The sequence below is a fragment of the [Micrococcus luteus] ATCC 49442 genome, assembly GCF_010367585.1.
In the GTDB taxonomy this organism is placed as follows: domain Bacteria; phylum Actinomycetota; class Actinomycetes; order Actinomycetales; family Micrococcaceae; genus Arthrobacter; species Arthrobacter luteus_A.
Map to the genome: position 1 here is coordinate 3828718 of NZ_JAAAXP010000001.1, position 57671 is coordinate 3886388.

Consider the following 57671-nt stretch of genomic DNA (forward strand, 5'->3'; position numbering starts at 1 on the left):
TCTGGGTGCACTCAGGATCGAGGACCCCGAACATCCGGAACGGGTGGTGGTCGCCGCCGGGGCGCCCTGGTTCATGACCCTGTTCGGCCGAGACTCTCTCTGGGCCTCGGAAATGGCGCTGCCGGTAGACCCGTCCCTGGCCTTGGGCACGCTGCAGACGCTTGCCGACCGCCAGGGCCGGTTGGTGGACCCGATGAGCGAGGAGGAACCGGGCAAGATCCTGCACGAGGTCCGGCTCGGCGTCTCCAGCGGTCTGTCCTTGGGCGGTAAGCCGGAATATTACGGCAGCGTTGATGCGACCCCGCTGTTTGTGAGCGTGCTCGGAGCCGTCAGCCGCTGGGGCTTCGCCAAGGAGACCATCGCCGCCCTGCTGCCCAACGCGGACCGGGCGCTGGACTGGATCCGGGACTACGGGGACCGCGATGGCGACGGCTTCGTCGAATATGAACGCCTGAATGATCAGGGGCTGATCAACCAGGGCTGGAAGGATTCCTGGGACGGGATCAACTTCGCCGACGGCACCCTGGCGGAACCGCCGATCGCCCTGTGCGAGGTCCAAGCCTACGTCTACTCGGCGTACATGGCGCGTGCGTGGATGGCCTACGACGCCGGCGACACGGCGGTGGGAGACGAGCTTACCGACCGGGCGGCAGAGCTGAAAAAACGGTTCAACGAACAGTTCTGGCTGCCTGACCGCGGCTATTACGCGATCGCGCTGGATAAGGACAAGCGCCCGGTGGACGCCTGTGCCTCCAATATGGGCCACTGCCTCTGGTTCGGTCTCGTGGATGAGGACAAGGCACCGCTGGTGGCCGAGAAGCTGATGTCCCCGCAGATGTTCTCCGGCTGGGGCGTTCGCACCCTGGCTACCGACATGGGCGCTTACAACCCGGCGAGTTACCACAACGGCTCGGTCTGGCCGCACGACAACGCCATTATTGCGGCCGGCCTGGTGCGCTACGGTTTCGTGGAAGAAGCCCAGCGGATCGCCACGGCCCTGCTTGCGGCCGCCGAGTACTCGAACGGCCGGCTGCCCGAACTCTTCTGCGGCTTCGACAGGGAACGGTTCACCCAGCCCGTCCCGTACCCGACGGCGTGTTCGCCGCAGGCCTGGGCCGCGACGGCACCGATCCTGCTGGTGACCAGCCTGATGCGCTACGACGCGCATGTATCCCGTGGTGGTCTGTGGCTGGACCCGGTGCTGCCGGAGGCCTACGGCAACCTGCACATCACCAATGCGCCCATGGCCGGCGGCCGGATTACCATCGATATTTCCGGTTCCACCGCCTCCGTCCAAGGGCTGCCCGAGGGCATGGCGCTCCACCGCGGTCACCGGCCGTGGATGACCGAGCTGGTGGAACAGGCCAAGCTGCGCAAGGAAGGTTAGCGGAACGGGCGGCCTCGTCAGACCACCTCCTCCTCACCCAGACGGGGAACCTGCTTATTAACAATCGGCACGGCGGGAACTCTCCGGTGTCAGGGAGTTCCCGCCGTGCCGACGGTGTTGGGGTGCGGGTTGGTCCTTGTCAGTCGGTGCGGACCTTGCCGGGGTCCACGTTTCGGGCGGCAAAGATGAGCAGGCCGGAGGCCAGGATGGGCAGGACGCCCCACCATAGGGTGGCGTTGATCCAGCCGGCACCGGCTGCGAGAGCGGCGGTGATCAGCAGGCCGCCGAGGATTGCCCCGACTTGGCCTGAGGCGTTGATGATGGAGGCGCCCGTTGCCCGGGTGTGGACGGGGAAGCTTTCGCCGGTGAAGAACAGCAGGGCCGAGAAGGGACCGATGAGGAAGAACAGTCCGGCGCTGTACAGCCCGATGATGAGCGGGAAGTCCCCGTTCGGGGCCTGGAGCATGGTGAAGAAGGAAACAGCGCACAGGATCCAGCCGATCCCGATCGCGTTGCGGCGTCCGATCCGGTCGCCGAGCCAGCCATGGAACAGGTAGCCGGCGAAGGCGGTGGCGTTGGAGATGATGAGGATCAGCAGCGCGTTGTCGAACTCGACGTTTTTGCCGTCCGGTGCCGTGAGCAGCGACGTGCCGAGGATCGCGAAAGCAAGGACGCCAAGCCAGTTCAGGAGGAAGGCTCCGCCGATGGTCAGGGTGGACCGCAGCGATTCTCCGCGGAAGACTGAGACGAGTGGGCTGGCCTTCTCCGAGACGTCGATTCCGTACTTCTCCCCGAGCTGCTGCGCCTCTTCCATCCGGCCGTCCTTGATCATCTTGTCGATCTGGTGGCGGTGGGCGAACTGGGGGCTCTCTTTGAGCCAGCGTCCAGCGAGGACAATGAAGACGGCGGGGAGGGCGGCCACGGCGAAGCAGAGTGCCCACCCGCCGATGGGGAACAGCAGGTAGACGGACCCGGCGGCCAGGACGGAGCCGACCGGCCAGCCGGACTGGACGAGTGAGTAGATGAGACCGCGGCGGCGGGCCTTGCCGGGGTCGCTGTTGTGGGCAAACATCTCGTTGAGGTAGGCAGCGTTGATGGACTGTTCGGCGTAGCCGAGGCCGGCCAGTGAACGCACGAGGACCAGGAAGACGAGTCCCAGGCCGGCAGCGAGGCCCACAACCCAGCCGACAGTGGCCGTTAGCAGTGAGGCGACGGCGGCACCGACGACGGCGATCAGGATCCCCTTGCGGCGGCCGATCCGGTCGACGATCGGGCCAATCCCGAAGGCCACGAGGGCAGTGCCGGCGGTAACCCAGGTATTGATTCCTGTGGACTGGGCCGCGCTCCAGCCGAGGTCTGCGGCCAGTACTGGCAGGAGGTTGCCGAACAGGACGAAGTCGTAAACGGCGAAGGTCCAGGCGAAGAAGCAGATCCAGGTCGCCAGCCGGACGTCCTTGGGCGTGACATCAGACTCGACAAATTGAAAGGTTGGGGCAGTGGTCATAGCGGTTCCTAATTCACGGGGATAGGTGGGGGTGTGATGAGTAGGGAACGAAGGGGGCGGCCTGGAAGCCAGCGTTGCTAACTGGCTCCAGGCCGCCCCCCTTACGGCTGCTCCTGCTTAGGTTGCCGAACTGAGCTCGGAGACCAAAACCTCGCGGCGTTCGGCAGTTGACCTCAGGTCGACCGTGAGCTGGCCGTTGACCTCCTTGAGGACCACACCGTAGTCACGGACGGCCGCCTCCGCGGTTGTGAAGCCGTCCAGCACGTCCTCAAGGACCTTCAGCGGGTCCCGCTTGTGCGGGTCACCGAAGCCGCCACCGCTGGGCACGGTGATCTGCAGGGAGTCGCCGGCCAGCAGCTGACGGCCGGTGACCTTGGACGGCCACGACTCCTCGCCTGCCCGGCCGGGGTTTTTCACGAGCGAGCCGTTGAGGCCCTCATGGCCGCCGAAGGCGCCCCACGGCACGTCCGACTCGTGGCGTTCACCCTCGCAGGTGATCGCGGTGTCCGTCAGGAAGGTGTTCTCCCGGACGATGCCGATACCGCCGCGGAACTCGCCGGCCGCCGCCGGCTCGGAGCGCAGTTCATAGCGGTCGGTGCGCATGGGGAACCGCCATTCAAGCTCCTCGATCGGGTTGTTGCGGGTGTTGGCGATGAGGTTGTCCACGGAGTCCGGCCCGTCGCTGGTCGCCCGGGCGCCGTAGGAGCCTTCGTTGACCTCGAGGTAGACCCAGTACTCGCCCTGCTTCTCGTCCCATCCGGAGTAGGAGATGAAGTGGATGTGGGCGGAGTTGCCGGCGGTGACCCGGTCCGGGATGACAGGGGCCAGGGCCCGCAAAGCCAAGTCGACGGCACGTTGAACCTGGGAGAACCGGGAGAAGGTTGCGGCCGGATACTTCGGGTTGAAGATGGTGCCCTCCGGGGCGATCACCTTCAGCGGCTTGAGCATGCCCTCGTTCTGGGGCACGAACACCGGGAAGGCGACCTCGTCTAAGAACATCATGCGGGTGATGAACGTGAATGCCGAGACCGTGGTTCCCTCGAAAGCACAGTTGTAGGCGGTCGGCACCTGTTCGGAAGATCCGGTGAGGTCGTAGGTAATCTCGTCACCTTCGACGATCACTTTCACGACGATCGGCAGCTTCTTGCCATAGTTGCGGCCGTCGTCGTCCAGGTAGCCGACCTCGGTCTCGTAGACGCCGTCCGGGATCTTGGCGATCTCCTGGCGCAGCATCCGCTCCGAGTAGTCGATCCAGCTCTGGCCGGCTTCGCGGACCGCGCCGAAGCCGTATCGCTCAATGAGGGCGATGTAGCGGGACTTGGCCAGTTCGCAGGCGGCGATCATCGCCTGGAAGTCGCCCTCGTTGGACGTGGGTGTCCGGGTGTTGTTGAGGATGTGCCGGATCAGCGATTCCTGGCGGACGCCCTTCTCGGAAATCTTCACCGCCCGGAAGATGGTGCCTTCGGACTGGATGTCCTGAATGTCCACCATCAGTCCGGAGTACGCACCGCCGTTATCGATCAGCTGGCCCGAGGCTCCGGCGAAGCCGACGAGCTGCCCGTCGTGGAAGATCGGTTCGATGATCGCCACGTCGGGGGAGTGGGTGGCGCCCAGGTACGGATCGTTGTGCAGGATGACGTCACCGTCGTGGATGTCGTCGCCCAGGACCGAGATCACGCCCTTGACGATTTTGGGCATGGAGCCCATGAACATGGGCGTGGAGTCGGACTCGGCCAGCACGTTGCCGTCCTTGTCGAAAAGCCCTGCGCCGAGGTCCTCGGACTCGCGGATGATCGAGGAGTAGGCCATCCGGAACAGCACCGAGGCCATTTCCTTGGCCGCCGAGTTCAGGGCGCCGCCGATCACGCGCATCAGGATCGGCGTGGCCAGTTTCTCGGCGCTCTGCGTCGCGGCCGGGCAGTCGATGACGAGGTTGCCGGCTGCGTCCACCGCTCCGGAGAATCCCGGCGGAATAACTGTGGTGGAGTCGTACTGTTCGATGATGGCGGGGCCGCTGAAGGTGATTCCCACGCCCATCCTGTCGCGGTCGTAGAAACTGGTGTCCAGGGTCACCGGCTTGCCGTCCTGTTCGAAGGTCACCGGACGGGTTTCCACCAGGGCGTCTTTGAGGGAACCGGACTTGATCGCTTCGGGCGTGGGCAGGTCATCCATCACGGCGCTGGCCTCCACACGGATGTTGATGACCTCCACGGTGCCGTTCTTGAAACGGTGACCGTACTCCTCAAAGTGGGCATCGTGGAAGGCTGCCTCGGCCTTTTCCAGCCAGGCTTGGTTGACCGGTCCTGCGGGGGCAACGAAGCGGATCTCGTATCCCTGGCCCTCGTAGCGTGCGTCCGCGAGCCATTCGAGCTTGCGGCGTTCGGCCGGCACGTCCTCGGCATCCAGCTGGGCATTGGCCTCGCGTTCCAACTGCTCGAAGGAGGCCTGGATGGCGGCGGGGTTGGCGCTGCTGAACGTGAACCGGCTGGTGGCGACGAACTCGTACTTTTCGTCGGTGGCCAACAGGCCGGTGGCGGCCATGATGCCGGGGTGGGCCGGGATCAGCACCTTCGGGACCTCCAGCTCCGCCGCGATCTCGCAGGCGAACAGTGCGCCGGCGCCGCCGGCGGCGACGAGGGTGAAGTCGCGCGGGTCGTAGCCGCGGCGTACGGAGTTCTGCTCGATCGCCTGGGTCATGCCGAACTTCTGGATCTGCAGCGCGCCGAGGGCTGCCTGGTCCACGGACATGTTGAGCTTTTCTGCGAGCCCTTCCATGGCCTTTCGGGCACCCTCGAGATCCATGTCCATTCCTGAGCCTGCCAGGACGCGGTCAGGGCGCATGCGGCCCAGGAGCACCTGGGCGTCGGTAGACGTCGGCTCCGTGCCGCCGCGGCCGTAGCAGACCGGGCCAGGGACGGCGCCGGCTGACTGGGGACCGACGCGGAAGACCCCGCCGGCGTCGACGTAGGCGATGGAGCCGCCGCCGGCACCGATGGTGTCGATGTCCACCATAGGGACCATGGCCTGGTGATCGCCGATCTTGGTGTCCAGCAGGTGGCGCATGCGCAGTTCACCCTTATAGGCCACACCGATGTCCGCCGAGGTACCGCCGATGTCCAGGGTGACGACGTTCTCGAAGCCGGACTGGCGGCCGGCCCACATGCCGCCGATCAGGCCGCCCACCGGTCCGGACATCATCAGGGTGACGGGCCGCTTGGCGGCCTCCTTGATCGGGACCATGCCGCCGGAGGACTGCATCAGCAGGATCTCCCGCTTGTAACCCAAGCTCTCGGCTTCCTCCTGCAGGCGGTAGAGGTACCGTGAGACACGGGGGCCGACATAGGCATTGAGTGCGGTGGTGGAGAACCGCTCGTACTCCCGGTACAGGGGCACGATTTCGCTGGACAGGGACAGGTACGCCTCGGGGAATTCCTCCGCGACGATCTCCCCAATACGCTGCTCGTGGGCGGGGTTCAGGTAAGAGTGCAGCAGGCAGACCGCGATGGCTTCGACGCCGGCCGCCTTCAGCTCGCGGACTCGCTCACGGACTTCGTCCTCATTCAGGGCAACCAGGACGTCGCCGTTCGGGGCAGTGATGCGCTCCTTGACCGTGAGCCGGTGCCTGCGCTTGATCAGCGGCTTGGTCTGCCACGGCAGCTCCTGCTGCAGCGAGAAGTTGTATGGCTTCTTGTGACGGGCGATGTGCAGGATGTCCCGGAAACCCTCGGTGGTGATCATCCCGACCTCCGCCCCGGTGTGCGTCAGTGCGGTGTTCGTAGCCACCGTGGTGCCGTGTACCAGCTGGTCGATCTCCGCAAGAGAGATACCGGCCTTCTCACAGAGCTTCCTGATGCCGTTGATCACGCCCTCAGACGGGTCGTGCGGGGTGGACGGGACCTTCTCCACAACGGCAATGCGCTGGGCGTCGTCTGAAAAATACAAGTCGGTGAAGGTGCCGCCGACGTCTACTCCGATGCGCTTCATGCTGGGGTCCTTTCGGAAGTGAGGCTCAGGACTGTGTTGAAGGGGAAAGCCCGCGTGGGCTTCTTGGCCATTAGGCCATCCCCTGTTTGGAGTCCGCTGGGGTTAGACCGCAAATCTATGTGCTGAAGATCACAAAGTTGCTTAGTAAGCAATGTAGTTCCCGTGGAAGCAACACACAATGGCTAGCGGCTTATTTTTTTTGGGCGCACCCTCTGCCCGTGCTGGTATGCGGGGCCTGGGCGCGAATTCCAGGAAAACCGGAAAAGGGGGTTGTTTGTTGCGCAAACAGCAACTACTGTGATGGGACAGCAACAAAATGCGGACAGGGAAAGCCCGGTCCCCGAGAGAGTGGAGAGAACCATGACAGCAGAGACAGAGACGTTCAACGACATCGAAGCCCGTCTTGCCGCAGTGCTGGAGGAGGCGTTCGAAGCAGGAACGGACATCTACAACGAGCGAGGCTTCAAGCGTCGGATCGGCTACGGCAACCGCCCCGCCGTCATCCACATCGACCTCGCCAACGCCTGGACCCGTCCGGGCCACCCGTTCAGCTGCCCTGGCATGGAGACGATCATCCCGAACGTCCAGCGGATCAACGAGGCCGCCCGCGCCAAGGGTGTTCCGGTCTTCTACACCACAAACGTGTACCGCAACCGCGATGCCACGTCCGGGACGAACGACATGGGTCTGTGGTACTCGAAGATCCCCACGGAGACCCTTCCGGCGGATTCCTACTGGGCGCAGATCGACGACCGTATTGCTCCCGCGGAAGGCGAGGTGGTGATCGAGAAGAACCGCGCCTCGGCGTTCCCGGGGACGAACCTCGAGCTCTTCCTGACCTCCAACCGCATCGACACCCTGATCGTGACCGGTGCGACCGCGGCCGGATGCGTGCGCCACACCGTTGAGGACGCGATCGCGAAGGGCTTCCGCCCGATCATCCCCAGGGAGACCATCGGCGACCGCGTCCCGGGCGTCGTGCAGTGGAACCTCTACGACATCGACAACAAGTTCGGTGACGTGGAGTCCACGGATTCGGTGGTGGATTACCTGAACCGTCTTCCGCAGTTCGAGGACACGGTTCCGAAGACCCTCTCGGATCCCCAGCCCGAGGTGGCGTGCCCCGCGGATCCGGCCTAAACCGCACCGCACTCTCGGAAGCCCGCGGTCCGGCATCCCCGGGCCGACCCGACGACAGCCGGCACCCTCAGCGGGTGCCGGCTGTCGGCTGGCTGCCCGGCCTTCGGCCAGTGGAGGAAAAGGCATCGTACGATGGCTGATACGGGTGACCGCGCGTAGCGCCCGGAGAGGGAGAACTCATGCTGGAGCCACAAACCACCGCCGACAAACCGCAAGGGGCGGCAGCCTCGCTGCTTAACGGTCTGACGGTTCTCGAAGCGTTCTCTGTCGCCAAGCGATCCCTCCTGGGCGTCACGGAGATCTCTGAGCTCGTCGGTCTTCATAAGAGCACCGTCTCCCGGATGCTCACTGGCCTGGACGAGGCCGGATACGTGCAGCGCGACGAAGACACCGGGCGGTACCGCCTGGGGCTCGGGATGATCGGGCTGGCCGGACCGCTGCTGGCCGAGCTCGGCGTCCGCCGTGTCGCCCTGCCGCATCTCGAAGAACTCACCGAAGCCACCGGTGAGACGGCCGCGATCGCCGTCTGGAACGGCACCAATGCAATCGTTGTGGAACAGACGGCGAGCCCCCATCAGGTCAAGCACAGCGCGGTGATTGGCACGCGGTATAACAAGTTCGCCAGCTCCTCGGTCCGGGTGTTCCTCGCCGAACTGCCGCCCGAAGAGACGGACCGCCTTCTGGCCGGCCGGACGGTGCTGCGAGACGACTATCGGGGGCTCGAGGACCCGGCCCACGAACAACTGGCCGAGGTCCGGGACCTGGGCTTCGCCGTCAACGACGGCGAGACCACCTACGAGGAATACGGTGTGTCCGCCCCCGTGCGGGATTATCGGGGCGAAGTGGTCGGCTGCATCACAGCCAGCGCGCCCCGGGCCAGAGTTCAGCACCAGCAGAGTCAGTCCGTCCTGCGCGAAGCCGTGCTCCAAGCCGCTGAACGCGTATCGACCCGTCTGGGCAGCAACCCGGGAGAAACACCCCCAACCCGCTGACCGGCTCAGTCCGGAAGGGAAGCCGACCAGCCCAAGCGGGTGGACACTTCCGAGGCAGCATGTTGTACGGCTCTAACCAGCGGGTCCCTCGTGGCGTGGTTGTGTACGCGGGAACGGGGAGCGGATACGGTGATGCAACCCACCACCTTGCCCCGGTAATCCCGAACCGGAGCCGAGACCCCAAACTCCTCCTCGGCAGTCGAACCGTCGTTGACCGCGTATGCCTGACGTGCAACGTCCTGCAGGTGTGCGGTGTGGTCCAACGGCAAACCATCTCCGGCCGCGCGGAGTATCTGCCCGGATTCGATCAGTTCGGCCGAGATCGCCGGCGGCAGCTCCGCCATAAAGACCCGCACCGAGGAACTTTCAAATTTGTTGTAGCGGGTTCCGATGGCGGCAGTGTGTTTGACCTGATGAGGGCTGGCCACCTGCTCTACGACGATGGCCTCATGACCATTCCAGACAGAGATTGCGCTGGTTTCCTGGGTGCTTTCAGTTAGCTGCTCCAAGTACGGAAGCGCAGCGCGACGGACATCCAGATCCGCCAGCAAAGGGCCGGACAGCGCAAGGAGGCCCAGCCCGAGCCGATAGCGTCCCGTCTCTTCGTCCCGCTGGACATATCCAGCTTCTGTTAAACCGCCAAGAATGCGTGACACTGTGCTCTTGTGGAGGCCAACGCGCTGGGCAACCTCGGTGACACCTAGAACCGGACGCTGCACCGAGAAGGCTTCCAGTACAGCAAGACCGTTCAACAGCGAGGCCGCGGCTCCTTGGACCTGGCTGTTGTCCTGCCTCGGTCGTCCCGGCATCTGCGTCCTTTCGCGAATCGTGGCCATGCCGCCACTCTGGTGGCCATCATATGCCGTGCCCAGGCGCAGACGCGGAGAATGCGGCACGGCACTGCTCTGGCCGGGTTTCCCGGCGGTGTCCTCAGGCGCCCAGGTGAAGACGGTCCCTGGGCTGGGCGGGCTGGTTTTGGGCGGATTGGGCCTGTGCGGCGTGCCCGCCAGGCCCTGGGATGTGACCGGAGACGAGCTTCACCCGCCGGAGGGCGGCGAGGATGGCCCGCCCCACCACGGCGATTCCGATGATGGTGGTGACGGCACGCAGGGTGTCCCAGCCCGCCGTCGAGGTCACCAGCGAGTAGAGCAGGAAGCTGCTGAGGTTGGTGCCCAGCGGCGCGCCGGGCAGGTAGGAGATGCCGGTGCCGGCGCCCACCGCAAAGGGCCAGAACCACAGGTTGGTCAGCAGCCCGAACAGGTAGGACGCCACGATGCCGTAGCCGCACAGCATCCACAGCTCGGCCCTGCCCCGCACCCGCTTCGGGAGCAGGCCGGCCCCCGCGCCCACCCACGCGCAGGCGAAGATCTGGAACGGTGTCCACGGCCCGATGCCGCCCCACAGCGCGCTCGAGAGGGCGATGGTGGCGGCGCCCAGGAGCATGCCGAACCGGGCACCGAACGCCCGGCCGGCCAGAATCAGCAGGATAAAGACCGCCTCCACGCCCCCGACGCCGGTGCTCGCCACCCGCACCGCGGAACCGACCGCTGCCAGGACGCCGAGCAGCGCCACAGTGTGTGCCGAGCTCACCGAGCCGTCGAGGGAGACCACGATGGCGACGACGGCGAGCGGCGCGATGGCCAGCGCCGCGTAGGGGAGCGCCGCGGCGGCATCCTCGGGGAAGGCGGCGGCCAGCAGCGGCCAGCAGAACGCTGCGAGGGCCAGGACATTTGCGGCGGCGAGGACGGCGAGTTCGGCGCCGCGCGGCATCCGGAGGCGGTGCTGCCGTGCCGGGGCGTGCGTGTCCGGTTGTTCGGTGACGCGTGGTCGGCCTCCGGCGTTTTCCTGCCGGGGGAGTGGGAGCGGCGCGGCTTCTGTTTTCTCAGACGCAGTGGAGGGCGCGACGCCGTCACGCATCGGGAGGATCCGGGCGCCAAGGCTGTGGGCAAAGGAGAGGTCGTGGGTGGCAATGAGGACCGCCGCGCCGTCGTCCGCGGCCGCCCGCAGCGCAGCCGCGACCGCAGTGCGTGCCGCAGGGTCGAGTCCGCGGGTGGGCTCATCGATGAGTAGCACCTGGGGGTGGTCCATGGTCTGCAGCGTGATGGCAAGGATCCTGCGCTCTCCGGCCGAGAGATCCCGGGGATGCTCGTGCCCGATGGGAATCCGGACGTCTCCGCGCAACCGGGCCAGGCGTGAGGCCGCGGATCCTGGTTCGGGCCGGGCGCCTTTTCCGCGGGCCTGGCGGCGCTCGGCCGCGCGGAGCTCTCCTGCGACCGTATCCCTGGTGAAGAGGTCGTCCGAGGCGTCCGGCACCAGGGCGACCCGGCCTCCGTCGACTGTACCGCCGTCGACCGTGCCTTCGCCCAGGGCGAGCGCCACCAGAAGAGAGGACTTTCCGGCGCCGTTCGGTCCCACCAGGGCCACCACTTCGCCGCGGTGCAGGGTCAGGGACGCATCGCTCACGAGCGCCTTGCCCTTGCGGTGCACCGCGAGGTTGGCCGCCGCCAGGACGGGCGCGTGCCCCGCTTCCGGAGTGTGTGTTGGATGCGCAACAGCCGGGACCGAAGCCGTAGGCGCGGCACCCGGCACCAGGGCGCCGTCCTCGATGGTCCACCAGGAGTCGGCAACCGGGACGAGTGCTTCCGCGCGGTGCTCCGCCACGATGACGCAGACTCCGGCATCGCGGGCGAGGGCGCTGAGCACGGCGATGACGCGACCGCGGGCCGCGGTATCGAGGTCGGCCAGGGGCTCGTCCACCAGGAGCAGGGCCGGATCATCCACCACCGCGGCCGCGATGGCCACGAGTGTTGCCTCACCCGCGGAGAGGGTGCTGATGTTCCGGTCCAGCAGCGCCGACACCCCGATGCGGTCCGCGACCTCGAGCACCCGGTCCTTGGCGGCAGCGGATGGCATGCCTCTCAGCTCAAGGGCGAGGGAGATTTCGTCGCGGACCCGGGTGCTGGCGAATGCCGCGCGGGGATTCTGCAGGACGACCCCGATGTGGCGGGCAGTGTCGCGCGGCGGCGTGCTGGCACGGTCCGCTCCGGCGACGCGCACGGTGCCGGAGATAGCGCCGCCGTCAACGTGGGAGAGGAGGCCGGCGATGCCGCGCAGGACGGTGGACTTGCCGGACCCGGTCGGGCCGGTCATCACCGTGATGGACCCGCTGGACGGCGTGAATCCCGGGACGTTCACTGAGGCGTCGCCGATGCGGAACTGTGCGTCACGCACCAGAAGCGGGCCGCCGTCGTCGTTCCCGGCGCAGTGCGGCGCCCGGCTCCCGAAGCCGCGCAGCTCCAGCGCCGCGGCAACCCGGGCCGCGTGTTCCAGGGTGCGCTCGAGCACGGGCACCAGGGCGCGGGGGCCGAACCGTTCGCCCCGCAAGCGGAACGCCAGGCGGACGGAGGTGACGGCGTCGGCAAGCGCCGGAAGCGCCGCCCACGCCACCACAAGCGTCCGGGCCAAACCTTGCATGGGACCGCGGCGGGCCAGGTGCACGAAGCCGCGGGCCACGTCCACCCAGGCGTTGAGCAGGCCGAAGGCGAGGAACATCCCGGCAATCGGCAGGGCGGATACCACCGCGGCCCACAGGCCGGGTCCGCTGACCGGGCCGAGAAAAACCACATGCGCGTACGGGGCCGGCAGCCGCATCGACGGGAGGTCGAGCAGGACCGGTTCGCCAAGTCCCGCCCCGTTGAAGAGGATGCGGTAAATGACCCGCGCCGCGATGAAGACGACGGCGAGAGCCGCCGCTGCTCGTAGCGGCGCGGGTCGAAAGGTCATGCTGCGGGTGCGGCCGGTTCGCCGTCGACCGTGTAGAGCAGCTCGAGGCTCTCTCCCGGGTTGAGCTTGAGGCTGTCCAGACCTTCTTGCGCGTAACCCCACGTGCCGGCGGCGGGCTTCACCCAGAGGGCCCAATAAGAGACAGTGTTTTTGTCATCGCATACTTCGCGGATAGTGCCACCCTTGTGCTTGATATCGAAGTCCGCAGCGGGCACACCGTTGACGCGGCACGCGAAGCTCGTGGGGTACTTAGCGGTGCCTTCGATCTTCACCTCAGCGTCGCTCAGCACGGCCGATGCCTGAGTGGGTCCGTCCGCGGGGACGCACACGGAGGTATCGGCGGCAGCCTGCTCCAGGGAGCCGGAATCGACGATGACCTTCACGCCGGTGCAGGGCTCGGAGGCATTGGCTGAAGCCGTCGCGGAGGAAGGCGCTGCAGAGGAAGCCGGCGCAGAGGCGGATGGGGTGGCGGCCGGTGTGGAACAGGCGGCGAGGGTCAGCAGGAGACCGGCGGCGGCGAGAGAGCTCGCGGCGGCGGTGCGGATCTTAGTCAAAGTCACGCTTCAAGGGTAGGGCGTGGCGTGTCGGGATCTGGAGGCCGTCACGTTGTGTGACGTCAGGGTGCCAGGCGGTTACACGCGCCGAGATCGAGGGAATTTTGAAGGTCTGGACACCGGTGGCCGCCGGATTTATCGTGCAAATGTGGCGGCTGCCTGACTGGCAGGATGGCAAGCTCTGCCGGTCCGCTGTTGCTGCCGTCCGTCATAGGGAGGAAGCAGATGGAACACGTTGAAGAGACCGTTGAAGTCGCAGTTCCGGTGCGGACCGCGTACAACCAGTGGACCCAGTTCGAATCCTTTCCGCAGTTCATGTCCGGTGTGGAATCAGTAACCCAGCTGACCGACACCACCAACCACTGGGTCACCAAGGTGGGTGGCGTTCAGCGGGAATTCGATACCGAAATAGTTGACCAGGAGCCTGACGACCGGATCGCCTGGCGCAGCACCGACGGCAAGTCGCATGCCGGCATCATCAGGTTCACTCCGCTGGATGCCAATCACACGAAGGTCAGAGTCCATTTCGAATGGGCGCCGGAAACCGCCACTGAAAAGGCAGGCGCGGCATTGAAGATTGACGAGATGCAGGTCAAGGCCGACATGCGAAAGTTCAAGGACTTCATCGAATCGCGCGGCACCGAAACCGGTGCCTGGCGTGGTGAGGTCTAGGGCAGCGGCCCGATCGGGCAGTTCCAAAAGTGCAACGGTCGACGGCGGCGCTCAGGTGAGTGCCGCCGTCGGCCGTTTTCCGTACGGGTGTTACGACGCTTCCGACGCGGGGACCAGGGCATCCTCCGCGGCTTCGTGCTGCGGCGCTTGATGCTGCGGGGCGCCCGACGACGGATGTGCTGCGACTGCCGCGGCATGCTCTGCCAGCACCCCTGTCTGGTGGCGGATCTTCAGGCGGTAAAGCATGGTCCCGCCGATGATCACGGCCGCCACGAAGATCACGCCGCCCCACTGCAGGTACCACTCGAAGGGCGGCACCGAGTTGTAGATCTCCGGCCGGGGCCAGACCAGGTTCACCGTCATGGCCGCGCCCCACAGGACCGCCAGGATGTTTACGGGCAGTCCCCATTTGCCCAGGCTGAAGCCGGGCTCGGAGCCGTCGTCGGCAAGCGGCCACTTCTTCAGGAGCCGGTTGCGCAGCAGGGGAACCGTGACCAGGAGGTAGGACAGGTAGATCAGGACGATGCTGATGCTGGACAGGATGGTGAAGATGGCGGGCTGCATCACGTTGACCAGAAGGGGGATGATGGCCATAATACCGATCACGATCGCCGCGACTTTGGGGGTCCTGCGGACCGGGTCCACCTTGCTGAGCTGCCGGCTGAACGGCAGGTTGTTGTCCCGGGCCATGGCGAACATCATGCGGATGGCGGCGGCGTGGACAGCTAGGGTGCAGACCACCACGGCCACCACGATGCAGGCCAGGAAGGCCTTGCCGAACGGCCCGCCGAGGACGGAGAGCACGATGTACTGGAGCCCGCCGTCCGGAGCTCCCACCTGCGGGTCCGTCAGGTCCGGTGCGGCCAGGATGCCGAAGAGCAGGATCAGCCCGCCCAGCACGAAGGAGGCGGTGATGGCGCGCAGGATGGCCTTGGGTGCGGTGCGCTTGGGGTCCTTCGTTTCCTCGCCGAGGGAGCTGGCGGTATCAAAGCCGTACATGACGTAGCCGGACGCCATGGCGCCGATGAGGAAGACGCCGAAGAAGCCGAGGTCGTGCCCTTCGCCGAAGCCGGCGGTGTCGAAGAAGACCTCCGGGCCCCGCACTGTGTGCCAGCCCAGCGCGAGGATCAGCAGCACAGCCGCGATCAGCTCCACGAAGACGCCAATGCTGTTGATCCTGGTCATCAGTTTCACGCCGAATGCGTTGATGAGCGTGGAGATGGTGATCATGATGGTGGCCAGTATTACGCCGTTCATGGCGAAGTCGTAGGGTCCGGTGCCGTCACCGACGAACTGGAATCCGGACCACAGCTGCGGCAGGGTGAGCTGCAGGGCCAGTGCCACTGACCCCAGCGCCATGATGGAGGACAGCATCAGCAGCCAGCCCGCCAGCCAGGACGACGTCCCGGACGAGAGCCGCTTGGCCCAGTTGTAGACCGATCCCGCCACGGGGTAGCGGCCGGCCAGTTCGGCGAAACACAGGGCCACCATCAGCTGGCCGACAAACACGATGGGCCAGGACCAGGCGTACGCCGGGCCGGCCATGGAAAAACCAAAGTAGAACAGTTGGAAGACGCCGGTGAGGATGGAGATGTAGCTGACGCCGGCGGCGAAGCTGGCAAACTTGCCGATGCTCCGGTCCAGGGTCTGGGTGTAGCCGAACTCATCCATGCCGCTTGAATCAATACTCTTGCTGGGTTCCAAAATGTGAACTCCTAGGTCAGAAAAGTACGCGCGATGCAACCCGCGGACGCCATTGGACGCGGGCGAAATCAATAGCCTCCGGAACGTGCCCCTCAGGCGAAGGACGGGCTGAGGTCCTCCTCTTTCTTTTCAGCGAGCTTTTCAGCGAGCTTTGCAGCGAGCTTTTCGGCGCCGCCGGTGTGGCCGGCGCGGATCAGATCGGCACAGCGCTCGCCGATCATCATGACGGTGATGTTGGGGTTGACGGTGACGTGTTCAGGCATGACGGACGCATCGGCGACGCGCAGGCCGGTGACGCCCTTGACCCGCAGCTGGGGATCCAGCGGTGACATGCCGTCGTCGTCCGCTCCCATCCGGACGGTGCCCACCGGGTGGTACACGGTGTTGTGGGTTTTGCGGATGTACTCCCGCAGCTCCTCGTCAGTCTGCGCCTCGACCCCGGGCGAGAGCTCGCGGCCGGTCCATGCGGCCATAGCGGGCTGGGCGGCGATTTCGCGGGCCTTGCGGATGCCGGCCACCATGACTCGCATGTCGTGGCCCTCGGGATCGGTGAAATAGCGCGGATCCACCATGGGCTTGTCGCGGAAATCGCGGCTGCGAAGCCTGACGGTGCCGCGGGAGCGGGCATGCGTGACGTTCGGGGTGAGGCTGAAGCCGTTCTCCGTGGTGGGGTAGCCGTGCCGGAGGGTATTCATGTCGAACGGGACGGACCCGTAGTGCATCATTAGGTCCGGGCGGTCCAGGCCGTCCTCAGTGGGGGTGAAGATGCCGATCTCCCACCACTGGGTGGAGGTCTGCACCATGGGCTGCCTGGCCTCGAACTGGACCACTCCTTCGGGGTGGTCCTGCAGGTTTTCGCCCACGCCGGGGGAGTCCACCAGCACCTCGATGCCGTGCTGCCCGAGGTGCGCGGCCGGGCCGATGCCGGAGAGCATCAGCAGCTTGGGGGAGTCGATGGCGCCGGTGGAGAGGATCACCTCGCGGTGCGCGGAGAGTCGGTGGGTCCGGCCGAATGCGGAGTCCACCACGTCCACGCCGGTGCAGCGCTTTGCCGCGTCGAACACCAGCTGGCGGGCGCGCAGGCCGGTCAGCAGGGTGAAGTTGGGGCGGTCCACGATGGGGTGGATGTAGGCGACGGAGCTGGACGAGCGGGTGCCGTCCGCGCGGCGGTTGATCTGGAAGAAGTTGGCGCCGTTGACCACGGTGGTGCCGGTGTTGAACTTTGCCCGGGGAATGCCCGTCTGTTCGCAGGCGTCCAGGAGCGCGACGCCGGCAGGATCCGCCGGGGGCACGTTCATCAGGTGCACGGGCCCTGAGTCCCCGTGGTGGGGTGCGTCCGGGCCGGCGTCCTCATTGGTTTCCAGCCGCTGGTACAGGGGCCAGGCGGCATCGGCATTCCAGCCGGTGGCGCCGTACTTGGACTCCCACTCGTCCAGGTCCTCGCGGGGTGCCCAGAAGGCGATGCAGGAGTTGTGGCTGGAGCAGCCGCCCATCACCTTGGCACGGGCGTGGCGCATGAACGAGTTGCCGTTTTCCTGCGGTTCCACCGGGTAGTCCCAGTCGTAGCCGGATTCGAGCAGCTCCATCCACCGGTCCAGCTGCAGGATTTCGGGCAGATTGCGGTCATCCGGGCCGGCCTCCACGAGGGCCACGGTCACGTCCGGGTCCTCGCTCAGCCGGGCGGCGACGGCGGCACCGGCGGATCCGCCGCCGATGACGACGTAGTCGAACCCGCGCTCGGTGAGGTCCTCAATGTTGTCGTAGTGCATCTAGTTCTCCTTGCCGTGGTCAGCAAACCAGCCGGTGACCTGCGGGCTGGTGTTCTGGTAGATGTGCTTGGCTTCCTGGTATTCGGCCAGGCCCGTGGGACCCAGCTCGCGGCCGACGCCGGACTGGCCGAAGCCGCCCCACTCGGCCTGGGGGAGGTAGGGGTGGTAATCGTTGATCCACACGGTGCCGTGCCGCAGCCGGGATGCCACGCGCTGCGCCTTGCCGGCATCCTGGGTCCAGACCGCTCCGGCCAGGCCATAGACGGTGTCGTTGGCGGTGGCCACCGCTTCGTCCTCGGTGCGGAACGTTTCCACGGTCACCACCGGGCCGAACGCCTCGTCGGTGACCACGGACATCCCCCGGGTGACGCGGTCCAGGACGGTGGGCTGGTAGTAGAACCCGCCGTCGTACTTCTCCCCGGCAGGCGCCGCACCGCCGGTCCGCAGCCGCGCACCCTCCTGGATGCCGCGCTGGACATAGGCGTTGACTTTGTCGCGGTGTGCCGCGGAAATCAGCGGCCCGGTTTCTGCGGCGTCGTCAAAGGGGCCGCCCAGCCGGATGGTTTGCGCGCGGCGGACCAGCTCGTCCACGAAGCGTTCGGCGATCGATTCCTCCACCACCAGCCGCGCCCCGGCGGAGCAGACCTGCCCGGAGTGGACGAACGCGCCGTTCAGGGCGTTGTCCACGGCGGCGTCGAAGTCCGCGTCCGCGAACACCACGTTGGGGTTCTTCCCGCCAAGCTCCAGGGCCACCTTCTTGACGGTGCCGGCGGCGGCCGCCGCGATCCGTTTGCCGGTTTCCAGCCCGCCCGTGAAGGAGACGAGGTCGACGGCGGGGTGTTCGGAGAGCGGAGCGCCCGCCTCCGCGCCGGCTCCGGTCACGAGGTTTGCGACGCCGTCCGGCAGGCCGAGGTCCTGCAGCAGCTGCATGGCCAGGATGGCGGTGGACGGGGTCAGCTCGGAGGGCTTGAGGACGAACGTGCAGCCTGCCGCGAGTGCGGGTGCGATCTTCCACGCCGCCTGGAGCAGGGGGTAGTTCCACGGGGTGATCAGGCCACAGACGCCCACGGGTTCGTAGACGATCTTGCTGACGACGGCGGCGTTCCCGGCATCGACGATGCGGCCCGCCTGCTGCCCGGCGAGCCTGCCGAAGTACTCGAAGCAGGCGGCGATGTCGTCCATGTCGATGCGGCTTTCGACCATGCGCTTGCCTGTGTCCAGCGACTCGGCGCGGGCGAACTTTTCCCGGCGTTCGCGCAGTCCGGCGGCGACCTTAAGCAGGAAGGTGCCGCGCTCGGGTGCCGGGACGTTCGACCAGATTCCGGAGTCGAAGGCTGCACGGGCTGCGGCGATGGCGCGTCCGGCGTCCTCCCTGCCGGCCTCGGACACGGTGGCCACCAACTCGCCGTCGGCGGGGTTGCGGATTGCACGCACGGCGCCGGAGGCGGCTGGCTCCCAGGCACCGTTGATGAACAGGGTGGATGCTGTCTCGGTTGTTGCGGTTCGAATGACGTCATGGGCTGGTGTGGCGTAAGTCATACGAGGGACAGTAACGCACATTGAACGAGTGTTCAATGTTTTTTTGAACACTCGTTCAATGCTACGTGCGCGAACTCGACCTGCCCGGTGCGGGTGGTTCAGGACTTGTGCACCCCGTGGACCTAGACGGTGTGGTCGTGAAGCGGCGCGAAGGCGATTTCCTCCGTGCGGGCGATGCTTCGCTGGATGGCGGCCTTATCCACGCCGAGAAGCGCCGTCAGCCACATGCCGTTTTGGATGACCACAATGTCAGCCGCCCGCTCCCGGCAGACTTCCCAGGAAAGGTCGGGCTGGGCGTTGGAAACGAGGGCAGCGAGGCCGTCGAGATAGCGGTCGAAGGCCTCGGCGTTGATTTGTGCATAGCCCTCGTCCGCCTGGGCGAGGGCCCACAGGTGCAGGCGGAGGGACAGGTAGCGGGTGGTCAGCAGATCGGCGGCCGCCACTCGCCGCAGGGCCTTGCGCAGCTGGTCGTCCGGGCCGGACGACGGGTCGGGCGCCACCAGCAGAAGATCGTGCTCGTCCACCCGGCGCAGGGCTGCCCGGATCAGGCTGGTCTTGTCGTCGTAGTAGTAATTCACCAGGCCGAGCGCGACGCCGGCCTCGCGGGCCACGGCCCGCATGCTCACACCGGAAATCCCGTGGCGGGACAGCAGATCCAGCGCCGCCTCAAGAATGCGCGACTGTCTGTCCATCTGCTCACCGGAGTTCACGGCCTTGGTCCCCATCTGGCCAGACTATTGCCTAACCCGTCACGAGTGCACTTTCAGGGGACGCATGACCTTGGTGCAGCCGGTCAGGAGGCCGAGCGGGTGTCGAAGGCCGCAGCCGATTCCCGCAGCAGGCGTGCCACCGTATCCACCGGTGCGCTGGTTGACCGCCGCCGGTCGAAACGCCGCAGGACGATCCGCCGGGTTCCGAGTCCGGGGACGTCCAGGATGTCCACGCCGTCATGGACCACGCCGCTTAAGGCCAGCGTGGGCAGGATGGCTATGCCCTCACCCGCCGCGACGAGTGCCAGGGCGGTCAGCGTTTCCTGGTACTGGTGTGCCGTGTCCATCGGGGCGCCCGTTGACCGGCGGAGCCGGCCGAGCACCAAAGCGTTGGCCGCTGTGGACTCGACGCCGAGCCACGGAAGCGGCAGCCGGGCAAGGTCGATGTTCTCGGTGGTGAGCAGGGCTCCGGAGGGAACCACCAGCTTCCACGGTTCGTCCAGCAGGGGCTCCTCGGTCATTCCGGCGGAGAGCAAAGGCGGATCGGCCGTCGTCGAATCATGCTCGACCACGACGGCGTCGAGCTGGCGCTGGCGGAGCAGCCGCATCATGGCAGGAAAGTCGTCCTCGACGATCCGGATCTGCAGTTGCGGGTACTGGGTGCGCCACTCGGGCAGGCGGGGGATCATCACTGTCCGGATGAAGCTGGTGAACGCGCCCACGCGCACCACTCCTGCCACAGTGGCCCCGCCTTCAATGCGGGCGCGGGCGACGCTGAGTGCGCGTTCGATCTCCTCGCCGGCTTCCGCGACGGCCAGGCCGGCGGGTGTCAGGACTGAGCCTTTGGGCGTGCGCAGCACCAGCGCATGCCCTGTCTCGTCCTCCAATTTGTTGAGTTGCTGGGACACGGCCGACGGCGTGATCCCCAGTTCGTCAGCCGCCGCGAGCACCCCGCCGGTGCGGGCGATGGCAAGGAGAACGCGAAGCCGGCGCGGATCGATTTCCATGTTAAGTAGTTCTAAACCATCTCTTCAGAAGAATGCAATTGCCCTACAGTCCTCGCGTCCTCATAATTGCTTTTGAAAGCCAAATCCGGGCACGCCTCAGCCAATCGGCAACAGCCCCGAAAAAACAAAAATTCAGCCCGTCATCTGCCCTCCACCCAGGGGTGCAGCCGGGCACCACCCCTGAAAGGACATCATGGAAGTACTGTGGGAAATCGCCGGCTGGACTGGCGCGGCCCTGATTCTGAGTGCGTACCTGTCGGTGTCCATGGGGTGGCTGAAGGCCGGCAAGGGATTCCAGGCAGCCAACCTCGTCGGTGCCTGCGCTTTTATTGTCAACGGCACTGTCCACGAGGCCTGGCCGTCAGTCGTCACGAATGTCGCCTGGTTCGTCATTTCTGCCATAGCGCTTCTTCGCATGCGCGCCACGAACGAGGCGCCCGCAGCCGCAGTGGAGGCACCTCAGGTGCAGTTTCCCGGCGTCCCTGACACGACCGGCCAAATCGCCGTTGTCGAGGCCATTACCTCTGCCGTCCACGGCGACGTCGCCGGACGGTCGGCTGAGTGCCAGACAAGCCTGCGTGAGGGGCGGGTCATGGACACGTCGGTCCTGAGTGTGCAGCACTGACTGAGCGGGCTTCGCCAAACACCAGAAGGCAGGACCCTTGCGGGTCCTGCCTTCGTCGTGTGCGGGCGCGCGCTCCTGCGTCCGGCGCGGCCGGAGAACTCACATGATGCCGGTGGGTACCAGCAGTGCCCAGGCCAGGGCCGGAGCGGCCAGCACCACGCCGCCCGCGTACATCATCAGCTGCTTGTAGACGCGCTGCCGGTCGTCCTCACGGGCGTTGGCCACCACCAGGGCGCCGTCTGTGGAGAAGGGTGAGACGTCCACAACAGTGGCGGCGATGGCCAGTGCAGCCACTGTCCCGGAGGCACTCAGCGAGCTGGTGGCCAGCAGCGGTCCCGCCAGCGGGATGAACGCGGTGAGCAGCGCCGTCGAGGACGCAAAAGCCGAGCCGACGCCGATGACGTAGCAGAGGACCAGTGCCACCAGCAGCGGGGCGCCGAGTGCCAGTGCCTGCTCGGCGAGGGTGTCGATGACGCCCACGTGCTGGAGGAGGGACACGTACGTGATCATGCCGGCCACCAGCAGGACGGTGGACCAGGAGACGCCGCCGATGAAGGTGCGGTGTTCCTTGATGTTGACCAGCGCAAGGAGAAGACCGGCGGAGAGGGCCACAAAGCCGATCGGCATGTGGAAGCCCAGTGCGCAGACGAGCAGGGCGCCAATCAGTGCGAGCGTCAGGACCTGCTGGCCGTGCGGGCGGCCGGTGGCGGGTGAGGCAAGGTCGGCCAGCTGGCCGCCTTCGCCGTCGCGGAGCTTGCCCAGCAGGGCGAACAGCACCACAGTCAGGACCGAGAGGATCAGGTTGATGGCGAAGCTGGCGGTGAACAGTGCGCCCTGGGAGATGGGGAAGCCGTTCTTGACAGCGATGTCGTGCACCAGCACGCCGGCCACGGAGAGCGGGGAGAACCCGCCGGCGTGGGCACCGTTGATGATGAAGGCGCCCATCAGTACCGGGTGGATCCGGGACTCGTAGGCCAGGCCGATCGCGGCCGGTGCCAGCAGGGCCACGGCGGCGGGGGAGAAGGTGCCCAGGGCCGTGAGGGCTGCGGCCATCAGGAAGAACACCCAGGGGAGCAGGAGGGTTTTGCCCCTGACGAGGCGCACGCAGGTCTGGACGATGATGTCGATGGTGCCGTTGCGCTGCGCCATGCTGAAGAAGTAGGTGACACCGATGATGGTGATGACGATGTTGGCCGGGAAATCCGCGAGGATCTCCTTGTCCGTCATGCCCAGCATGAAATAGCCGACGCCGAAGGACGCCACCAGCCCCATCACGCCGATGTTCAGGGGCCACTTGGTGGCGACAACGAACATCACCACGAGGATGATGAGCGGAATGATCTGTATAGCGGTCATGGTCGGCTCCGGTTCCGCGGTGGGCGCCTGGTTGAAGATGCCTCCCGCCAGAACGAGGGCCACCAAACCAAGGAGGGTGATACCGACCACCGCCATCAGCAGGATACGGCGGCGACGGGCCGGGCGCCCGGAATGCTGGTCCTGAGTCTCTTCCACCGTGCCGGTGGTGCGTTCCGCAGTCTTAGTCATGGTGGTTCTCCTCAATGAGTGGCTCCCGCGAGGTGGGCTTCGGCGGCGCTGCCGAGGGCCTCGGGGAGATGGATGATGGTGGTGGCGATGGTGCGGGCCGTCCGGTCGACGCCCACGAGAAGGGTTCCGTCCTGGTCCTCGGTCCAGGTCTCGATGATCCCGGCTGGGGTCCGCAGGGTCAGCGTGGCTCCCAGGGTGTGGCCGGTGATGGCATGCAGCACCGTGCCCGGGGTCCGGGCTGCCAGGGTCAGGGCGATGCTGCCGGTGATAGCCAGTGCCGGGTGGGGCCGGCCCATGGACAGCATCATGACGTTCAGGTCACAGCCGGTGTCCGCGGGGCCGGGGGCGGAAGCAATGGCGAGCTTGGGGATGGCCCGCGCCGCCGACGCGGTGGTGGCTGCCAGTCCCATGCGCACCGCCGCCTGCCGCCGGATCTGCTCCAGCGTCTCCAGCTGCAGTTCCACGCCGGCCAGCCAGCTGTCATACCGGCCGGCATCCAGGCCCAGGTCCTCGGCCCGGACGATCACCACGGGCGCTCCGGCGTCGACCATGGAAACTGTCCAGCGGGTCCCCCCTGCGGTGATGGTGTCTGTTGTTGAACCGCTGGGAAGCAACGCTCCGGTGGTCTTGCCGGCCGGGTCCTGGAAGCCGAGCCCCACGCGGTAGCCGGGGAACGGCACTCCGGGCATCTGGGCATCGGGAACGATGGGCAGGGCGCCGGCCGGGGTGGCCACGCGCTGGACGATGATCTGGCCCGTGTTGGTGTTGCGGGTGACGATGCGGGTGACGTCCCCGCTGGGGACCACCCATCCTTTTTCGATGGCGTACAGGCCCACTACGGCCGAGCAGTTCCCGCAGTTGCTGCCCCAGTCCACGGCGGCTTCTTCGATGCCCACCTGGGCAAAGGTGAAATCGACGTCGATGTCCTCCTCGGCGGGGCGGTGCAGGATCATCGCTTTGCTGGTGGTCGATGTTGCGCCGCCAACGCCGTCGATCTGCCGCGAGTCGGGGCTACCGAACACCCGGGGAAGCAGCGAGTCCAGGCTCGTGCTGTCGTTCAGATGCCCGGCTTCGAACACCCAGCACTTGCTGGTGCCTCCGCGCATCCACTCCGCTTCGATCTTCATTGGTCTTTTCCCATCTCCTCTGTGCCTCGGGTTTCTTGAGGGCCCTGATAAGAGATTGATCCAGATCACAAATTAAGACAATGTTCAATAATTAAAGGGGGATGTAGGATTACTTCAATCACTGCGGTTGCACAAGCAAAGCGGCCTCATTCGGGGTGCAAATCTGAGTTGGCCGCCCCAAATGGCCGCACTGGCAGAGTTCCTGCAGGAAATTAACCAAATCAGCGGAGGGGTAAAGCGATGCTTCATGATGACGAGCAGCATCTTTTCGATATGCGGCGCCTGGCGCTGCTGCTGGAGGTGGTGGAGCAGGGATCGATCACCGCTGCGGCCGATCTGATGATGTACTCGCCCTCTGCTGTCTCCCAGCAACTGCGCAAGCTCGAGCAGGAGGTGGGACAGCCCCTGCTCAACCGCCGCTCCCGCGGTGTGGTGCCCACCGAGGCCGGGCAGGTGCTGGCCGGCCATGCGCGCCAGATCATCCGGCAGATGCGGGCTGCCCAGTCTGACCTGGACCAGATCGCCGGCCTCAAGCGGGGCGCCCTGACCGTGGGCACTTTTCCTACGCTGGCAGGGTCCTTCCTGCCGGTCGTCATCCGCGCCTTCAAGAAGCGGTACCCGGCCATCAGCCTCTCGCTGCGCAGTGCGCGCTTTGATGAACTGGTGGCGGACCTGCAGTCAGGGGTCACCGGCCTGTGCCTGCTGTGGGACTATCCCTGGAACAGGTTCCATGACGACTCCATCCGGGTCACGGAAGTCTTCCAGGAGAGCACGGTGATCCTGGTGGCCGGCAGCCACCCGCTCGCCGACCGGGAGCAGGTGAGCATGGAGGACCTGCGCAACGAATCGTGGATTGTGCGCGCGGAGGCCCACCCCGTGGTGGAGGTGCTCCAGCGTTCCGCCCACGACGCCGGCTTCGAACCAACCATCGGTTTCCTCGCCAACGACTATCAGGAAGCGCAGGCCATGGTCAGCGTCGGCATGGGAGTGGCGATGGTGCCCAAAACCGCCGTCGCCCTACAGCACCCGGACGTCCGTGTGCTCAGCCTCGGCGACGCTGCCCCGCTGCGCCGCATCCTGCTGGCCCAGCGCCAGGACAAGGTGTACGCCCCGGCGGAGGTGGCCTTTCACTCCACGCTGCTCGAAATCGCCCGCGAACGGGCCGGCGACTACCTCTAGGTTCACGGCGCAGCGAATAATTCGGGATTGGCCCGTGTTCCAGTGGTAACCCACAGAAAGAAGGAACCGATGACTTCCCCCAAGCATGCAGAACTCGCCGATGCCCGCGACCGTGCCCTTGAGGTGCGTGCGTTGTACGAAGTTCTTGAACAGCGGCTGAACGGCAAGGTCTGGTCGGACCACGAGCTGATGCTGGGGTTCACGAACGACGTCGGCTACATCGGGCGGCTGCTGCTGGCACGCGAAGGCACCTGGCAGATTGAAGGGGACGCCACCGCGGAGCTTGAGCACAAGCTTTCCGAATCGCTCTGGTGGATTTTCGTCCTCGCGGATCGCCTGGGCATCGACATGACCGCTGCCTACAACGAGACCATGGACAAGATCCAGGCCGGGCTGGCCGGAGCTGTCAACGGCTAGGCGCTCAGGCTTCGGACCGGCCGGGAGATCCGACGGTGGGGTAGGCCTGTAGCAGGCACCCCTAGCTGTGCAGCGGTAGAAATTCGGACAGCGAAGCGCCTCGATCGGGGAGCCTGTGGCCGAGGGCAATGGGGTGAACGGTAGCCAGGGGGTTGGAATGCGAGCGGGTGGGTTCATGTTCTGCCCGGAGGCAGCCCCCAAAGCCTGCTTGCCGAGCCCAGCTTCGAACCCGGGCTACGTCGTCCTGGATCTGGTCCACGAGTTCGGAAGTACCTGAGAACTTGCGTTGGGGCCGGATGAGGAGGCGAAGCGTCACCACGACGGTCTGTCCGTACAGATCGCCGGTGAAGTCCAAGAGGTTCGCCTCCAGGAGACTCTGGCCCCGGGAGTAGTACGTGGGCCGGTCGCCGATGGATATGGCAGCTACATGAAGGGCGCGGCGATCGGGTGAATCGAGGTGAACCGTGCCGGCCCATACGCCGTTGCGGCCGCCATTTGGTGGAATAGCAATATTGGCTGTGGGAAAGCCCATCAGGCGTCCCCGTTGGTCGCCATGACCAACCACCCCAGTGATCTGGAAATAATTGTGGTTCCGTTGCTTTGGAAACTCCAATGTACGCACAGCAGCAGTCCATTCAGTCGGGTTATTTCACTTCAAACTTCGGGCAAATGACTAAGTTTTTATGTAAGGGATGAAGAACAGCCTTGGGAAGGCTCGCAGTTACTCCCCATACATCAGGTTGGTGAGAAAGCCGAAGAGGCCGGGGTCGGGGGTTGTAGACCTTTTGCTCGTAACCCGGGTCGGTTTCGTCTCCAGATCGCAGAGTTCCACGTGACGGGGCATGCCGAGTTTCGCGTAGACAGCGCGCGCCTCCTGCAGATACGACTTTGCCCGGGCAGAGGATGCTGCTTCGCCAGTCTGAAGCAGCATTCTCCCGTGAAATCTCAGGGTGTGGGCACGCTCCACGACGTGGGGCATGGTCTCGGCATCACGACGTGCCTCCCGAAAGTACTTTTCCGCGCGCGCCCAGTCGCCGGCCGCTGCAGCGGCAATTGCCGCTGAACGCTTGACTAGGCGCCCACCCCGGAATTCGATACAAACGACCCCCGTCCGCTGAATGCATTGTTCGATAGCAGGGAGCAGTGCGGCGGCCTGCTCCAACTCTCCCAATACGACTAAACCTTCAACCGCCGTTAGCGCCGCCACCCATGAGCCACAGGTGTTGGCCCGGTCCAGGTGCGGCAACGTGTTTCGGTGCTTTTCAAGCAAACCCATGGCAGCTTGGGAATCGCCCATGTACGCGAGCAACTCAAACAGGGAAGACCATCCCCAGCCGACCATTCCCGTGTCCGCCTCTGTTTCCAGCGCGGCGGAGTAAGCACCCTTTGCTTCCTCCCATTCCCCGGCGAGGAATTTGGCCAACCCAAGCCACGCGAGCGAATGCTCAGGCGTTGCAAGCCCGACAGCCTTACAGAATGCGAGGTCCCTCCGGGCGAATTTCTCCAGGGCGGCCGGGCTTCCCTGCTCAAAGAATTCGACCATGGCGTTCATCCGGGTGTGCTGCTGTTGGGCGGCGTAGTTCCCTACACGAACCGCGAGCGGGGCAAGTTCAGCGCCCACCGCGCGGGCCTCATTCAGACGACCTAAACCAACAAGCGTGTAGTTCAAGAAGCCGAGCATGCTCGTCAAGGTCCAGACATCGTCGGAATTGCGGAGTATCTCAAGCGCCTCATAACCTGCCAAGACTGCATCCTTATGCTCAAGGAACGCGGGCAGTTGCATCGCGCGTATGGCCAAGGCATGTCCTTTCAGCTCCGTATCCCCGAGCCGGGAAGCTATTCTGAACTCTTCGTCGATAGCCTTCATGCTTGGCCCGTAATCACCGCTCCAGGCCTGGGCAAAAGACAACGCGCCCAGCAGCCTTCCCCGTTCTGCGCCCTCATGGCCGTCAAGCATCTTTAGTCCATAAGCAGCTAAATCGAGGGCTTCGGGCATCCTGAAAAACCAAAACATCGTGTGTGTGGCCGCGCGGCACGTGCGGGAAATGGCTTCCAGGTCTCCCACTTCTGCATAAAGGTCCAGCGCGTTGCGTAACGAGGCCACGGAATCGGGCCAGCGGCCAAGTGTTCGCAACGCCAGGCCACGCTGGAACCAAAGTTCGGCGCGGTCAAAGGCCTCAGCCGCATCGATGTATTCCAAAGCCTGGTCCAGAAAGCGAAGCCCCTCTTCCGCCGCGGAACTGTTCAGCGCGGCCCGGCCCGCCATGGTCAGATAGCGGACAATATTCCGGCGGTCTTTGATTTGTCCTGCCTGAACCAAATGCCAGGCAATTTCATCGGCCCGCATTTCCAAGGCTTGAGGAAAAAGCTGCTCCAACGCTGTGCCGGCTGCAGCATGTATTCGACGCACGCGGGCCGGCGACAGGCTTTCAATGATTGCCCGACGCACGATGGCGTGCACAAATTCATAGCGTTCAACGGCGTCGGGAGAAGCGGCTGTCACGTCATACAGAAGCTGCGCCTGGGTTGCTTCCTCCACTCCTTCCAGAAGAGTGAAATCGTCAACTTCAGCAAGTTGCTGCAGCACGCTGAGGTCAAATTCCTGCCCCAGTACGGCGGCTATGCCGAGCAGGGTCTGAGTCTCTTGTTTGAGCCGCCGAACACGTGCAGTAACGATGTCCTTCACTCCGTGAGGGACGTCTGCATTGCCCGCCGATTTCGGTCCGCTGCCTTCTCCCAGGCTTCGGATCAGCTCTCCGGCGTACAGCGGATTTCCCCGTGTTTCCGAGTAGATGTCATAGGCCAGGCTTTCAGAGAAAGTGTCATCGCGTGACTGCGCCGATCCGTCATCGGAAGCCAGCAGTTGAGCGACCTCGAGCCGGTGCAATCCGCCCAGTTGAATCTGAACGGGCATTGCGTCCCGGCGCAACCTACCCAGGAAGTCGATAAGGGCATCTGAAACGTCCCCGGGGCGAAGAGTGCAGATAATCATTGTGCGCTTAAGCGATTCCTCCTGCATCAGGTGCTTAAGCAGCAGGAGCGTAGGCCCGGGAGCCCAGTGCAGGTCATCGAGTACCAACAGCATGGGTGAGGAAACCGAGGCATGGCGGAGGACGCGAGTGACGGCGTCGAAGAGTCGCAGCCGGGTAACGTTCGGGTCGGTGCGCACGGCATCAACCGGGATCCCCGGTAAACGGATGCCGGAAATTGGAATGATCGTCTCCAGTTCGGCGGCTACGTCACCAAGCTCTCCCGCCAAACTGGCGGGATTGCTTGCACGGATATACGGGGCAAGGGCGTGGCCGACTGCTTCAAAAGGACCTGCCACGTCTTCGTCGCAACGTCCATGCAGCACGAGCGGGTCGTCATTGACCAACAGTTGCCGCACGAACTCTGCCACCAGCCGGCTCTTTCCGATGCCAGCATCGCCCGAGACCAGCACGAGGCGCTGTGCACCCGCTTTGGCCAAGTCCCACTCATCGTGCAGTTGTTGGAGTTCCGGAAGCCGGCCGACAAATTCACCTGCCTTCGCCATGCGAAGCAGTGAAGGGGGAGCCTCGAGTCGTAACGGTCCGGCATTCTCAGTGGCCCGGACGGCAGCTAACAACCCTGAACGGGACGTGACGTCAAACTTCGTCAGGAGGTTGGAGACATGGCTTTCGACCGTTCGCACGCTGATCCCCAACGTGGCTGCGATCTCGGCGTTGGCCAGATGATTAAGAACGGCTTGGAGGACCTCCCACTCCCGGGAGGTGATGCCCCGGTCTACACACGACTGAGGCTTTGGTTGCTTAAAATCTACCGGCATTTACGGATTCCTCTCTGAACCCCAAAGTGTGGCAGTGCAACTTCGCGATCAGCCGGTCTCCTTCGACCGGCCCTCGCGTAGTTCGATCTGATCGCAATACTTTACCTACAGGTGACCAGGAACACCCGGCCTGTCCACGGCGTGAACGTTCCGGCTGCGCTAGAATCCGCGAACCGCGTCGTTGAACCCTGAATTCAGGGAAGGAATGGCGGCCGCCGACCCGCAAATCGGTGGCCGCCGTTCTCATCCTTTTCAGCGGCGCAGTTCAGGTGACCTCATCAGGAGACTGACGCCGCCACACCCAGCCGGTAGTTGGCGCCGGCGTGCTCTGAGGGGAGCCGGGCGTCGCCTGTGAGACGTTCACGCAACGTCATCACTCCTTCAGCGGCGGGGTCCTGCGGGACATGCCCCCGCTTGCGCAGTTCAGGTACCACCAGCTCGACGAAGTCCTCCATCGTCCCGGGTGCAATGACGCGGCCAAGGTTGAATCCGTCAACATCCGCGATCTCCATCCATCGCTCCATCTCGTCGACGATGGTTGTGGGCGAACCGACTACTGACGCGCTAAATCCGCCAATGCACAGCCATTTCGCCAGCCGCTCTTTTGTCCAGACAACCTCGCTGTCCACGCCGGTCAGCATGTCGATCATGGCCCGGATAGCGTCACTCTCGATGCTCTCCAAGGGCTGGTCCGCCGGCGCCGAAGACATATCAATGCCTGTCCATCCGCCGAAGAGGGTCAGTGCGGCGTCAGTATCTGCGTACTTGTAGAAGTCCTCAAGCTTGGCCTGGGCTTCCTCGTCCGTCGGTGCCGTGATGGGGGTCAGCATCACGATGACCTTTACGCTGCGCGGGTCCCGGCCTGCCTCGGCCGCCTGCTGGCGGACCTTGTCGACGGTTGGCCGCAGCTCTTCGGGGCTTGTGCCGATGACGAACACGGCCTCGGCGTGCTTCCCCGAGAACTCCATACCCTTTTTGGACGTGCCGGCCTGGAACAGGAACGGAGTACGCTGCGGACTCGGCTGACCGAGGTGGGCGCCGGGAACCTTGTAATACTTACCCTCGTGGTTGATGTCATGGACTTTGGACGGATCCGTGAAGATGCGCTTTTCTTTGTCGAAGACCACTGCGTCTTCGTCCCATGAACCTTCCCAAAGCTTGTAGCAGACCTCCATGAACTCGTCCGCCACCGCGTAACGCTCGTCATGCGGGATCTGCTTGTCGAGCCCCAGGTTCTCTGCTGCGCTTGCCTGGTACGACGTCACGATATTCCAGGCGACCCGGCCCTTTGTGATGTGGTCCAAGGTGGTCATTGTCTTGGCGAAAGAATAGGGAAGTTCGTAAGTCAGTGACTTCGTAACCCCGAACCCGAGCCTTTCCGTCACAGCTGCCATTGCTGAGATCGGGATCGCAGGGTCTCCCACAGGTGCCTGGGCGGCGGTGCGAAGTGCAGTGTCCCGTGATCCGCCATAAACGTCGTAGTAGCCCAGGACGTCTGCAATAAAGAGGCAGTCAAACCCGCCGCGTTCAAGGAGCTTCGCCAGGTCGGTCCAGTAGTCCACGTCCATATAGCGGTGGGTCTGGTCGTCGGGGTGCGCCCACATCCCGGGGTTCTGATGCCCCACGCAGTTCATGTCGAATGCGTTCAGAATCATGCGCTTCTGCGGGTTCTGCTTATTTGCCATGTCTATATCCTTTTACGGTTTAGGGGTATGTAGATAAGGAACGGTTTCGGGAGCAAACGATTTAGGTAAAGGCCAGGACCTCCACGGGCTGAAGAGAAGGTGCGGAGGCGAGAAGTTCATCCGCCCTCGCTCCAAGGGCTGTGGCGACCTTGCCGGCCAGGTGCGCCTGACGGCCTTCCTCATGCGGAAAGGTGTCATAAATTCCGAACTGGCTGGCATTGATCCGGAAGGCATACCAGGTGGACGTGCCGGGTTCCTCAACAACGAGGTCCTGAGCGGACTTCAGGAATTCGGCCAGTTCGGACTCTTTGCCGGGCTTCGCCTCAAGCGTCACCAGTAAGCCAACAGAGCTCGACATAACTTCCTCCATCATCTTCGACGTCACTGTGATGCCGATCACTGCCCAACTTATGTTCAGCGGGTGCTGCCCTACATCCGTGCTCAACACTGAATTCACCACGGGTATCCGTACCGACATCTTGCGGAGTAGCCGACGTGCCGTGCCCGGCTGATGCAGCGTGATTGGTGGACGGCAGCCTGACAGAACCCCGCTGGACAAGATTTGGGGATGTCCTTTAGTGCAGTGTCCTGTGCCCCTGCAGAAGATCGAGGAGCCTGCCGGCGGCCGCGCGGGCAGAACAACCCTCGGACGGGCTGCACGAGAACGGGGCGCCCGCTGTGCGGCGGGCGCCCCGTGCCATTCCTGGCGGGTTTAGCTGTCGGTGAGGGATGCGGCCCCGGCGGCAAGGGCCGCGATGATCTCCTGCAGCTGTGCAACGCCGGCGGTGCGGTCGGTGAGGTGCAGGCGCAGGACCGGGCGGCCGTGACCGGCCAGGACCTGGGCGTCCCCGGCGGCCTGCGCGGAGATCAGTTCCCCGAAGGTGAAGGGACGGTCCGGGATGGCCAGATCCTCGGCGGGTGCCGCGGTGACCTGGAGGAACACGCCGATCGCGGGGCCGCCCTTGTGGAACTGCCCGGTGGAGTGCAGGAACCGCGGTCCCCAGCCAAAGGTGACCGGACGGCCGCTGGTGCCGGCGAGCTGGTCCCGGATGCCTTCCAGCTCGGCGAAAGCCAGGCGGTCGAAGTAGGCCTGGACACTGAGGTAGCTCTCGTCGTCCAGTGTTCCCAGGAGGGCACCGACGGCTTCCTCGGCCGTGTGGGCACCGCGGAGCCAGTCACCGCCGCGGACCTCGATGGCACCGTCCACAAAGGCGGCCGGTGTGGGTTCGGGCTGGGCGTCCAGCAGGCCGCGGGCGGCGACCTTCGCCGCCTCCACATCCGGCTGGTCGAACGGGTTGATCCCCAGCAACCGGCCGGCAACGGCCGTGGCGAATTCCCACACCATCATCTGGGTGGCGAGCCCGCCGGCGATGGCCACCTCGTTCTCACCGAGTTCGACGTCGGCATCAGCAGCAACCAGCCGCACCACCAGCACATCAGCGGCACCGGAGCTGACCTCGGGCGCCGCAGGGCCGGCCACGACCGGCAGGACCCCGGTGCCGGACTTTCCGGTGGATTCGGCGATGAGCTGTTCGGCCCAGTCCGCGAAACCCACAATCCCGGACCCGTCCTCGGCAATGACGATCTTGTCCCGCAGCGGGCTGGTTCCGCCCAGGGCCGCGCCCAGGGCCAGACCGATGTTCTCTGGAGCATCCTCGTTGAGGATCTCGGCGGCTTCCTCGGCCTCGTCCAGGAACGCCTGGATATCCACGCCGGCCAGGCCCGAAGGGACCAGCCCGAACGCGGTCAGGGCCGAGTACCGGCCGCCGACATTCGGGTCCGCATTGAACACGGCCCGGTAGCCGGCCTCCCGGGAGGCCTTATCCAGCGGGGAGCCGGGGTCGGTGACGATGATGATCCGGCTCTTGGCATCGATCCCGGCCGCGGTGAAGGCGTGCTCGAAAATCCTGCGCTGCGAATCAGTTTCCAGCGTGGAACCGGACTTGGACGAGACCACAATCGCGGTCTCGGCCAGCCGGTCCGCGAGGGCGGCACGGACCTGATCGGGATCCGTGCTGTCCAGCACGGTCAGCTCGACGCCAGCGGTACCGGCGATAACCTCGGGAGCCAGCGAGGATCCGCCCATGCCACAAAGCACGATGCGGGACACGCCGTCGGCCTTCAGGGCATCACGGAGCTCAAGGATCCCCGGAACCAGGGCCTGCGAGACGGTAGCCGCCTCGACCCAGCCCAGGCGGACAGCAGACTCGGCCTCGGCCTCCGGACCCCACAGGGTATGGTCCTTCGCGAAGATCCGGGTCGCAATCCGGTCCGCCACAAGAGTGGGCAGATGCTGCTCAAGTGCCTGCTGCGCGGCACCGGTGGCGTCGTAGCCCGAGCCCCGGGAGCGGCGATCAAGACAGATAGCGCTTCCGCCATCCGGGAGTTGCTGCGCCTGGGTGGTCATGGTGTTTCTCCTAGGTATCTGGTGAGGCCGCAGACCAGCGAGGAAGTCCTGGCAGCACTGTTGCCTTAATGTCGATGGTCAGTGCAGCGATTGCCTGGCAGTCACGAGAGGATCTGCTCGCGGGTCTCCCCGAAAGGAACTTTGTTGCTGAGCGTGAGCGTGTATCGGCCAGGATGGTGGCGGGTCACGAGGATTCCGGACTGGCGGTGGGTAACGGCCGTCTGCCGGAGCGCGGCCTCGGCACTGTTAAGTAGCTCGTATAGACGACCGGGCTCGGTGACAATGATTTCCAAATGTTTGGTGGCTTGACTGCGCATTATGTGAATTCCCTTCGTGGCAGATTGGTCTCCCACCCCGCTTCGTTGAGGGCGGAATGGAGGTTCAGACCGAACAGAGTGTTATTTGCGCCCGCCCGCAAGCAGGGACGATGCCGGGTCACGTCGAAGCAACCACATGGCCACGCAGCCAAAAAGCGGACCCAGCGCGAGCATCGAGAACCCGATTCCCCAACCCAGGTGATTGACGACAAATCCCATGGACTGGATTGTGACGAGGGTTAGTGCGAAGCCCATGCAGATTTGTATGGTCAGCATGGTGCCAACCGACTCGGGGGGTGACAGTTCCACGACGCACGCTGAGAATTGAGCAGAGTCCGCAATGATTGATACTCCCCAAACCATGGCCACTATGAGAATCAGCAGAGGTGGCCCGCCAAAGAGCCAGCCGACAGTCAGTGCGCAGGCACCACTGATTGCCATGGAATAGATGGTTACAGCGGTGCGGCCAAATCGGTCGGCCAAACGTCCTCCGATCAGCGCACCCAGGGCGCCTGCGGCAATGACAAGGAAGGTGGCTGCGGGGGCGAGACCCGGTTGTTCAACTCCCCGTGCGTCCAGCGATGCCCGGAAAAACAACCCGATCCATGCCCACATTGCGTACAGTTCCCACATATGGCCCAGGTATCCCAGGTTGGCCAAGCGGACCGGCCGTTTGAGCCAGGCAGCTTTGATAGTGCTTGGATCGAAACGTTGCGCCCGCTTGAACGCAGGTCCGAGCTTCACGAATTTGACCAGGCACGCTGCCGAGAGGGCGGCAATCGACGAAGCTGCATAGACGAGTTTCCAGTCCCAGGCGGCACCGATGGTGAAGAGATGAGGCAGGGCAGAGCCTATTGTCAGTGCTCCGACCAGCAAGCCGACAAGTTTCCCCAGATCATTGGTGGCCCAACTGGCCACCATGCGCATACCCACGGGGTAAATTCCTGCCAGGGCCACTCCGGTGAGGGCCCTGAGAATGAGCGCTTCGGTTCCTACGGGCGAGACCACAAGCAGGGCCGCGGTGGTCACGGCTGCCACCGCCGCCGACGCTGCAAAAAGGTTTCGGGGGTCGAATCTGTCTGCCACATTGAGAAAAGCACTGAGCAGGGCACCGACAACGAACCCCACCTGCAGCACGCTGGTCATCAGTGCCATTTGGGTCTCGGAAATGGGTTCGAGAACCGCGATGCTCGGCAACGCAGCAGTCGAGGCAAACCAGACGGCCAAGGTCAGGACCTGACAAAGCAGGATGAGGCGAATAGATCTGGTGCGCCCTCGAACTTCTACGGGCAAGGTTGCTTGTTGGAGTGCCATTCGTATCCTTCAGTCATTCGACGGGGAGGTGCGCCTGGTTTCATCGCGGGAACGGGCTGAACCGTTCACGCGGCCAATATCGCGCCTCGGCCGGCCGTGTTGAGTATCAATTCCCGCGACTTTGCGGGCGTTGAAGCGCTTGCTTCCAGAACGGGCGCCAGCCACTCAGCGCCACCATCGAAGCGCCCGATCCTGGGTTTTTTGACCCAGCGGTACACCGAGTACTCAGGCCCAAGGGCCAATCGCCGCTGATTGGTTTCGACTATGTAGACCACGTGCTGAGTGCTTTGCGAACCATGAGGGACCTCGACCATGGGGCCACACCGAATCGTGAGGATGTCGCGGACGGCGAGGCCGGTTCCGCCATGAAGCACGTCGATGCACTGCAGCAATTCGTCGTCCAAAGCTGATGCATGGCCCGCCCGGGGGACGGAGAGAAGCTGCCACGGGGTGCTCCCCGTTGAACCATGCGCGGACTTTTTGAAGAGCCCCACCCGGCCCCTCCACGTGAGGAGAATGTCCAGGTGCACCGCACTCCCTCTCGACGTGCCGGCCTCCGGTGACACCTGTTCAACAGGCGCCAGGCCCTGGGCCCGGTCATCTGCGACCGTTGGCGTGTTCATCACATTCACGTTATGCGGAAGGGTGCTAATCACGGTTCTCATGCCTCTCATTCGTCGCGGTGAGCGCTAAATGCGGTCCCAGCGGCCCAAAGCCGAGCGGTGGAGTACCAGGGGCATGTGCAAACTATGAGCCTGGAAATCCTCAATTTTCAGCAGAATAAGAATGTGGTCGCCAGCATCGACCTCCTGGTAAATGGAGCATGTGAGCCACAGGGGAGATCCGGAAATATAAAGATCATTCTGTTCACCGGAAAAAGTCTCTACGCCGTTGAATCGCTTTGATTTATCGCGTGACGCGAGTTGGCGGCAGACCGGGTTATGGTCTTCACCCATTACCGAAACGCCAATGAGAGGTGCATCTTTGATGCTCGGCCACGTGGATGAAGATTTTTGAACGGAGAACAGAACGAGCGGCGGTTCATAGGAAATTCCGACCGAAAAAGACGAAGCAATGAGAACCTGCCGCTCACCCTTTACCGTCGCCGAGAGGGCTACAACACCGGCAGGAAAATGAGTAAGAGCCTCCTGGAGGAGAACACCGTTGTCAGCAATTTGTGCAGTCATGATTCTTCCTTTCAATGGTTTGGTAAGGATGGAGCCACGCATTTAGCGCTACAACAATTCCCTTTCAGTGTGGATTGCGTCACAGGGCTGTGCATCCGTGGTCATTACGGATTTCTCCACGGGAGGCGGTACTGAGTGACCTGGATACGCGTAAGCGGATTTGTTTTGCGAGGGCGGCGTGCCGCAATGCAGCCGACGTCGAGCTCAGGACGTCAACCCGTGAGTGCCCGCCGGCCTCGATGGGGGCAGCGCAGCAGACCCCCGGCCGCGGGCCCACAGGGGGCGCGGCCGGGGGTCTTCAGTGCTGCTGTGCCTCGCTATACCGAGACTGAACTGCTTAGCGCACGAGCGGGCGTCCTTGTGGCAGCCCGCGGCCACCGGTTTGGCTCCACATGACGTCGACGTAGAGGTAAACGGCCACTGCAACGAAGGCGAACGTGAACCAGCCTCCGAGGTTGGTCATGCCCGCGTCGCCCTGCAGGGTGCCCATGAGAAGCAGGGCGAGGGCGATATCGACGAAAACGAGCATCAGGGTGGAGCTCCAGGGAAGACGTAATGTCACGAAAGTGAGCATCACGAATATGAACAGCCAGCAGGTAAGCCAGAGGGCTTGCGCATTGACCATCTGGTCAGCGGGAATGCCGTACCAGCCATTGATGAGTCCGAGTGACAGTGCGCCGTAGGTGGCAAAAAATCCGAAGAAGAGGACGAAGATACCCGCTGACGTGTTCTGGCCGAGCGCGCAGGCCCAGACCGTGGTCAGCAGCAGACCAACCGCAGAGGCAGCGATCACCGTGGGTAAGGCAGCGGCTGCTGCACTGGCGGGTATGAATCCGGTGTTGACCAGGCCCAGGCCGAATGCTCCGGCAACAGCCATGGGGATGCCGACGATGCCGGGTGCCCCTGCCAGCGGACCGGTGGGTGGAGGTGGTGGGGCCGTGGGCGTTGTGGCGGTGAGGATTGGGCTTTCAATGACAGAGGTGCTGGACATGGCGGGAGAACTCCTGTGGCTTGAGAGAGGGCGGGAGGTTCAACGAAGTCGGATTGTGCAGGCTGAGGGGGTTGTGGGCGGTGACTGGTGCCACCATGGACGGCTGGTTAGTTGATGGCCGCGCGGAGCTGCTTGGCTGCCAGTGCCGGGTCGGCTGCACCGTAGATGGCACCGCCGGCGACGGCGACATCGGCGCCGGCCTTCTGGACGTCACCGATGGTGGCGAGCTTTACGCCGCCTGCAACGGAGAACGGAACATCGGCTTCAGCGCCGGCACGGAGCAGACCGTTCAGGTCGAAGCCGGGCTTTGCCTGCTCGTCCAGGCCGGCGTGCATCTCAACGAACTTCGCACCCAGGGCGAGGACTTCCTTGGCACGGGTTACCTTGTCCTCGATGCCGATGAGGTCAACGACAACACCCTTGTTGTGGGCCTTGGCGGCCTTGACGGCACCGGCGATGGTGGAGTCATCGGCAGCACCGAGCACGGTGACCAGGTCAGCGCCGGCCTTGAACGCGATGTCGGCTTCGAGCTCGCCGGCATCCATGGTCTTGAGGTCAGCGAAGACAACCTTGTCCGGGTGGGCGTTCTTGATTGCCGTGATGACTGAGAGGCCTTCGGCCTTGATCAGCGGGGTGCCCAGTTCGATGATGTCAACGAATTCGGCGACCTGGCCGGCGAGTTCGAGGGCGGCTTCAGTGGTCAGAACGTCCATAGCAACTTGGAGCTTCACGATGGTTCTTCTTTCTGTGGGATGCGGTGGAGGGCATCGAACTGTTGAGGAGGGTTGTGGCCGGCGGTCTGCAGGACGCCCCACTCAGTGTGGGATGCATCACAGGGCTGGTGCATCCGTGGTAATCACGGATTTCGCTACGGAAGCCAGTACGGATTGACCTGCAGGCGTGTCACCGTAATTCTGTTGGGACACTTCATTCCCAACCTGAACTGGGCCAATCCGCAAGAAAGGTCGGTCACTCATGACCCCGATCCAAGCCCGCACCCGTCCCATCGTGGGGCAAACCGCCCAGATCTCACGCAGGGTCGCGGAGAGCGATATCAGTTTGTTCACCGAAATCAGCGGTGACCGCAATCCCCTCCACTATGATCCTGAAGCGGCGAAATCATCCCGTTTTGGGGGAATTGTGGTTCAAGGCGGAATCACCAGCGCCATCTTGAATGCCGTTGTGGCGGAGGAACTGCCTGGTCCAGGAACGGTTTTTCTCAACGTCAACTGGGACTTCAAGGCGCCTGTCCGCCCTGGGGACGTCATTACCGGACATGTGGAAGTCTTGGAAGCACGCGAGGACAAGCCGATCACCAAGCTTCGGACGTGGGTTGTCCGTGGCGATCGGACAGTTGTACTTGAAGGTACCGCCGTCTGCTACACGATGGACCTTTGCGGAAACGACCGGTAATTCTTCAGCAGGAGGCTTTCCCTGGGCGCTGTAGGGGAGTGGCGCCACGCGTAAGAGCACGACGGCGGGCGGTCCCGCCGTCGTGCTCAGCGTGAGGTTTGGAGCGGGGTGAGGCAGTTACTCGAAGCGCACCGCATCCCACTCAAGGATTCGTGGATCGGCGAGCCCCTCTGTGACGAAGGGGTCGTCGGCGATGAAGCGCTCGGCGTCCCCGCGCGAGGCAAAGATCCCCATCGACCCGCCAGCCGGATCTGCTGTCTGGAACGGGCCGAGTGCGATGAGCCCGCCACCGGCGGCATGGAACGCCTCAAAGTAGGCCTTGTGGCGGGGATAGGTCTCGAAAAGGCGGGGGCGATCGACGCCCTCACGCACGGTGTACAGCACAACGAATTCCATAGGCAGGATCCTACGCCCCGGGCAGCCTGCTTCAGCGCGCTGCGGACATGGACGTGGACGTCAGGGATTTGAGGGACAGCGTTCCTTTGTCCGTGGACATGCTGATGGCGTGCCGCTCCGAGCTGGGGAAGACGAGTGAGGTGAGCGTTTGCTCGCCCTCGTTCACGAACACCTCCACTGACGAGTAGTCAACGAAAACGGTCAGCTTCACCACGCCGTCGCTTCCGGGGGCTGACGCGGTCCGCGGTTGGCTGAAGAGCGGGCCCAGGTCCGCGCCGCTTGGCTGTTCCCGGGCCAGGGACACGGTTTGGTCCGGGAAGTTGTAACCGATGGTTGCAAAGGTCCGGCCGTCACTCTCCAACTTCAGCCGCGCCTCTGACCCCTCATGGTTTTCCGGCCGTTCAACCTTTAGTTCCAGCCGGTACGCGCCCCCTTCCGGGGACGGCAGATTCGTGGTGCCGTCGGTGCTGATCTCCACGAAATCCACAGACTCGGTGCGGCCATCCAGCCTGCCCAGGCTCTTAGCGGGAGCGGAGACCAGTGTTGGGCGGTCCTGGACGGTTTTGAGCCTGATGTCCCGTATAAGGGAATCCATGCCGCCGTGCCAGTCCTCAGTAGGGAGTTTGCGGGCGTAGTCCCAGTTGTTCATCCAGCCGATGGCCTGCCTGGACTGCATTCGCTGGCCCTCTGTCAGCCGGGGGTCATCCCAGGTCACCGCTGCATAGAAGTCAGATCCCGCATCCAGCCACTGGTGCCTCCCGTCCTGGGGCGTGAACCCGGTTCCATCCCAGTTTCCGGTCCAGTAGGCAACCCCTGTGGTTCGGCCCTCTGCTGTCCCGTTGGCGCTGGCCGCCAAAACCCAGGTTCTCTTGGCGGGGTCGCCGTCCAGGTCCAGCTGGAAAAAGTCGGGGCACTCCAGGGTTCCCAGTCCGGTCCGCTCGAAGCCGGAAACGTAGTGCCATTGTTTGAGGTCCGGGGAGGTGTACAGGCCGATCTTGTGGCCCTCGGCGAGGAGCATGATCCACTGCTTGTTTGCTGCGTCCCAGACAATTTTTGGGTCCCGCCAATGTTCTGCTCCGGGATTGTCCATCACCGGATTTCCCTCGTAGGAGGCAAAGGTGTACCCGCCGTCCGTTGAGTAGAACAGCGATTGTCGCTGGACCCCCTGGTCCTGCTGGGTGAGCACGGAGATGACAGCCCCGTGCCCAAAGCCGGCGGTGTTCTCGTGATCCACCACGGCACTGCCCGTTTCAATGTCCCCCAGCCCGTTTTTGTATTTCTCGATGGCCACCCCTTCGTCTTTCCAGGTCAGCAGGTCTCCGCTGGTGAGGTGGTACCACTCGGTTCCGTTTCCTTCCGGATAGTCCGAGTTGTACAGGTAGTAGTAATGCCATAGCCCGTTGAGGAAAAACGGCCTCTGCGGATCGTTCATCCAGTGACGTTCCGGGGTGATGTGGAAGTTTGGGCGGTATTTGGACGAGCCCGCGGGCCGGTCGGTTGTTGAACGGGAGTCAGCCGGTTCTTCCGGCAGGCCAATGTCAGACAGCATGTGACGGACAGCCTCGGCGCTGATGCAGCCCGGCCGGGGGGCTCCGCCGGCTGCGGCCGGTACGGTCTCTTCTGCAAGGCTTGAGCGCAGGTAAATTTCGCCGTTCACGCTGGCCGCTGCAACCCAGCCGTCCTCGCAATAGATGCTCCTGAGGTCCGCTGCCCCTTCGGCCGTGATCGGTTGAATGGCAGCCAGGCTGTGGTCACCGCCCGTCAGCCAGTAGGAGGCATACGTGCCGTCGGAATCCTTCGATGCCGTCTGGGCAGCCGCAATGCTCCCAAGGGCCTGTTCTGCCCGGGCTTTGGCATCCGATCCGCTGATCGGAACAACACTGACGAGAAGGGCAATCAGGGCTGCGCTGCAGATCGCCACGGCCCAGATAGTGCGCCGGCTGAGGAGGAGGCGGACATGAGGTTTTTCCGACATGGTGACCAATCAAATAAGTCTGCTTTGCTGACGCGGGTGCTTCACCGGAAACGGGGCGGGGCGCCGTGGGGCGCCCCGCCCCGCACTGTTCAACGTGCTACTGAGCAACTAGCTGCCGGTTGGCTCGGCTGCAGGCTGGATGTTGTGCCTGGTTGGCCTCCGGCGCGCTGGTTATTTGTAGTGTCCCTCGCCGCCGACGCGGACGTTGGTGGGCAGGTAACCGAACGGGCCGAGACCGTTCTGGCCGAAGCTGCGGTCAACGGCCGAGACGCCGTTCCGGAAGTTGATCTTCACCGTGGGGGACAGGGAACCGCCGCGCACGCCGTTGACGTTATCGATGAAGGACTGCACCAGGCCGCCGGGCTGCACATAGTGCGAGTAGGCCTGGAACTGCCGGCCGTTTTGGTTCGGGGTGGGTGCCTCCGGTGATTCGGACGGCAGGTTCAGGTCGGTCGGTGAGGCGAGTGCCAGGCCGCTGTTGTTCATCGGCTGGTAATCGGAACGGACGCCGTCGCCCACGAAGCCGTACACGCCGTCGGGACCGCGCATTCCGGCAGCGTACGTGAACTGGTGGCTGATGGTGAACAGGTAGTACTTGTTCTTGCCGCCTTCATTCTGGATGAAGATCTGGGGACGCTCAGTCTGGTCGTTCACGCAGTTCGCGGAAAGGATGGGCGGCAGGAAGGACCACTTGGTGAGGTCCTTGTTGTCCGCCACGGCCAGGCCGACGTTCGCGGTCTGGTAGTAGGCGCCGCTGCTGTTGACCTCGTCAACGGACTCGGCGTTGGCATCGCCGGGGCGGTACCCGAGGTCCTCGGGCTTGCATTCGTACTCGCCGCGGGTTCCGCCGGTGTTTCCCTCGAAGACCATGAAGGTCTTGCCGGGGTGGGCCGGGTCAGCAAACGTGTAGGGATCGCGGAACGCGAAGCCGGGGTTCTGTTCCTTGGTCTGGTACATCGCGCCGTCCGGTTCCAGCAGCTTAGTGTGCTGGAAACCGTCGAACGTGACGCCGTTCTGGTCGGCGTGGATCTTTCCCAGGGCCTTGGCAATGGCCGCGTCCGGGGCAATCCCGCCGCCGCCGGCGTTCCGCTCAGCCACGTCGTGGAAGGTGGTGGCGGTGTAGAACACGTTGACCTGGTTACCCTGCATGAGCCGGGTGGAGCCGGACCACTCGGTGTTCCCGATGGAAGCGCCGTCCGCGAAGACGTGGCCGCCGTAGTTCCACTTGTCCTTGGCCGGGTCTGCATTGGTCTTGCGGAAGAAGTAGCCGATGCGGGCGTTCCAGTGCCGCTGGTCGAAACCGTAGCCGGCGTTGCGGTCCGCGACGAGGGAGAAGACGACGTCCCAGCCCTTGTAGCTGATCTGGTTGGCGTTCTCGTCCGTCAGCGACCAGGTGTCCCAGACCCAGACGTCATCGTTCATGGCGGGGAAGTCCTCGGGGATCTCCGGCATGGTGACATCAGGGCTCATGGAGTTCTGGCCCGGGGCCACGGTGGAATCGCTCTGCGCCATGATCTGCTTGGCATCCGCGCGGGTCCACTTTGACGTGAAGTCCGACGCCGGATGGTGGGCCTGCTGCGTGTGCTCGGTGGGGAGGGGGAATCCCGGGGTGGGCGCCGGCATCTGCTCGACGGCCGGCGGGTCGGCGGGCTCGTTGGCCCGTGCGGACGGTACCGCCAGGAATGCCGAAGCCGCAATGGCGACGGCAAGGGCCGCGGCGGCCGGGCGCCACAGCAGCATGGGGTGTGATTGGGGGTGCTTGTGCATAGTGCTCTTCTCGCGGAGGTGAAACTGTTCGTGGAAGACGGGCGGGTGCCCACATCCCGTTACTCCGGCGCCCCGATTACGCAGGCGTCATCAGGGACACCATTGTTTGGGGGATACCGCCGCAGCAGCGACGGTTGTGGCGAGAGACTCGAGGTCATCTGGCTTTTCCACCGTAGGGGCGTTCAGGGACCGCGCACAAACACGTTTCGGCGGCCGCGCCGCGCTGATTCGAGACCATGCGTAAGCGCTTGCATTTCATTGGCGCGCGCGTACTGGAACCGGCCGCCCGAGTCAATTGTTTCGTCCCCCTTCCGAGGCTTGACCGCGTCCGGTCCCCTCGTGTGAGAAGGCTCTCAGGGTGGTGTTCGGTGTGGATCGATTCATCCACCCCCGCGCGCGTCACCTTCCTGCTGTGGCCCCGTTCACCTGCGCAGCAAGTACTTGGCCACACCTTCCGGGTTTGCCAGGGCGAGGAGGTGGCCGCCGGGCACAACGTCGGGCTCGATGCCGAGGCGTTCACGGGCCACCCGGCGCTGGAAGTCCAGGGGAAAGAGCAGGTCCCCTCCCCGGAAAGTACGCGTGTAGGGATACCGGGCCACGCCGTGAGGGTGCACACCGATTCGAAGACTGCGTTGGCTTCAGGCCGCTGATGCGGATCCCCTTCAGCGGCGATTTCCGGGGGAACGTCGTGCAGGAAGTAGGTGTCCGCGTCGAAGCCGGTGCTGTAGCCCTGGGCCTTCGCTGCGCTTTGCTGCGCCTCAGCCCATCCGGTGTTGTCCCACCATGCGCCCGGCGTCTCGCCCGGCGCGGGGATCATCGCATTCACCAGCACCAGCTCGCCGACGGACGCCTTTTCACACACCAGCGGAGCGGTAAAGGCTCCCAAGGACTGCGCCACGAGCACCACGCCATGGTGCTCACCGATGGCTTCCACGACCAGGCTGGTGTATTCGGCGAGCCCGGCGCTTTCGTCGTCGCCGGGCAGATCGACCGCGACGGCTTGGTGGCCTGCCCCTGCAGCAGAGGAACGACGTGGCTCCAGTACCATGCTGCGCCGCCGGCGCCCGGGATCAGAACGAACGAACTAACCGCAGCGCCGGCCTACCGCCGACGGCGGGACCCCGGTCCCGGACCGGCTGTCGGCATTTGGGCCGGTTTCGTGTCAACGCGGAGCTCATTCCACCATTCTCACCCCGCTCGCCCCGCGACCTTGCCCACATTAGTGCGAATTTCGGTCATGCCGCTCCGCTGTCCGGTTAGGGAGGCCGCCTTCGCGCCGCACTCGCGTACTCATGTATAGATGTATACAAGTATAGTTAACGCGGAGGTCACCACATGGCAGATTCACCGTCCCGGAACACCGGGGCACACGTTGTCTACACGGAACTGAAACGACAGATCCTGAGCCTTGACCTGAAGCCCGGGGCGCGCATCTACGAACCGGCAATGGCTGAAGCGCTGCAGGTGAGCCGCACGCCGCTGCGGGAGGCCATCCGGCGGCTCATTTCCGAGAGTCTCCTGGAGCAGCAGCCCACCGGGGGCGTCCTGGTGCCGGCCTTGGATGAAGCAGTAATTTCCGAACTGTACGAGGTGCGCGCGGCGATGGAATCGCTGATGGCACGGCAGGCGTGCGTGAAGGCGACGGCGGCCGACATCGAAGCGCTCAACGGCATCCTTGAACGCAATGCCGCCATGGTGACGTTTGCCGATGACGCCATGAAACAGGGCATGGCGCTGCACGCGAAGATCGCCGAAATTGCGGGGAACTCGTGGGCCAGGCGGTTCCATGATCAGATCTCCAGCCAGATGGAGCGGTACCGCCACTTCACCAACAGCACGCAGGAGCGGCGGGACCAGGCCCTGGCCCAGCACCGGATCCTGGTGGATGCGTTGGCAGCCGGCAAACCGGAAAAAGCCGGCAAGCTCGCCTTCGACCACGTTATGGGAGCCCGGGACGCGGCGGTGCGTGCCATCACGGGCAGCCTCACCGTCTCATGATTGGTGAACTCGGCCGCCCCTCGGCCACAGCCCTCCTCACGCACTCCGCCCTGATCCAGGCCGTGACCTTCCTGGTCCGTCCTGCCGCCACCTACCGGGCGCTCGAACTGGACGTGCCCGGTTACGCGCTGGGCCTCCTCGCCGCCAGCTACGCCGTCTTTCCCCTGCTGCTCGCCGTCCCCACGGGCGGACTGGTGGACCGCCTGGGTGAGCGTCGGCTGATGGCCATCGGGTCCGCCGTCGTTCTTGCCTGCTCTGCTTTTCTGTTTCTGTGGGGATCGTCCATCGTGGCGCTCATCATCGGAACGGCGTTCCTCGGTGCCGGCCAGCTTGCCTGCGTTGTGGGGCAGCAGGCGGTGGTGGCCAATAACGCCCCCTCGTCCAGGATGGACTCCGCCTTCGGCTACCTGACATTCGCGGCATCGCTGGGGCAGGCCCTGGGGCCGCTGGCAATCTCCTTGGTGGGAGGGGCCTCCGTCCGGCCCGACACCCAGGCGATCTTCTTCCTTGCCGTGTGCATGAGCCTGGTGCTTTTTGTGACCACGTTCGGTGTCTCGGCCAAAGTCAGCGGCGGCAAAAGGAAAGCGGTTACGGGCGACGGCGGGAACGGCAGTGCCGTTTCGCTGCTGAAGACGCCCGGCGTGGCACGTGCCCTGGCCACCAGCGCCACCGTCCTGGCCGTGGTGGACCTGACCATGGTCTACCTCCCCGCCCTCGGCGCCGAACGCGGGCTCACTGCGGCGACAGTGGGCCTGATGCTCACCACCCGCGCCGTGTTTTCCATGGTGTCCCGGCTCCTGCTGGGGCAGATGTCGCGGAAGCTGGGGCGCATGCGGTTGCTGGTGTTCAGCCTCGCCCTGTCCACTGTTGCCCTGTCCGCGGCCGCAATTCCCATGCCGGCATGGCTGCTCTTTGTGGTCATGGCCGTCCTGGGTCTGGGGCTCGGCATCGGCCAGCCCCTCACCATGTCCTGGCTGTCAGCGCAGGCTCCGGCGGGGCAGCGCGGCCGGGCGCTGGCCCTGCGGCTCGCCGGCAACAGGGTAGGCCAGGTTGTGCTGCCCAGCGCCATCGGCGTCGTGGCGGCCGGGCTTGGCGCGGGGGGAGTGTTCCTGGCATCGGCGGTGGTAGTGGGCGGGACGCTCCTGCTGCTCCGCGGTGTGCGGCTGGACGGCTAGACCCCTCACCCGAGCAGGTCATCCTGGTAGCACCACCGCCAGTCCTCGCCCGGTTCAATGCTCCGCATGACGGGGTGCCCGGTCGCTTCGAAGTGCCTGGACGCGTGGGAGCCTGCCGAAGAATCACAACACCCCACGTTGCCGCACCGCAGGCACATTCTCAGGTGCACCGTCGTCGTGCCTTCCCGAATGCAGTCCTCGCAGAAGGCGTCCGGGGGCACGTCCGAGGACCGGGCTGACTCGAGGTGGCCGCACACCCCTCCGGGCCGTGCGATCCCTTCGCCGCCGCCCTCGCCGGACGTGTCCACCTCGTCCAGCGCGACGTCCAGCATGGATTCCTCAACGTCCAGCCGCTCCAGGACGTCGCTGAGGACCTCGTGGGCGTACTCGCCGCCGCGCCGCAGCTCGAGCACCTTGGCCCGCTCCGCTTCCAGCATGGCTAGCCGTAGCCTGGCATAGCGCTCGCTGGGCGTCGCGGTCTCCGCTGACGGCCGGCCCAGCCGTTCCCAGGCAGCCAGTCCGCGCTCCTGGGTGCGCCGTTTGAGCATGGCCACGACCTCCGGCGGATCGTCCTCCGTGCGCAGTTCCTGCAGGCGGGCCACGCCCGCAGCGGTGGCCTGCTGCATCAGCGAAGCCTGGTTCAGCGCGTCCTCGCGCTGGTCCGGGCCCTGCACCCGCAGGACGCGGACCAGCGCCGGAAGGGTGAAGCCCTGCAGCGTCAGCGTGCCGCCCACCACCACCAGGGCAGCGAGGATCAGCACCGAACGGTGTTCGAGATCCGCGGGCAGCACCAGCACAGCGGCCAGGGTGACCACCCCTCGCATCCCGGCCCAGGAGACCACTGCCGCGAACTGCCACGGCGGTGCCGGGTCGTTCCGCCGCACGGCCGGAATCAGCCGGGGCAGGTACGTGGCCGGGAACACCCACACCGGCCGGAGCACCAGGACCGCCAGCAGGATGATGACGCTGCCAGCCCAGATCCTGCCGGCCCCGAGGGAGTCGTCCTGGACGCCGTCGATGATGGTCCGTACCTGGAGCCCGATCAAGAGAAACACTGAGTTCTCCAGCAGGAACTGCACCGTGTTCCAGTTGCTGCGCTGGCTCAGCCGGGCAGCGCCGTTGGGCATGGATGGCGCCTTGGTGCCCATCACCAGGCCGGTTACGACCACGGCGAGGACGCCCGAGGCGTGGATCGCTTCGGCCGGCAGGTACGCGACAAACGGGGCCACCAGCGACGTTGACGTGTTAATGGCGACATTCCGGATCCGCTTCCGCAGCGCGGTCAGCACGTAGGCCGCTGCCATGCCCACCACCAGTCCGCCGCCCACAGCGAGCAGGAAGTCCCCGGCGATCTCCGCTGCGGACACCGAACCTGCGATGGCCGCAATGGCAGCCCGGAGACAGATCAGCGCGGTGGCGTCGTTGACCAGGGACTCACCCTCAAGGATGGTGACAATCCTGCGCGGCATCTCCACCTTCCGGGCGATGGCCGTCGCAGCCACCGCATCGGGCGGCGCCAGGACGGCACCCAGGGCGATTGCGGCGGCCAGCGGGATCTCCGGGAACAGCAACCAGACCACAAAGCCCACGGTGATGGTTCCGAAGATGACGTAGCCCACCGAGAGTAACCCGATGGCGCGGCGGTTCGAGCCGAAATCGAACAGGGAAGTCCGGAGCGCGGCGGCGTACAGCAGGGGAGGCAGCAGGCCCACGAGGACCAGTTCCGGGGTCAGCTCAATGCGCGGAACGAACGGGAGGAAGGACCCGGCAACGCCGGCCAGCACCAGCAGCAACGGAACGGAAATGTTAAGTTTCCGGCCAAGGGCGCTGCCGGCGCAGACCACCGCGACGAGAACCAGAAGTCCCAGGGCGATTTCCATTGGGCCATTGTCTCAGGGCGTCCGAAAAGGCGAACGGCTTTACCCCAAAGAATGCTAAAAGGACGCGCTAAACGAGCGGCCACGGGTACCGCATGCCGGTGCGGTCAACCGGCAGCACGCCGGAGCTGAGCAGGCGCTGGACGCGGCGCTCCAGGGCGGTGACCTCGCCGGCGTCGAGCAGTTCCGCCACCTCTGGAGGCGTGGCTTCCGCCAGGGGCGCGATGTCCTCAAGCATGGCAGCGGGGATGGGATGGCCGGCAAAATCCCAGATCACGGTGCGCAGTTTGAAGCTGGCCGAGAAGCACAGCCCATGGTCGATGCCCCACACCCGGCCGTCGTCGCCGCGGAGCACGTGCCCGCTTTTACGGTCGGTGTTGTTGGCGACGTAGTCGAACAGGGCGATCCGGGCCAGGTCGGGGTGAGTCTCGGGTGCATCCTCGTAGAGCGTGAAGTAATGCTCCTGGAAGTCGCACTCGATGAACCACTGCAGCGACCCTACCCCCAGCGGCGCTTCCTCCCGGATCACCGTCGGCGGCACCAGGCCCCATCCCAGCGCCTCGCTCAGCAGGTACGCTGCGCGTTCGCGCCGGTAGAGGCCGGGCTCGAAATCGGACAGCGGGCGTTCCCCGGCTTCCGGCTTGTAGACCGCATACCCGGAGTCCTCCGCGCAGGAGACCTCGGCGAGGAACGTCTCGTTGCTGCTGCGCGGGATCCGTCCCACCAGCTCAACTCTGCCCTCGGAGAGCAGCGTCAGCTCCCGGCCGGTCACCGCCTGCCCCGTCCCGCCGTCCGTCCCGCCGGGCGTCCCCACGTCACGGCCCCCTCAGCCCGCTGAGCGGTTCCGACGTCGAATTCACCATCAGCACGGCCGGCGCCTGACCCTCCACAAAGGAGATGGCCGACACCGAACCCGGGCTGATGACGATCCGCTGGAAAAGGTCCAGGGGTGTGCCCAGCGCGTGGGCCACGGCCGCCTTGATGGGATCGGCGTGGGAGAAACACACCACCACGCCCCCGGCATGGGCCGTGCGCAGTGCCTCCAGCGATCCGACGATCCGGTCCTGCATTTCGGTGAAGCTCTCGCCGTTCGGGAATCGGAAGGTGGAGGGGCTGTGCTGGACCGTTTTCCACTCCGGCAGCCCGGCAACGTCCGCCAGGGCAGCCCCGGTCCAGTCGCCGAAATCGCATTCGAGCAGACCGTCGTCGCGCTTCACATCCAGTCCGGCACGGACGGCCGTTGGCTCCGCCGTCTCCCGCGCGCGCTCCAGCGGCGAGGAATACACGGCCTCGACCGCCACATCCGCGAGACGTTCCGCGACCCGTTCAGCCTGCGCGCGGCCGCCGTCGGACAGGTGGAGTCCCGGCGCACGCCCCGGCAGTACCTTGCCCGTGGTCGGTGTCACCCCATGGCGCACCAATAGGAGCAAGGTGCCCGACGGCGGCGCCGGCAGTGGTGCCGGCGGTGAGGGCTCCGATGAAGGTTCAGGCGTTGCTGCAGTCATCAGGATCAAGCGTAAGACGCACCGGAGGCAAGCGAGCAGGAATCTCGGCAAATCCCTCGATTCCCCGCCCGATGGAGGTCTACCGTAGAGGGGTGAGTGATCGTCCCGATATCTTCACTGTTGGTGAACTGCGTGCCTCCGGCCACGCGCACAAGGACCTGCGCCGCGAAATCCGTGACAACCTGCTCGCCGCGCTCTCCGCAGGCCGGGACCCCTGGCCCGGGATGTACGGCTTCAGCCGGACCGTCCTGCCGCAGCTCGAGCGCGCCCTGCTCGCCGGCCACGACGTCGTGCTCCTCGGCGAACGCGGGCAGGGCAAAACCCGCCTCCTACGCACCCTGGCCGGGCTGCTGGACGAATGGTCGCCGGTGATCGAAGATTCGGAACTCAACGAACACCCCTATGAACCCATCACGGAGCAGTCCCGGGCCCGCGCCCTCACCGAGGGGGACCGGCTGCGGGTGGCGTGGCGCCACCGCTCCGAACGGTACGTCGAAAAGCTCGCGACGCCGGACACCTCCGTCGCCGACCTGATCGGCGACATCGACCCGATGCGGGTGGCCGAGGGCCGCCGGCTCGGTGACCCGGAAACCATCCACTACGGCCTGGTCCCGCGCTCCAACCGCGGAATCATCGCCATCAACGAACTGCCCGACCTCGCCGAGCGCATCCAGGTCTCGATGCTCAACGTGATGGAGGAACGCGACATCCAGATCCGCGGCTACGTGCTGCGGCTGCCGCTGGACGTCCTGGTGGTGGCGTCAGCCAACCCGGAGGACTACACCAACCGCGGCCGGATCATCACGCCGCTGCGGGACCGCTTCGGCGCCGAGATCCGCACGCACTACCCCATAGAGCTCGACGACGAGGTGGCCGTCATCCGGCAGGAAGGGCAGCTGGTGGCCGGCGTCCCGCCCGTCATCCTCGAGATCCTGGCCCGCTACACCCGGGCGCTGCGGCAGTCCCCGGCCATCAACCAGACCTCCGGGGTGTCCGCCCGGTTCGCGATCGCAGGCGCCGAAACCGTTGCCGCGGCAGCCCTGCGCCGCGCCAGCGTGCGGGGGGAGGACGAGGCCGTGGCCCGGATCATCGACCTCGAAGCCGCCGTGGAAGTCCTTGCCGGCAAAATTGAGTTCGAATCCGGCGAGGAAGGCCGCGAGCAGGACATCCTCGAGCATCTCCTGCGCATGGCCACCGCAGAAGCCGTGCGCGCGCACTTCCACGGCATCGACATGGGCCAGTTGGTGGCCGCGCTCGACGGTCACACCACGGTGACCACCGGCGAACTGGTCACCGCGCGGGAGTTCCTGGAGAACCTCCCGTCCCTCAACGGCTCCCGCCTCTACGACGAAATCAGTGAACGCCTCGGCGCGACGAACGACGGTCAGCGGGCCGCCGCCGTCGAACTCGCGCTGGAAGGCCTCTACCTCGCCCGCCGGATCGCCAAGGAGTCCGACGACGAGGCAACGGTTTACGGGTAGCGCTTGCCGTACGGACGCTGAGGGCAGGAGGGCCCATGAGCATTCACAACCGGTCCAGGTACAGCCGGTACCGCGGGGGCCCTGATCCGCTCGCCCCGCCGGTGGACCTGGCGGAGGCCCTTGACGCCGTGGCCGAGGACGTCATGGCCGGTTACTCGCCGCGGCACGCCCTCCAGGAGTTCCTGCGCCGCGGCGGCCGCAGCCGGGAAGGCCTGGACGACCTCGCCGGCCGCGTCCAGCAGCGGCGCAAGGACCTGCTGGGCCGGCACAAACTCGACGGCACCCTCAATGAAGTCCAGAAACTGCTGGAGACCGCGGTGCTGGAGGAGCGCAAACAGCTGGCCCGCGACGCCATGATGGACAACACCGACCGCGCATTCCGGGAGATGCAGCTGCAGAACCTGCCCCGGTCCACGGCAGCAGCGGTCAACGAACTGGCCACCTATGACTGGCAGTCGTCGACAGCCCGCGAGGCGTATGAGCGGATCAAGGACCTGCTGGGCCGCGAGGTCCTGGACCAGCGGTTCGCCGGCATGAAGCAGGCGCTGGAGAACGCCACCGATGAGGACCGCGCGGCCGTCAACGAGATGCTGCAGGACCTCAACGGACTGCTCGACAAGCACCGGCGCGGCGAGGATACGGACGCGGATTTCCAGAACTTCATGGCAAAGCACGGACAGTACTTCCCCGAGAATCCGCAGTCCGTCGAGGAACTGATCGACGCCCTCGCCCAGCGCGCGGCCGCCGCCCAGCGGATGCTGCAGTCCATGTCCCGGGAGCAGCGGGAGGAGCTGATGAACCTCTCGGCCCAGGCGTTCGGCTCGCCACAGCTTATGGCCCAGCTCGGCCAGCTCGACGATAACCTGCGGGCCCTGCGCCCCGGCGAGGACTGGACCGGCTCCGAACGCTTCGAGGGGGAGGAAGGGCTCGGCTTGGGCGACGGCACCGGCGTGCTGCAGGACCTCGCCGAGCTGGACGAGCTCGCCGAGCAGCTCTCGCAGTCCTACAACGGGTCGAGCCTGGACGACCTGGACCTGGACGCCCTGGCCCGCCAGCTCGGGCAGGATGCCGCGGTGACCGCACGCACCCTCGCGGAAATCGAGAAGGCAATGCACGACGGCGGGTTCCTCCACCGCGGGGCGGACGGGGACCTCCGGCTGTCACCGCAGTCCATGCGGCGGCTTGGGCGGGCACTGCTGCGGGACACGGCGAAGCAACTGTCCAGCCGGCAGGGACGCCGGGACACGCGTGTTGCCGGTGCAGCGGGCGAGCAGACCGGCTCGAGCCGCCCGTGGGAGTTCGGGGATGCCGAGCCGTGGGATGTCACACGGACCATCACCAACGCCATCCGCCGCACCATTGCCGACGGCGGCGTCCCGGGCAGCGGACTGCGCCTCGCCCCGGAGGACATCGAGGTGGCGGAAACTGAGGCACGCACCCAGGCCGCCGTGGTCCTGCTCGTGGATGTCTCGTTCTCGATGGCCGCCCAGGGCCGCTGGGTGCCGATGAAACGCACAGCGCTCGCCCTGCACCATCTCATTTCCACCCGCTTCCGCGGCGACCGGCTGCAGCTGATCACGTTCGGCCGCTACGCGCAGACCACGGACATCGGCGAGCTCACCGCCTTGCCGCCCTTCCAGACCAAGGGAACCAATCTGCACCACGGTCTACTGCTGGCCGGCCGGTTTTTCCGCAAACACCCGTCCATGCAGCCTGTCCTCCTGGTGGTGACCGACGGCGAACCCACCGCGCACCTGCTGGCCGGCGGCGAAACCTGGTTCGACTACCCGCCGGACCCCGAGACCATCCGGCTCACCGTGGCCGAGCTGGACCGCCTGGGGCGGGCCGGCACTCAGGTCACGTTCTTCCGGCTGGGCGATGACCCCGGCCTGGAACGGTTTGTCCAGAAGATGGTCCGCCGGGTGGACGGGCGGGTGGTGGCACCCGACGTCGGGGACCTGGGGGCTGCCGTCGTGGGGGAGTACCTTCGTGCCCACTTCCGCGGCCGGCCCTACGGCGACGCCGACTGGGCCAAATAGGTGCGGTCCCTGTTCTAACTGCCTGCGGGGCCGGGGTTCAACTGCCTCCGGGCTGGAACAGCTCCACGACGTTGCCGGACGGGTCTTCCAGCAGGATCTGCCGGCCGCCAGGCCCTGTGACAATGTTGTTGCGGAAGCTGAGGCCGGCGGCGCGCAGGCGGTCAACCTCGGCGTCGATGTCCGCCACGATGAGGTGGATGCGGTTCCACCCTCCCGGCCCCGGTGTGGCTCCGTCCGGCATCGGCCGGCCCGCGGAGCTGGTGGGCCCGCTCAGCAGAAGCCGCAGCTGGCCGCGTGCGACGTCCGCAAAGGCCGGCGCAGCGCTCATCCTGAGGGTGAATCCGAGGTGCTTCGTGTAGAAGTCGATGGATGCGTCAACGTCATCAACCATGTACCGGACACTGACCATCTCCGCATCATTGGTGGGCATTTAGGGGTCCCTTCGTGGTTGGTTGGTTCCCGGATCAGGTCGCCTAGCAACTGTTATAGCCCCAGGACCGCAGGCAGCCTAGAGGCGGCCGGGAACCTGAACTATATTCGGACAACGGAAGGACAGGATTGGTGCAGTAAGCCGACTGTTGCCGTTGAGAGGAGGCGGGTCTCTGGATGGCGGAAATGCCCCCTGCGACGCTGGAAGTGAACGACGCAGTCGTCAGGTGCCTTCTCCGGGACCAGCGGCCCGACCTCGTAAACCGGCCTCTGACCCTGGTTGCGAACGGGTGGGACAACGCGACCTTCCGGCTGGGCGGGGACCTCGCCGTCCGGCTGCCGCGCAGGGCGGAGGCCGTTCCGCTGATTCTGCATGAGCAGGCTTACGTCCCCGGCATTGCCCGCCGCTCCCCGGTGGCGGTTCCTGTGCCCGTCCATGCCGGCCAGCCGACGTCGGACTTTCCGTGGCCGTGGAGCATCGTACGGTGGGTCACCGGAACGGCCGCGGCCGACGTCGGCGCCGCAGACCGCGGGCCGGCCGCTGACGGCCTGGCGGACTTCCTCCTCTCCCTCCATGTGCCAGCCGGACCTGGCGTCCCGGTGAATCCGTTCCGCGGCGTGCCGCTGACGGACCGTGACACGGCGGTGGTGGAACGGCTCCGCGACCGCGGACGCTATCCGCAGGCATCAGCGCTCGCCGCGGTGTGGGCCGAAGCCTGTGCTGTTGCAGCTTGGGCTGGTCCGCCGATGATGCTCCACGGCGACCTTCACCCGGGCAATGTCCTGCTGACGGACAACGGATCGCTGGCCGGCGTCATCGATTTCGGCGACGTGGGGGCCGGGGACCCGGCCGTCGATCTTGCGGTGGGATGGCTGATGTTCGACGCCGGCGCCCGCCGCCGCTTCCAGGCCGCCCTTGGCGCCATCGTGGACAGCGATACCTGGGTGAGGGCCCTGGGCTGGGCGCTTGTCCTGGCCACCGCGATGGTGAGTAACTCCGACGACAACCCGCGGATGTTCGCCGTGGGCGGGTTCGGAATCAGGCAGGTCCTCGAAGGGTGATCAAACGCAGACGCAACCGCCAGCGGATGACGGCGGGAGGCCGTCGTCCGCATTACTGCTAAGCGGAGTGCTCGCGCCGTCCTGGACGGGTCCTACTTATGGACCTTCCGCGGTTCCTGGGCGGACTCGGTGGCGGCCCACGAAGCGAGCAGGCGCATGGCTTCTTCCGAGGGGGACCCCGGGTCAGCGGTGTAGATGGTCAGGGTGAGGCCTGGCTCGGCGGCCATCTCGAGGCCTTCGTAGGCGATGGTCATCTCGCCCACGACCGGATGGCGGAAGACCTTGGCGCCGGCACCGTGATGGCGGACGTCGTGCGAGCTCCATAGACGCCGGAACTCCTGGCTCCGGGTGCTCAGTTCACCGACGAGGTCATGGAGCTCCTTGTTGTGCGGATCCCGTCCGGCTTCGGTGCGCAGGATGGAAACGACCACTTCGGCGGCGGCGTCCCAGTCTGGGTGGAAGTCGTGGGCGCGTTCATCGAGGAAAGTGAAACGGGCCAGGTTGGGCGGTTGGCCCGGCATGTCGTACACATCCTTGTAAAAGGCGCGCGCCAGTGCGTTGCCGGCCAAGAGGTCCATGCGTCCGTTACGGACAAAAGCCGGTCCGGCGGTGACGGCATCCAGCGCCCACTGGAGGCTGATGTGCGGATTCCAGCTCTTGGAGTTCCGGCGCTTCGGCGGCCTGGCAATGGGGCTCGCCGCGTGGGCGAGGTCGAACAGGTGGGCGCGCTCGGCGTCGTCGAGGTTCAACGCACGGGAAATCGCCTGAAGGATCTCCGGGGAGGCGCCGCTGATGGCACCGCGTTCCAGCCGGGTGTAGTACTCAACGCTGACCCCGGCGAGGGTTGCCACTTCGCTGCGGCGCAGTCCAGCAACGCGGCGGTTGCTTCCGGCTGGCAGACCGACTGCTTCGGGCGAAATCTTCGCGCGCCTCGAGGTGAGGAATTCACGAACGTCTGCACGGTTGTTCATGAAACCACCCTAGGCGCGTATCCCGGAACGAAGGAGACCCTCCGGATACCCCCTTCGAGCGGGAGCTGGTCTCCGGCCACCCGCTACAGAGGGTCCCTCTGAGTACCTGTAACAACAGAGGCTCCCACCCGCCGTCGGCGGCTGCTTTGCTGGAATGGATCGAACTTTGCCTGGGAAAGGACAACCTGCCATGCGAGTGACGAAACAGACCTTGGTTGTGATCACCATACTGGCGCTCTGCCTTACCGGGTGCAGCACCGCTTCGGACACCCCGGTCGCAACGAACACGGCCGGCGGGAACACCGTCCCGGCGAACACTGCGATGACTTTGCAGGAAACTGCCAGCCCCGAAGGAACAGAGACCATGACAGCCAGCGAGAACCAGGAAGACACTCCGATCACCATCCGGATTGACGCCAGGACCGTGAACGGAACCCTGTCAGGGAACGCTACCGCCCGCTCGCTCATTGACCAGCTTCCCCTGACGCTGTCCTTCAGCGAATTCGGCGGACAGGAGAAGCACGCAGGACTACCGGAACCGCTGTCACTCGACGGCGTTCCAGCGGGCGATGACGCTGATCCGCTGACGATCGGGTACTACGCGCCAGGCCAGACCCTCGTCCTCTACTACGAGCACGTGGGGAATTTCACCGGGATTGTGCGGATCGGAACGTTCGATGACCTCGCGGCAATCCGCGACCGCAGCGGCCGTTTCGAAGCCACCCTGAGCCTGAAGGACTGAGCCTCCACCCGCCAGTCCCATCCCACGGAAGAACGGAACCATTTTGACTCGCGCAACCCTCCAAGATGACGCCCGCGGAACACCTGCGGACAGCCTGCCCCACGAAAACCTCGGTACCTTCGCAGACACAAAGTCTGATTCTTCCGCCCGGGTACACCGGTTCCCGTGGGCGGCCCTGCTGATAATGGCACTGATGGGGTTCCTGCTGATCGCCACAGAAACCATGCCGGCCGGCCTGTTGCCGCAGATCGCCGCCGGGCTGGACATTACCGAGGGCACCGCCGGGCAGTTCGTCAGCGCCTACGCCCTGGGAACCGTCGTGGCCGCGATGCCCGCGGTCGCCATGACCCGGGGCAGGCGCCGGAAGCCTCTTTTCGTGGTCGGGATCCTTGGCTTCCTGGCCGCGAACCTTGTCACGGCGTTCTCCACAGATATCGTGCTGTCCCTGGGAGCGCGCCTTCTTGCCGGTGCATTCTCGGGCCTGCTGTGGGGCATGCTCGCCGGTTACGCCCGCCGCATCACCGCTCCCGAACATGCCGGGCGCGCACTCTCCGTTGCGTCCCTTGGCACCCCGGTGGGACTCGCAGTGGGGACACCGTTCGGTTCCTGGCTGGGCACCACCTTGGACTGGCGTTGGTCCTTCGGCGTACTGTCCGTTCTCACGGTCCTCACCGTCCTGCTGGCAGTTTTCCTGCTGCCGGATGCGCCCGGCCAGCGTGCCGGGACGCGTGTGCCCTTGGTTCGGGTCCTCGGGATTCCCGGCGTCGCGGTGGTCCTCGCCGTCATTGTCACCTGGATGCTTGGACACAACATCCTCTACACATACATCGGCTCCTACCTCCGCACAGCGGGTCTTTCGCTCCCGGTCGAGGTGGCACTGGTGCTCTTCGGAGCGGCGGCCATTGCCGGAATCGCCGTCACCGGTGCAGTGATCGACAGGGGCCTTCGGCGCCTGGTCCTGCTTAGTCTCGCCTCCTTCGTCCTGGCCGGCGGGGTCTTCATCGTCGGCCACGCCTCGGTGGCGGCGGTCGTTGCCGCGATTGTGCTGTGGGGCATCGCATTCGGTGGGGCGGCAGCCCAGTTGCAAACGGCCGTCAGCGCTGCCAGCGGGGACAACGCCGACGTCGCCAACGCGATGCTCGGCGTGGCCTTCAACCTGGCGATCTTCGCCGCCGGCGTGGGTGGCGCGGTGGTGATCAGCAATGTCGATGGGCTGGTCCTGCCGGCGGTGATGGCCGGGCTTGCCGCCATCGCACTCATCATCGCCGCTTTGGGACGCCGTGCCGCATTCCCCGTGTAGTTCGCTACCAACGTCGGGACCAGGACTCCTGGTCCCGACGACGACCGCATCCGTCGTGTCACACCCGTGAGTAAGTGGCGCTTGAGCTGGAAGTTCTCTGATGGAGGCCCTGCCGGTACCACCCTTGGCAGAGTCTCCCTCATCTCTTCCAGCCATGATTTGCTCGAAATGCAGAAGGAATTTTCTAGTTCGTA

47 protein-coding genes (1 of these 47 running past the window's edge) are annotated in these 57671 nt (G+C 65.2%); 15 read left to right on the forward strand and 32 right to left on the reverse strand.

The annotated features are described in order from the left end of the window. Positions 1–1387: the 3' portion of an amylo-alpha-1,6-glucosidase gene (locus GUV69_RS17420; protein ID WP_164204714.1), read on the forward strand. The gene continues 773 nt to the left of window position 1, outside the view; only the last 1387 of its 2160 coding nucleotides appear in the window; the start codon falls outside the window, past its left edge; its stop codon occupies positions 1385–1387. Between the two features lie 139 nt (positions 1388–1526). Here the strand turns inward: GUV69_RS17420 and GUV69_RS17425 are convergent, their stop codons facing one another. Next, complete coding sequence (locus GUV69_RS17425) at positions 1527–2891, reverse strand: MFS transporter (RefSeq protein WP_164204716.1); 1365 nt, start codon at positions 2889–2891, stop codon at positions 1527–1529. Positions 2892–3008: 117 nt separating this feature from the next. Beyond that, positions 3009–6875: a hydantoinase B/oxoprolinase family protein gene (locus GUV69_RS17430; protein ID WP_164204718.1), complete on the reverse strand. Its 3867-nt coding sequence runs from the start codon at positions 6873–6875 to the stop codon at positions 3009–3011. A gap of 360 nt (positions 6876–7235) precedes the next feature. Here GUV69_RS17430 and GUV69_RS17435 point away from each other — a divergent pair, with 360 nt between their 5' ends. Next, complete coding sequence (locus GUV69_RS17435; RefSeq protein WP_164204721.1) at positions 7236–8015, forward strand: N-carbamoylsarcosine amidohydrolase; 780 nt, start codon at positions 7236–7238, stop codon at positions 8013–8015. 179 nt (positions 8016–8194) lie between these two features. After that, positions 8195–9007, forward strand: a complete 813-nt coding sequence (locus tag GUV69_RS17440; protein ID WP_164204723.1) for an IclR family transcriptional regulator — start codon at positions 8195–8197, stop codon at positions 9005–9007. 5 nt (positions 9008–9012) lie between these two features. On the opposite strand, the gene GUV69_RS17445 is transcribed toward GUV69_RS17440, so the two are convergent. The 3 genes from GUV69_RS17445 to GUV69_RS17455 form a co-directional block, all read right to left on the reverse strand. After that, positions 9013–9843, reverse strand: coding sequence for an IclR family transcriptional regulator (locus tag GUV69_RS17445; RefSeq protein WP_244292766.1), 831 nt, complete (start codon positions 9841–9843; stop codon positions 9013–9015). Positions 9844–9937: 94 nt separating this feature from the next. Further along, a complete protein-coding gene (locus GUV69_RS17450; RefSeq protein ID WP_164204725.1) occupies positions 9938–12790 on the reverse strand; it encodes an ATP-binding cassette domain-containing protein in 2853 nt (950 codons plus the stop codon). Further along, positions 12787–13350, reverse strand: a complete 564-nt coding sequence (locus GUV69_RS17455; protein WP_164204727.1) for a hypothetical protein — start codon at positions 13348–13350, stop codon at positions 12787–12789. Before GUV69_RS17455 ends, GUV69_RS17450 begins: the two co-directional genes overlap by 4 nt. A gap of 219 nt (positions 13351–13569) precedes the next feature. Here GUV69_RS17455 and GUV69_RS17460 point away from each other — a divergent pair, with 219 nt between their 5' ends. Continuing rightward, a complete protein-coding gene (locus tag GUV69_RS17460) occupies positions 13570–14016 on the forward strand; it encodes an SRPBCC family protein (RefSeq protein WP_164204729.1) in 447 nt (148 codons plus the stop codon). A gap of 90 nt (positions 14017–14106) precedes the next feature. Here GUV69_RS17460 and GUV69_RS17465 read toward each other — a convergent pair whose 3' ends face one another. The 5 genes from GUV69_RS17465 to GUV69_RS17485 form a co-directional block, all read right to left on the reverse strand. Next, positions 14107–15687: an APC family permease gene (locus GUV69_RS17465; RefSeq protein ID WP_164206724.1), complete on the reverse strand. Its 1581-nt coding sequence runs from the start codon at positions 15685–15687 to the stop codon at positions 14107–14109. 125 nt (positions 15688–15812) lie between these two features. Then, complete coding sequence (locus tag GUV69_RS17470; RefSeq protein ID WP_164204731.1) at positions 15813–17489, reverse strand: GMC family oxidoreductase; 1677 nt, start codon at positions 17487–17489, stop codon at positions 15813–15815. Then, positions 17490–19028: an aldehyde dehydrogenase family protein gene (locus tag GUV69_RS17475; RefSeq protein ID WP_164204734.1), complete on the reverse strand. Its 1539-nt coding sequence runs from the start codon at positions 19026–19028 to the stop codon at positions 17490–17492. A gap of 122 nt (positions 19029–19150) precedes the next feature. Beyond that, positions 19151–19753, reverse strand: a complete 603-nt coding sequence (locus GUV69_RS17480; protein WP_164204736.1) for a TetR/AcrR family transcriptional regulator — start codon at positions 19751–19753, stop codon at positions 19151–19153. Between the two features lie 68 nt (positions 19754–19821). Further along, positions 19822–20745, reverse strand: a complete 924-nt coding sequence (locus GUV69_RS17485; protein ID WP_164204738.1) for a LysR family transcriptional regulator — start codon at positions 20743–20745, stop codon at positions 19822–19824. Between the two features lie 193 nt (positions 20746–20938). Here GUV69_RS17485 and GUV69_RS17490 point away from each other — a divergent pair, with 193 nt between their 5' ends. After that, positions 20939–21370: a CBU_0592 family membrane protein gene (locus GUV69_RS17490; RefSeq protein ID WP_164204740.1), complete on the forward strand. Its 432-nt coding sequence runs from the start codon at positions 20939–20941 to the stop codon at positions 21368–21370. 99 nt (positions 21371–21469) lie between these two features. Here GUV69_RS17490 and GUV69_RS17495 read toward each other — a convergent pair whose 3' ends face one another. Together GUV69_RS17495 and GUV69_RS17500 are read right to left on the reverse strand one after the other, a co-directional pair. Further along, on the reverse strand, positions 21470–22915 hold the full coding sequence (locus GUV69_RS17495; protein WP_164204742.1) for an SLC13 family permease: 1446 nt from the start codon (positions 22913–22915) through the stop codon (positions 21470–21472). 11 nt (positions 22916–22926) lie between these two features. Then, positions 22927–24042, reverse strand: a complete 1116-nt coding sequence (locus GUV69_RS17500) for a PrpF domain-containing protein (protein WP_164204744.1) — start codon at positions 24040–24042, stop codon at positions 22927–22929. 240 nt (positions 24043–24282) lie between these two features. Between GUV69_RS17500 and GUV69_RS17505 the strand changes: the two genes are divergently transcribed. Next, positions 24283–25221, forward strand: a complete 939-nt coding sequence (locus GUV69_RS17505) for a LysR family transcriptional regulator (RefSeq protein WP_164204747.1) — start codon at positions 24283–24285, stop codon at positions 25219–25221. A 69-nt stretch (positions 25222–25290) separates the two neighbouring features. Continuing rightward, positions 25291–25638, forward strand: coding sequence for a nucleoside triphosphate pyrophosphohydrolase family protein (locus GUV69_RS17510; protein ID WP_164204749.1), 348 nt, complete (start codon positions 25291–25293; stop codon positions 25636–25638). 61 nt (positions 25639–25699) lie between these two features. On the opposite strand, the gene GUV69_RS17515 is transcribed toward GUV69_RS17510, so the two are convergent. From GUV69_RS17515 to hxlA, 11 genes are all read right to left on the reverse strand, one after another. Further along, the gene (locus GUV69_RS17515; protein WP_164204751.1) at positions 25700–26260 is read right to left on the reverse strand and encodes a riboflavin kinase; all 561 of its coding nucleotides are present in this window, start codon (positions 26258–26260) and stop codon (positions 25700–25702) included. Between the two features lie 99 nt (positions 26261–26359). Continuing rightward, positions 26360–29446, reverse strand: a complete 3087-nt coding sequence (locus GUV69_RS17520) for an ATP-binding protein (protein ID WP_164204753.1) — start codon at positions 29444–29446, stop codon at positions 26360–26362. A 278-nt stretch (positions 29447–29724) separates the two neighbouring features. Beyond that, positions 29725–31131, reverse strand: coding sequence for an LLM class flavin-dependent oxidoreductase (locus GUV69_RS17525; RefSeq protein WP_164204755.1), 1407 nt, complete (start codon positions 31129–31131; stop codon positions 29725–29727). A 61-nt stretch (positions 31132–31192) separates the two neighbouring features. Further along, on the reverse strand, positions 31193–31489 hold the full coding sequence (locus tag GUV69_RS17530) for a putative quinol monooxygenase (protein WP_208786668.1): 297 nt from the start codon (positions 31487–31489) through the stop codon (positions 31193–31195). Between the two features lie 354 nt (positions 31490–31843). After that, positions 31844–33538: a glucose-6-phosphate isomerase gene (locus GUV69_RS17535; protein ID WP_164204757.1), complete on the reverse strand. Its 1695-nt coding sequence runs from the start codon at positions 33536–33538 to the stop codon at positions 31844–31846. A gap of 101 nt (positions 33539–33639) precedes the next feature. Continuing rightward, positions 33640–33855: a hypothetical protein gene (locus GUV69_RS17540; protein ID WP_164198703.1), complete on the reverse strand. Its 216-nt coding sequence runs from the start codon at positions 33853–33855 to the stop codon at positions 33640–33642. 81 nt (positions 33856–33936) lie between these two features. After that, entirely contained in the window at positions 33937–35169 is a 1233-nt protein-coding gene (locus GUV69_RS17545) for an MFS transporter (protein ID WP_164204759.1), read from the reverse strand. A 65-nt stretch (positions 35170–35234) separates the two neighbouring features. Further along, positions 35235–35792 carry a hypothetical protein gene (locus GUV69_RS17550; protein WP_164204761.1) on the reverse strand — a complete coding sequence of 186 codons (558 nt, stop codon included), beginning with the start codon at positions 35790–35792 and terminating at the stop codon, positions 35235–35237. 66 nt (positions 35793–35858) lie between these two features. After that, a complete protein-coding gene (locus GUV69_RS17555; RefSeq protein ID WP_164204763.1) occupies positions 35859–36356 on the reverse strand; it encodes a flavin reductase family protein in 498 nt (165 codons plus the stop codon). 337 nt (positions 36357–36693) lie between these two features. After that, the gene (locus GUV69_RS17560) at positions 36694–37347 is read right to left on the reverse strand and encodes a GPR1/FUN34/YaaH family transporter (RefSeq protein WP_164204765.1); all 654 of its coding nucleotides are present in this window, start codon (positions 37345–37347) and stop codon (positions 36694–36696) included. Between the two features lie 107 nt (positions 37348–37454). Beyond that, entirely contained in the window at positions 37455–38078 is a 624-nt protein-coding gene (gene hxlA, locus GUV69_RS17565; RefSeq protein WP_164204767.1) for a 3-hexulose-6-phosphate synthase, read from the reverse strand. A gap of 244 nt (positions 38079–38322) precedes the next feature. Here hxlA and GUV69_RS17570 point away from each other — a divergent pair, with 244 nt between their 5' ends. Beyond that, on the forward strand, positions 38323–38760 hold the full coding sequence (locus GUV69_RS17570; RefSeq protein ID WP_164204769.1) for a MaoC family dehydratase: 438 nt from the start codon (positions 38323–38325) through the stop codon (positions 38758–38760). Between the two features lie 117 nt (positions 38761–38877). Here GUV69_RS17570 and GUV69_RS17575 read toward each other — a convergent pair whose 3' ends face one another. From GUV69_RS17575 to GUV69_RS17590, 4 genes are all read right to left on the reverse strand, one after another. Further along, complete coding sequence (locus tag GUV69_RS17575; RefSeq protein WP_164204771.1) at positions 38878–39156, reverse strand: YciI family protein; 279 nt, start codon at positions 39154–39156, stop codon at positions 38878–38880. Between the two features lie 31 nt (positions 39157–39187). Beyond that, the gene (locus GUV69_RS17580) at positions 39188–41131 is read right to left on the reverse strand and encodes a glycoside hydrolase family 32 protein (protein ID WP_164204773.1); all 1944 of its coding nucleotides are present in this window, start codon (positions 41129–41131) and stop codon (positions 39188–39190) included. 171 nt (positions 41132–41302) lie between these two features. Continuing rightward, the gene (locus GUV69_RS17585) at positions 41303–42898 is read right to left on the reverse strand and encodes a glycoside hydrolase family 68 protein (protein WP_164204775.1); all 1596 of its coding nucleotides are present in this window, start codon (positions 42896–42898) and stop codon (positions 41303–41305) included. A gap of 154 nt (positions 42899–43052) precedes the next feature. Continuing rightward, positions 43053–43946, reverse strand: coding sequence for an alpha/beta hydrolase (locus GUV69_RS17590; protein ID WP_244292768.1), 894 nt, complete (start codon positions 43944–43946; stop codon positions 43053–43055). Positions 43947–44233: 287 nt separating this feature from the next. Between GUV69_RS17590 and GUV69_RS17595 the strand changes: the two genes are divergently transcribed. Continuing rightward, entirely contained in the window at positions 44234–44896 is a 663-nt protein-coding gene (locus tag GUV69_RS17595) for a GntR family transcriptional regulator (RefSeq protein ID WP_164204777.1), read from the forward strand. Then, positions 44893–46071, forward strand: coding sequence for an MFS transporter (locus GUV69_RS17600; protein ID WP_164204779.1), 1179 nt, complete (start codon positions 44893–44895; stop codon positions 46069–46071). The genes GUV69_RS17595 and GUV69_RS17600 overlap by 4 nt, the downstream gene beginning before the upstream one ends. Positions 46072–46076: 5 nt before the next feature. On the opposite strand, the gene GUV69_RS17605 is transcribed toward GUV69_RS17600, so the two are convergent. The 3 genes from GUV69_RS17605 to GUV69_RS17615 form a co-directional block, all read right to left on the reverse strand. Next, positions 46077–47951 carry a Na+/H+ antiporter gene (locus tag GUV69_RS17605; protein WP_164204781.1) on the reverse strand — a complete coding sequence of 625 codons (1875 nt, stop codon included), beginning with the start codon at positions 47949–47951 and terminating at the stop codon, positions 46077–46079. 67 nt (positions 47952–48018) lie between these two features. Further along, positions 48019–48720: an SCO1664 family protein gene (locus tag GUV69_RS17610; protein WP_164206728.1), complete on the reverse strand. Its 702-nt coding sequence runs from the start codon at positions 48718–48720 to the stop codon at positions 48019–48021. A gap of 43 nt (positions 48721–48763) precedes the next feature. Then, positions 48764–49459: an MSMEG_4193 family putative phosphomutase gene (locus GUV69_RS17615; RefSeq protein ID WP_431197133.1), complete on the reverse strand. Its 696-nt coding sequence runs from the start codon at positions 49457–49459 to the stop codon at positions 48764–48766. Positions 49460–49545: 86 nt separating this feature from the next. On the opposite strand from GUV69_RS17615, the gene GUV69_RS17620 reads away from it, so the two are divergent. Together GUV69_RS17620 and GUV69_RS17625 are read left to right on the forward strand one after the other, a co-directional pair. Beyond that, the gene (locus tag GUV69_RS17620) at positions 49546–50934 is read left to right on the forward strand and encodes a sigma 54-interacting transcriptional regulator (RefSeq protein ID WP_164204785.1); all 1389 of its coding nucleotides are present in this window, start codon (positions 49546–49548) and stop codon (positions 50932–50934) included. A gap of 35 nt (positions 50935–50969) precedes the next feature. Next, a complete protein-coding gene (locus GUV69_RS17625; protein WP_164204787.1) occupies positions 50970–52973 on the forward strand; it encodes a vWA domain-containing protein in 2004 nt (667 codons plus the stop codon). Between the two features lie 37 nt (positions 52974–53010). Here the strand turns inward: GUV69_RS17625 and GUV69_RS17630 are convergent, their stop codons facing one another. Further along, the gene (locus GUV69_RS17630; protein WP_164204789.1) at positions 53011–53403 is read right to left on the reverse strand and encodes a VOC family protein; all 393 of its coding nucleotides are present in this window, start codon (positions 53401–53403) and stop codon (positions 53011–53013) included. 176 nt (positions 53404–53579) lie between these two features. Between GUV69_RS17630 and GUV69_RS17635 the strand changes: the two genes are divergently transcribed. Then, positions 53580–54464 (forward strand): aminoglycoside phosphotransferase family protein, encoded by an 885-nt coding sequence (locus tag GUV69_RS17635; RefSeq protein ID WP_164204791.1) that lies wholly within the window; start codon positions 53580–53582, stop codon positions 54462–54464. A 92-nt stretch (positions 54465–54556) separates the two neighbouring features. Here GUV69_RS17635 and GUV69_RS17640 read toward each other — a convergent pair whose 3' ends face one another. Continuing rightward, positions 54557–55435 carry a helix-turn-helix transcriptional regulator gene (locus tag GUV69_RS17640; protein ID WP_164204793.1) on the reverse strand — a complete coding sequence of 293 codons (879 nt, stop codon included), beginning with the start codon at positions 55433–55435 and terminating at the stop codon, positions 54557–54559. Between the two features lie 190 nt (positions 55436–55625). Between GUV69_RS17640 and GUV69_RS17645 the strand changes: the two genes are divergently transcribed. Both GUV69_RS17645 and GUV69_RS17650 read left to right on the forward strand, forming a co-directional pair. Continuing rightward, complete coding sequence (locus GUV69_RS17645) at positions 55626–56177, forward strand: cyclophilin-like fold protein (protein WP_208786669.1); 552 nt, start codon at positions 55626–55628, stop codon at positions 56175–56177. 43 nt (positions 56178–56220) lie between these two features. Next, entirely contained in the window at positions 56221–57477 is a 1257-nt protein-coding gene (locus GUV69_RS17650) for an MFS transporter (protein WP_244292770.1), read from the forward strand. Positions 57478–57671 lie beyond the last annotated feature (194 nt).

Excerpts from the sequence above, each read along its gene's own strand:
- GUV69_RS17425 (WP_164204716.1), bottom strand. The coding sequence starts at position 2,891 with ATGACCACTGCCCCAACCTTTCAATTTGTCGAGTCTGATGTCACGCCC.
- GUV69_RS17430 (WP_164204718.1), bottom strand. The coding sequence starts at position 6,875 with ATGAAGCGCATCGGAGTAGACGTCGGCGGCACCTTCACCGACTTGTAT.
- GUV69_RS17435 (WP_164204721.1), top strand. The coding sequence starts at position 7,236 with ATGACAGCAGAGACAGAGACGTTCAACGACATCGAAGCCCGTCTTGCC.
- GUV69_RS17440 (WP_164204723.1), top strand. The coding sequence starts at position 8,195 with ATGCTGGAGCCACAAACCACCGCCGACAAACCGCAAGGGGCGGCAGCC.
- GUV69_RS17445 (WP_244292766.1), bottom strand. The coding sequence starts at position 9,843 with ATGGCCACGATTCGCGAAAGGACGCAGATGCCGGGACGACCGAGGCAG.
- GUV69_RS17450 (WP_164204725.1), bottom strand. The coding sequence starts at position 12,790 with ATGACCTTTCGACCCGCGCCGCTACGAGCAGCGGCGGCTCTCGCCGTC.
- GUV69_RS17460 (WP_164204729.1), top strand. The coding sequence starts at position 13,570 with ATGGAACACGTTGAAGAGACCGTTGAAGTCGCAGTTCCGGTGCGGACC.
- GUV69_RS17465 (WP_164206724.1), bottom strand. The coding sequence starts at position 15,687 with ATGGATGAGTTCGGCTACACCCAGACCCTGGACCGGAGCATCGGCAAG.
- GUV69_RS17470 (WP_164204731.1), bottom strand. The coding sequence starts at position 17,489 with ATGCACTACGACAACATTGAGGACCTCACCGAGCGCGGGTTCGACTAC.
- GUV69_RS17475 (WP_164204734.1), bottom strand. The coding sequence starts at position 19,028 with ATGACTTACGCCACACCAGCCCATGACGTCATTCGAACCGCAACAACC.
- GUV69_RS17480 (WP_164204736.1), bottom strand. The coding sequence starts at position 19,753 with ATGGGGACCAAGGCCGTGAACTCCGGTGAGCAGATGGACAGACAGTCG.
- GUV69_RS17485 (WP_164204738.1), bottom strand. The coding sequence starts at position 20,745 with ATGGAAATCGATCCGCGCCGGCTTCGCGTTCTCCTTGCCATCGCCCGC.
- GUV69_RS17490 (WP_164204740.1), top strand. The coding sequence starts at position 20,939 with ATGGAAGTACTGTGGGAAATCGCCGGCTGGACTGGCGCGGCCCTGATT.
- GUV69_RS17495 (WP_164204742.1), bottom strand. The coding sequence starts at position 22,915 with ATGACTAAGACTGCGGAACGCACCACCGGCACGGTGGAAGAGACTCAG.
- GUV69_RS17500 (WP_164204744.1), bottom strand. The coding sequence starts at position 24,042 with ATGAAGATCGAAGCGGAGTGGATGCGCGGAGGCACCAGCAAGTGCTGG.
- GUV69_RS17505 (WP_164204747.1), top strand. The coding sequence starts at position 24,283 with ATGCTTCATGATGACGAGCAGCATCTTTTCGATATGCGGCGCCTGGCG.
- GUV69_RS17510 (WP_164204749.1), top strand. The coding sequence starts at position 25,291 with ATGACTTCCCCCAAGCATGCAGAACTCGCCGATGCCCGCGACCGTGCC.
- GUV69_RS17520 (WP_164204753.1), bottom strand. The coding sequence starts at position 29,446 with ATGCCGGTAGATTTTAAGCAACCAAAGCCTCAGTCGTGTGTAGACCGG.
- GUV69_RS17525 (WP_164204755.1), bottom strand. The coding sequence starts at position 31,131 with ATGGCAAATAAGCAGAACCCGCAGAAGCGCATGATTCTGAACGCATTC.
- GUV69_RS17530 (WP_208786668.1), bottom strand. The coding sequence starts at position 31,489 with ATGTCGAGCTCTGTTGGCTTACTGGTGACGCTTGAGGCGAAGCCCGGC.
- GUV69_RS17535 (WP_164204757.1), bottom strand. The coding sequence starts at position 33,538 with ATGACCACCCAGGCGCAGCAACTCCCGGATGGCGGAAGCGCTATCTGT.
- GUV69_RS17540 (WP_164198703.1), bottom strand. The coding sequence starts at position 33,855 with ATGCGCAGTCAAGCCACCAAACATTTGGAAATCATTGTCACCGAGCCC.
- GUV69_RS17545 (WP_164204759.1), bottom strand. The coding sequence starts at position 35,169 with ATGGCACTCCAACAAGCAACCTTGCCCGTAGAAGTTCGAGGGCGCACC.
- GUV69_RS17550 (WP_164204761.1), bottom strand. The coding sequence starts at position 35,792 with ATGAACACGCCAACGGTCGCAGATGACCGGGCCCAGGGCCTGGCGCCT.
- GUV69_RS17555 (WP_164204763.1), bottom strand. The coding sequence starts at position 36,356 with ATGACTGCACAAATTGCTGACAACGGTGTTCTCCTCCAGGAGGCTCTT.
- GUV69_RS17560 (WP_164204765.1), bottom strand. The coding sequence starts at position 37,347 with ATGTCCAGCACCTCTGTCATTGAAAGCCCAATCCTCACCGCCACAACG.
- GUV69_RS17570 (WP_164204769.1), top strand. The coding sequence starts at position 38,323 with ATGACCCCGATCCAAGCCCGCACCCGTCCCATCGTGGGGCAAACCGCC.
- GUV69_RS17575 (WP_164204771.1), bottom strand. The coding sequence starts at position 39,156 with ATGGAATTCGTTGTGCTGTACACCGTGCGTGAGGGCGTCGATCGCCCC.
- GUV69_RS17580 (WP_164204773.1), bottom strand. The coding sequence starts at position 41,131 with ATGTCGGAAAAACCTCATGTCCGCCTCCTCCTCAGCCGGCGCACTATC.
- GUV69_RS17585 (WP_164204775.1), bottom strand. The coding sequence starts at position 42,898 with ATGCACAAGCACCCCCAATCACACCCCATGCTGCTGTGGCGCCCGGCC.
- GUV69_RS17590 (WP_244292768.1), bottom strand. The coding sequence starts at position 43,946 with ATGGTACTGGAGCCACGTCGTTCCTCTGCTGCAGGGGCAGGCCACCAA.
- GUV69_RS17595 (WP_164204777.1), top strand. The coding sequence starts at position 44,234 with ATGGCAGATTCACCGTCCCGGAACACCGGGGCACACGTTGTCTACACG.
- GUV69_RS17600 (WP_164204779.1), top strand. The coding sequence starts at position 44,893 with ATGATTGGTGAACTCGGCCGCCCCTCGGCCACAGCCCTCCTCACGCAC.
- GUV69_RS17605 (WP_164204781.1), bottom strand. The coding sequence starts at position 47,951 with ATGGAAATCGCCCTGGGACTTCTGGTTCTCGTCGCGGTGGTCTGCGCC.
- GUV69_RS17625 (WP_164204787.1), top strand. The coding sequence starts at position 50,970 with ATGAGCATTCACAACCGGTCCAGGTACAGCCGGTACCGCGGGGGCCCT.
- GUV69_RS17630 (WP_164204789.1), bottom strand. The coding sequence starts at position 53,403 with ATGCCCACCAATGATGCGGAGATGGTCAGTGTCCGGTACATGGTTGAT.
- GUV69_RS17635 (WP_164204791.1), top strand. The coding sequence starts at position 53,580 with ATGGCGGAAATGCCCCCTGCGACGCTGGAAGTGAACGACGCAGTCGTC.
- GUV69_RS17640 (WP_164204793.1), bottom strand. The coding sequence starts at position 55,435 with ATGAACAACCGTGCAGACGTTCGTGAATTCCTCACCTCGAGGCGCGCG.
- GUV69_RS17645 (WP_208786669.1), top strand. The coding sequence starts at position 55,626 with ATGCGAGTGACGAAACAGACCTTGGTTGTGATCACCATACTGGCGCTC.